Annotated in this window: 44 protein-coding genes (1 of these 44 cut by a window edge); 21 read left to right on the top strand and 23 right to left on the bottom strand. The window is 70.5% G+C overall.

Going from position 1 to position 57,427, the window contains the following annotated elements; genetic code table 11:
- From TX83_RS13825 to TX83_RS13800, 6 genes are all read right to left on the bottom strand, one after another.
- Window positions 1-547 carry the 5' portion of a 5'-nucleotidase, lipoprotein e(P4) family gene (locus TX83_RS13825; protein WP_064748551.1) on the bottom strand. Its footprint begins 359 nt before the window's first position, so the window shows 547 of its 906 coding nt (coding positions 1-547); the start codon lies at window positions 545-547; its stop codon lies off the left edge, out of view.
- Window positions 548-620: 73 nt separating this feature from the next.
- Window positions 621-1,181, bottom strand: a complete 561-nt coding sequence (locus TX83_RS13820) for a hypothetical protein (RefSeq protein WP_186442598.1) — start codon at window positions 1,179-1,181, stop codon at window positions 621-623.
- 64 nt (window positions 1,182-1,245) lie between these two features.
- The gene (locus tag TX83_RS13815; protein ID WP_261370133.1) at window positions 1,246-1,755 is read right to left on the bottom strand and encodes a GNAT family N-acetyltransferase; all 510 of its coding nucleotides are present in this window, start codon (window positions 1,753-1,755) and stop codon (window positions 1,246-1,248) included.
- A 104-nt stretch (window positions 1,756-1,859) separates the two neighbouring features.
- Entirely contained in the window at window positions 1,860-2,885 is a 1,026-nt protein-coding gene (locus tag TX83_RS13810; RefSeq protein WP_064748549.1) for a DUF4272 domain-containing protein, read from the bottom strand.
- Between the two features lie 97 nt (window positions 2,886-2,982).
- A complete protein-coding gene (locus TX83_RS13805; protein ID WP_222423766.1) occupies window positions 2,983-3,570 on the bottom strand; it encodes an HNH endonuclease in 588 nt (195 codons plus the stop codon).
- A 39-nt stretch (window positions 3,571-3,609) separates the two neighbouring features.
- Window positions 3,610-5,592 carry a UvrD-helicase domain-containing protein gene (locus tag TX83_RS13800; RefSeq protein WP_064748548.1) on the bottom strand — a complete coding sequence of 661 codons (1,983 nt, stop codon included), beginning with the start codon at window positions 5,590-5,592 and terminating at the stop codon, window positions 3,610-3,612.
- Window positions 5,593-5,827: 235 nt separating this feature from the next.
- Here TX83_RS13800 and TX83_RS13795 point away from each other — a divergent pair, with 235 nt between their 5' ends.
- On the top strand, window positions 5,828-6,565 hold the full coding sequence (locus TX83_RS13795) for a sel1 repeat family protein (protein ID WP_064748547.1): 738 nt from the start codon (window positions 5,828-5,830) through the stop codon (window positions 6,563-6,565).
- Between the two features lie 110 nt (window positions 6,566-6,675).
- Entirely contained in the window at window positions 6,676-7,302 is a 627-nt protein-coding gene (locus TX83_RS13790) for a thymidine kinase (protein ID WP_064748546.1), read from the top strand.
- Between the two features lie 233 nt (window positions 7,303-7,535).
- On the opposite strand, the gene TX83_RS13785 is transcribed toward TX83_RS13790, so the two are convergent.
- On the bottom strand, window positions 7,536-8,363 hold the full coding sequence (locus TX83_RS13785) for a nucleotidyltransferase domain-containing protein (RefSeq protein ID WP_064748545.1): 828 nt from the start codon (window positions 8,361-8,363) through the stop codon (window positions 7,536-7,538).
- 126 nt (window positions 8,364-8,489) lie between these two features.
- On the opposite strand from TX83_RS13785, the gene TX83_RS13780 reads away from it, so the two are divergent.
- Both TX83_RS13780 and TX83_RS13775 read left to right on the top strand, forming a co-directional pair.
- Window positions 8,490-9,017 (top strand): GNAT family N-acetyltransferase, encoded by a 528-nt coding sequence (locus TX83_RS13780; protein ID WP_064748544.1) that lies wholly within the window; start codon window positions 8,490-8,492, stop codon window positions 9,015-9,017.
- Between the two features lie 4 nt (window positions 9,018-9,021).
- A complete protein-coding gene (locus TX83_RS13775; RefSeq protein ID WP_064748543.1) occupies window positions 9,022-9,639 on the top strand; it encodes a YiiX family permuted papain-like enzyme in 618 nt (205 codons plus the stop codon).
- On the opposite strand, the gene TX83_RS13770 is transcribed toward TX83_RS13775, so the two are convergent.
- A complete protein-coding gene (locus tag TX83_RS13770) occupies window positions 9,549-10,922 on the bottom strand; it encodes a hypothetical protein (protein ID WP_141233506.1) in 1,374 nt (457 codons plus the stop codon). The genes TX83_RS13775 and TX83_RS13770 overlap by 91 nt on opposite strands.
- A gap of 88 nt (window positions 10,923-11,010) precedes the next feature.
- On the bottom strand, window positions 11,011-11,655 hold the full coding sequence (locus TX83_RS13765; protein WP_064748539.1) for a DUF938 domain-containing protein: 645 nt from the start codon (window positions 11,653-11,655) through the stop codon (window positions 11,011-11,013).
- 178 nt (window positions 11,656-11,833) lie between these two features.
- On the opposite strand from TX83_RS13765, the gene TX83_RS13760 reads away from it, so the two are divergent.
- Window positions 11,834-12,697: a helix-turn-helix transcriptional regulator gene (locus TX83_RS13760; protein WP_075575163.1), complete on the top strand. Its 864-nt coding sequence runs from the start codon at window positions 11,834-11,836 to the stop codon at window positions 12,695-12,697.
- Window positions 12,697-14,013 carry a type II toxin-antitoxin system HipA family toxin gene (locus TX83_RS13755; RefSeq protein ID WP_064748537.1) on the top strand — a complete coding sequence of 439 codons (1,317 nt, stop codon included), beginning with the start codon at window positions 12,697-12,699 and terminating at the stop codon, window positions 14,011-14,013. Before TX83_RS13760 ends, TX83_RS13755 begins: the two co-directional genes overlap by 1 nt.
- A gap of 26 nt (window positions 14,014-14,039) precedes the next feature.
- Here the strand turns inward: TX83_RS13755 and TX83_RS13750 are convergent, their stop codons facing one another.
- A complete protein-coding gene (locus TX83_RS13750) occupies window positions 14,040-15,488 on the bottom strand; it encodes an Hsp70 family protein (protein ID WP_064748536.1) in 1,449 nt (482 codons plus the stop codon).
- 164 nt (window positions 15,489-15,652) lie between these two features.
- Here TX83_RS13750 and TX83_RS13745 point away from each other — a divergent pair, with 164 nt between their 5' ends.
- The 6 genes from TX83_RS13745 to TX83_RS13720 all read left to right on the top strand — a co-directional run bounded on the left by TX83_RS13745 (window position 15,653) and on the right by TX83_RS13720 (window position 21,923).
- Window positions 15,653-18,247 (top strand): DEAD/DEAH box helicase, encoded by a 2,595-nt coding sequence (locus TX83_RS13745; RefSeq protein WP_079248225.1) that lies wholly within the window; start codon window positions 15,653-15,655, stop codon window positions 18,245-18,247.
- Window positions 18,248-18,339: 92 nt separating this feature from the next.
- A complete protein-coding gene (locus TX83_RS13740) occupies window positions 18,340-19,611 on the top strand; it encodes a ribonuclease H-like domain-containing protein (protein ID WP_428992569.1) in 1,272 nt (423 codons plus the stop codon).
- A gap of 318 nt (window positions 19,612-19,929) precedes the next feature.
- A complete protein-coding gene (locus tag TX83_RS13735) occupies window positions 19,930-20,241 on the top strand; it encodes an I78 family peptidase inhibitor (protein WP_064748534.1) in 312 nt (103 codons plus the stop codon).
- Between the two features lie 121 nt (window positions 20,242-20,362).
- Entirely contained in the window at window positions 20,363-20,782 is a 420-nt protein-coding gene (locus TX83_RS13730; RefSeq protein ID WP_064748533.1) for an I78 family peptidase inhibitor, read from the top strand.
- A 242-nt stretch (window positions 20,783-21,024) separates the two neighbouring features.
- Entirely contained in the window at window positions 21,025-21,489 is a 465-nt protein-coding gene (locus tag TX83_RS13725; RefSeq protein ID WP_064748553.1) for a ribonuclease domain-containing protein, read from the top strand.
- The gene (locus TX83_RS13720) at window positions 21,486-21,923 is read left to right on the top strand and encodes a barstar family protein (protein ID WP_064748532.1); all 438 of its coding nucleotides are present in this window, start codon (window positions 21,486-21,488) and stop codon (window positions 21,921-21,923) included. The genes TX83_RS13725 and TX83_RS13720 overlap by 4 nt, the downstream gene beginning before the upstream one ends.
- 9 nt (window positions 21,924-21,932) lie before the next feature.
- Here the strand turns inward: TX83_RS13720 and TX83_RS13715 are convergent, their stop codons facing one another.
- The gene (locus TX83_RS13715; protein WP_064748531.1) at window positions 21,933-22,166 is read right to left on the bottom strand and encodes a hypothetical protein; all 234 of its coding nucleotides are present in this window, start codon (window positions 22,164-22,166) and stop codon (window positions 21,933-21,935) included.
- Window positions 22,167-22,232: 66 nt separating this feature from the next.
- Window positions 22,233-23,498 (bottom strand): TCR/Tet family MFS transporter, encoded by a 1,266-nt coding sequence (locus TX83_RS13710; RefSeq protein ID WP_064748530.1) that lies wholly within the window; start codon window positions 23,496-23,498, stop codon window positions 22,233-22,235.
- Between the two features lie 483 nt (window positions 23,499-23,981).
- On the opposite strand from TX83_RS13710, the gene gltB reads away from it, so the two are divergent.
- Window positions 23,982-28,451, top strand: coding sequence for a glutamate synthase large subunit (gltB, locus tag TX83_RS13705; protein ID WP_064748529.1), 4,470 nt, complete (start codon window positions 23,982-23,984; stop codon window positions 28,449-28,451).
- Window positions 28,452-28,752: 301 nt separating this feature from the next.
- A complete protein-coding gene (locus TX83_RS13700; RefSeq protein WP_064748528.1) occupies window positions 28,753-30,285 on the top strand; it encodes an FAD-dependent oxidoreductase in 1,533 nt (510 codons plus the stop codon).
- A gap of 271 nt (window positions 30,286-30,556) precedes the next feature.
- Here the strand turns inward: TX83_RS13700 and folE are convergent, their stop codons facing one another.
- The 8 genes from folE to TX83_RS23365 form a co-directional block, all read right to left on the bottom strand.
- Window positions 30,557-31,150: a GTP cyclohydrolase I FolE gene (folE, locus tag TX83_RS13695; protein WP_064748527.1), complete on the bottom strand. Its 594-nt coding sequence runs from the start codon at window positions 31,148-31,150 to the stop codon at window positions 30,557-30,559.
- A gap of 208 nt (window positions 31,151-31,358) precedes the next feature.
- Window positions 31,359-31,721: a hypothetical protein gene (locus TX83_RS13690; protein WP_064748526.1), complete on the bottom strand. Its 363-nt coding sequence runs from the start codon at window positions 31,719-31,721 to the stop codon at window positions 31,359-31,361.
- A gap of 132 nt (window positions 31,722-31,853) precedes the next feature.
- Complete coding sequence (locus tag TX83_RS13685; RefSeq protein WP_064748525.1) at window positions 31,854-33,542, bottom strand: sensor domain-containing diguanylate cyclase; 1,689 nt, start codon at window positions 33,540-33,542, stop codon at window positions 31,854-31,856.
- Between the two features lie 444 nt (window positions 33,543-33,986).
- Entirely contained in the window at window positions 33,987-35,438 is a 1,452-nt protein-coding gene (locus TX83_RS13680) for an efflux transporter outer membrane subunit (protein WP_064748524.1), read from the bottom strand.
- A complete protein-coding gene (locus tag TX83_RS13675; protein WP_064748523.1) occupies window positions 35,431-38,601 on the bottom strand; it encodes an efflux RND transporter permease subunit in 3,171 nt (1,056 codons plus the stop codon). The genes TX83_RS13680 and TX83_RS13675 overlap by 8 nt, the downstream gene beginning before the upstream one ends.
- 137 nt (window positions 38,602-38,738) lie before the next feature.
- Window positions 38,739-39,953, bottom strand: coding sequence for an efflux RND transporter periplasmic adaptor subunit (locus TX83_RS13670; RefSeq protein ID WP_064748522.1), 1,215 nt, complete (start codon window positions 39,951-39,953; stop codon window positions 38,739-38,741).
- On the bottom strand, window positions 39,950-40,897 hold the full coding sequence (locus tag TX83_RS13665) for an SDR family NAD(P)-dependent oxidoreductase (protein WP_064748521.1): 948 nt from the start codon (window positions 40,895-40,897) through the stop codon (window positions 39,950-39,952). Before TX83_RS13665 ends, TX83_RS13670 begins: the two co-directional genes overlap by 4 nt.
- Entirely contained in the window at window positions 40,894-41,145 is a 252-nt protein-coding gene (locus tag TX83_RS23365) for a DUF2798 domain-containing protein (RefSeq protein ID WP_064748520.1), read from the bottom strand. The genes TX83_RS13665 and TX83_RS23365 overlap by 4 nt, the downstream gene beginning before the upstream one ends.
- 475 nt (window positions 41,146-41,620) lie before the next feature.
- Here TX83_RS23365 and TX83_RS13655 point away from each other — a divergent pair, with 475 nt between their 5' ends.
- On the top strand, window positions 41,621-42,778 hold the full coding sequence (locus tag TX83_RS13655) for a LysR family transcriptional regulator (protein ID WP_064748518.1): 1,158 nt from the start codon (window positions 41,621-41,623) through the stop codon (window positions 42,776-42,778).
- A gap of 331 nt (window positions 42,779-43,109) precedes the next feature.
- On the opposite strand, the gene recD is transcribed toward TX83_RS13655, so the two are convergent.
- From recD to recC, 3 genes are read right to left on the bottom strand one after another with little or no spacing between them, the layout of a single operon-like run.
- Window positions 43,110-44,942 (bottom strand): exodeoxyribonuclease V subunit alpha, encoded by a 1,833-nt coding sequence (recD, locus tag TX83_RS13650; protein ID WP_064748516.1) that lies wholly within the window; start codon window positions 44,940-44,942, stop codon window positions 43,110-43,112.
- Window positions 44,939-48,511, bottom strand: coding sequence for an exodeoxyribonuclease V subunit beta (recB, locus tag TX83_RS13645; RefSeq protein ID WP_064748514.1), 3,573 nt, complete (start codon window positions 48,509-48,511; stop codon window positions 44,939-44,941). Before recB ends, recD begins: the two co-directional genes overlap by 4 nt.
- Window positions 48,508-51,891 (bottom strand): exodeoxyribonuclease V subunit gamma, encoded by a 3,384-nt coding sequence (recC, locus tag TX83_RS13640; RefSeq protein WP_064748512.1) that lies wholly within the window; start codon window positions 51,889-51,891, stop codon window positions 48,508-48,510. The genes recB and recC overlap by 4 nt, the downstream gene beginning before the upstream one ends.
- A 576-nt stretch (window positions 51,892-52,467) precedes the next feature.
- Between recC and TX83_RS13635 the strand changes: the two genes are divergently transcribed.
- The 6 genes from TX83_RS13635 (at window position 52,468) to TX83_RS13610 (ending at window position 57,142) form a co-directional block, all read left to right on the top strand.
- Window positions 52,468-53,256, top strand: coding sequence for an ABC transporter ATP-binding protein (locus TX83_RS13635; protein WP_064748510.1), 789 nt, complete (start codon window positions 52,468-52,470; stop codon window positions 53,254-53,256).
- Window positions 53,256-54,005 (top strand): MlaE family lipid ABC transporter permease subunit, encoded by a 750-nt coding sequence (locus tag TX83_RS13630; protein ID WP_064748508.1) that lies wholly within the window; start codon window positions 53,256-53,258, stop codon window positions 54,003-54,005. The genes TX83_RS13635 and TX83_RS13630 overlap by 1 nt, the downstream gene beginning before the upstream one ends.
- A gap of 334 nt (window positions 54,006-54,339) precedes the next feature.
- Window positions 54,340-54,906: an outer membrane lipid asymmetry maintenance protein MlaD gene (mlaD, locus tag TX83_RS13625; protein WP_064748552.1), complete on the top strand. Its 567-nt coding sequence runs from the start codon at window positions 54,340-54,342 to the stop codon at window positions 54,904-54,906.
- Window positions 54,903-55,565 carry an MlaC/ttg2D family ABC transporter substrate-binding protein gene (locus TX83_RS13620; RefSeq protein ID WP_064748506.1) on the top strand — a complete coding sequence of 221 codons (663 nt, stop codon included), beginning with the start codon at window positions 54,903-54,905 and terminating at the stop codon, window positions 55,563-55,565. The genes mlaD and TX83_RS13620 overlap by 4 nt, the downstream gene beginning before the upstream one ends.
- A gap of 2 nt (window positions 55,566-55,567) precedes the next feature.
- Window positions 55,568-55,855, top strand: coding sequence for an STAS domain-containing protein (locus TX83_RS13615; protein ID WP_064748504.1), 288 nt, complete (start codon window positions 55,568-55,570; stop codon window positions 55,853-55,855).
- 309 nt (window positions 55,856-56,164) lie between these two features.
- On the top strand, window positions 56,165-57,142 hold the full coding sequence (locus TX83_RS13610) for an MlaA family lipoprotein (RefSeq protein WP_075575164.1): 978 nt from the start codon (window positions 56,165-56,167) through the stop codon (window positions 57,140-57,142).
- The last annotated feature ends 285 nt before the right edge of the window (window positions 57,143-57,427 follow it).

The following is a 57,427-nucleotide window of genomic DNA, read 5'->3' as shown; positions in this document are numbered from 1 at the left end:
GCAGGTTGGCCAGGGTTGCGTCCTTCAGGTGCACGGCACGGTTGGACAGGTACAGAATCGTCACGCCCTTGGCCTGCGCGGCCTTGGCGAAATCGACCACGCCCGGCAACGGCTTGGCCTTCTTTTCCGCGACCCAGGCGTCCCAGCTCGCTTCATCGTATTCCTTGCCGTCGCGCACCAGGCGCGCCTGGTACGGCGAGTTGTCGAGCACGGTCTCGTCGACGTCCATGATCACCGCCGGCTTCAGGCCCTTGGCCGGATTGCCGCGCTCGTCGGGCACCAGCGCGTCCCAGTTCGGCTGCTTCAGCGCGAGGTCGAGCTTGTCGGCGGCGGCGCGGTAGATCGTCTCGGTGCTGGCGCGGTACTCGACCGCGCGCTGCATCCACAGCACCGCATTGAGGTTGTCGTCGGCCTGCCCGGCGGCGGGCTTGGCGGCCGGCGCGGCGACGGATGCGGCCGGCGCCGCGGTCTGGCCCGGCTGGGGCTTGCAGGCGGCCAGCGCCACGGTGGCAGCGAGGACGGCGATAGGCAGGGCGCGGATGTGCATGCGCGAGAGGTCCCGGGAAACGGCCGAGTTTAGGCCGTGGCGCAAAACCGTGTCGAGCGCGGCCGACCCCGCGTCAGGGCGATTGCGCGGCGGCGGCGCGGCGCGCGCGCCAGGACGCGCGGCGCAAGGTCAGCGCGACGCCGCGCTCGCGCGCATCGCGGACCACCTCGTCGACCCAAGGCCGCGACACCAGGTAACTGCTGCCCCGCATCGCCGCTTCGTCGGCGACCACATCGCGGCGCAGGTCGATCCGCGCCTTGCCGCGATACCAATCCAAGGCGAGGTCGTCGTGACGCTGGCGCGGATCGGCGCAGCCTGCGCGGCCGAGCTGGACCAGCAAGATCGCCTGCGAGCGCGGCCAGTACACCCGCACGGTGTCGTGGTCCTGATCGGGATGTTCGATCACCCGCCCGATGTGGAACGTGTTGGTGCCGCCCGGGCCGTCAGCGTCGAGCAATTGCTGCAACAGGGCGACCAGGCAGGGATAGTCCGGGTGGCGGTCGGCAGGCGAACTGCCGAGCTCGGCTTCGGCGGCGGCCGGCAGCGCCCTCGCCAGGCCCAGGGCCAGGACCCAGGCGCGCAGCGGCGGAGAGAGCCGGCATTGAACGAAGCGATGCGCGCGGCGGCGGCTCATCTTCGGCATGTCCCTATCCCGTCCTTGCGCTTCGTGCAGCGGCCCGATGCCGCGGCGGTGATGTCTAGCCGTTCGCGGCCGCCACCGGCGCGATCTGCAGCGATACCTGCCTGCGCCCCTGCGCGACCCATTGCGTGCCGACCTCGGCGAAACCGTAGCGGGCGTGGAAGCGGCTGGACGCCTGGTTGAACGGCACGATGTAGAACTCGCAGGCGACGCGCTCGAAGCCGCCCTCGCGGGCGAAACCGAACAGATCGTCGTAGAGCAATCCGCCGAGTCCGCGCCCGCGATGACTGCCCGCGACCGCGATCCGGTCGACGTAGAGGAACGCCGGATAACGTTCGCCGAACCACAAGTAGTTGGGGCTGTCGTAGGCGGCGCCCTCGCGCATCGCCAGCAGGAACGCGACCACCTCGTCGCCGTCGCAGACCACCCGGTGATAGGCCGACGCGCGTTCCAGCTCGAGCAGCCGCGCGGCGTCCATCGGACTCATCAAGTCCTCCGACTCCAGATTGAGGGCGAGGATGGCCGGATGGTCGGCGGAGGCGGCGTCGCGGACGATGAAGGAAGACATGGCGGCACGGTGCATGAAAGCTGGAAGATAACGGATCGGCGGCAAAAATCAGCAGCCACCGGGCGAGTGGCCGGCTTCTGGCGCCGATCCCTGGTCTGCTGTCCCTAGGTGGGCGTACCGACCTCGTCCCAATCCTGCTCGTCGAAGCGCAGCAACCAGTTGAGGGCGTAGTGGCGCTCGTACACGACGCTGGGGTGCAAGCCGATCGGCGGCTCGCGTTCGTCCAGACGGGCCTGGCGCACCAGCCAGTGGCGACGGTAGATCGCGTCCAGGGCGTCGAGCAGTTCGGCGGTGGGACGCAACCGGGCCTGGGCGATGCGCGCCTCGTCGGCCTCGGCGATCGCGATCCGGGCGACATCGGCGGCGTCGCAGGTCGCGGTCGGCTCGGGCAAGGCCTCGCGCAAGCCCAGCGCCCATTGCAGCAGCGCCGCGCTTTCGTAGCGCCAGCCCTGGTCGGCCCAGGCTTCCTCATCCGGCGCTTGGGCGTCGATGAAGTCGCGCTCGGCCGGGCTCAGCGCGGCGACGCCGGGGCCGAGCTTGGCCGCGATTTCCTGGGTCGACAGCGGCTGCGAATGCAACGACTCGGCGCGCACCGCGACCGCGCACAGGGCCAGCATCCGCCGCATGCTTTCTTCGCTTCCGCGCAGCCGCACCTCGCCTTCGCCGAGCACCGGCGGCAGGTGCGCCGGCGGCTGCGCGCCGAGCGCGCGCAAGGCCCGCTCGTTGCGCGCCTTGCGCTCGCGCGCGTCGGCCGGGTACGGCAGCGCCGCATCGGCCTCCACCGGCGGTTCGCCGCGGCTGACCAGGACGTTGCCGGCGGCATCGCGCACGCTGCCGTCGGGCAGGAAGCAGATCGCGTTGGCGGCCTGGCCCCAGGCGGTCAGGGCGTCGAAGGCGTCGTCCTCGACCTCGAAGCTGTAGTGGGTCTGGACCCGTTGCAGGTGCCGGATCACCGCGAAGGTGCGCGCGTCCATGCCCTGTTCGACCGTGCCCAGCACATAGCCGACGAACCCCTGCAGATGCGGCACCAGTTCCGGATCGCTGCGGTCGCGGCGGTTGGCCGGCGCGCGCGCGAACTCCGGCGGCGGCGGCGCGGCGAGGGTGGAATAGGCGTTGATCAGCAGGGTCATGGCGATCCGCTCGGTGGGTTCGGCAGCGGCCAGCCTAGCCAATTCAGACGTCAAATGCCTACGAAGACATGTCCGTCCTACCCAGTCGATCCCCTGCTCACACCACCTCCCCCGCACTGTCCTCTGCTCGCCGCAAAACCCAAGCAACCGTTGCAGGATTAATCTTCCCTTGCCCCCAATGAACACTGGTTTTCTGCAAGAGTTCTTTCATTGCCTTGCACACCCGGAGCAGCGTCGTTTCCGGATCGGAAAATCTGGAGAAAGGTTTCTCCCCAAAAATTACTTCGTACTCCTGAAATCCGCGCTGCTGCCAGTAGCCCCCATAGAAAACGGCAGCATGCGCACGCAACCAAGTCCACATAAATTCTGGATCAGCCACATTCGGCGCTTCCGAATGACACTGCGCACATAGCAGCACCAGATTACTCGGCTGCTCCCCACCCCCCAAAGCACGCGGAACAATATGGCATCGTTGAAGTTTTCGCTTTCCTGTACAGCGCCAACAGCGATTCTTCGCCTCATCCCAATCAACGGACAAGCCACATTCACTTTGACGGGATGCCCAATAGTCGACAATTTCACAATGAGTAACAGGGGATATTTTCATTTCGTCGGAATCACCCCGTAAGAACAACGCCAATCCAAGCGACAAAAAATCCCGCTTCGTCGACAAAGACACAGTCATCCGGCACAGATGAGTTTAACGTTCAATCTCGATCTGGCCTCAGCCCTCTTCCAACAGGGCCTTGATCGCCGCGAATCCGGCCATCGAGCGCTCGCGCTTGCGCGCCGCGTCGGCGACCGGGTCGGCGCCGTCGCGCTGCAGCTCTTCGGCCGGCAACTCGTCGATGAAGCGGCTGGGCTTGAGCCGGATCCGCTCGCCCCAGCGCTGGGTCTCGCGCGAATGCGACAGGTACAGCACTTCCTTGGCGCGGGTGATCCCCACGTACATCAGCCGGCGCTCCTCGTCGAGGCGGCCTTCGTCGAGGCTGGCGTCGTGCGGCAGGTTGCCGTCCTCGACGCCGACGATGAACACGAAGCGGAACTCCAGGCCCTTGGCCGCGTGCAGGCTCATCAGCCGCACCTGGTTGCCGGGCTCGCCCTTGTCGGCGTGCGACAGCAGCGCCAACTGCGCCGCCAGTTCGCCGGGGCCGGAGCCGCGGCCGCCGTCGAACCAGCCCGACAGTTCCTCCAGGTTTTCCTTGCGCCGCTGGAAGCTGGCCTCGTCCTTGCACTGCGCGCGCATCGCCGACAGCAGGCCGCTGCGCTCGGCGAGCACGCCGACCAGTTCGGCCGGGCTGATCTTCTGCGCCTGGTCGCGCAAATAGCGCACGATCTGGACGAAGCCGTCCAGGGCGGTGCCGGCGCGCGGGGTCAGCTGCTTGATCGCGTGGATCGACTCGGCCATGCGCGACATCGGCAACTGCGCGTTCTGGGCCATTTCGGCCAGCTTGGCCAGGGTGGTGGCGCCGATCTCGCGCTTGGGCGAGGTCACCGCGCGCAGGAAGGCGGTGTCGTCGTCGGGATTGGCGATCAGGCGCAGCCAAGACAGCGCGTCCTTGACCTCGCCGCGCTCCAGGAACGCGGTGCCGCCGCTGAGGTGGTAGGGCACGCGCAGCAGCTGCAGCGCTTTTTCCAGCGCGCGGCTCTGGTGGTTGCCGCGGAACAGGATGCAGAAATCGCTCCACGGCGCCTGGTGCTTCTGTGCCAGGAAGTGGATCTCGGCGGCGACCTTCTCCGCTTCGTGGGCGCTGTCGCGGCATTCCCAGACCTTGATCCGCTCGCCGTCGGCCTGGTCGCTCCACAGAGTCTTGGGGTGTTCGTGCGGGTTGTTGGCGATCAGCGCGTTGGCCGCGCGCAGCACCCGGTTGCTGCAGCGGTAGTTCTGCTCCAGCTTGATGATCTGCAGGCTGGGATAGTCCTTGCCCAGTTCGAGCAGGTTGTCGGGATTGGCGCCGCGCCAGGCGTAGATGGACTGGTCGTCGTCGCCCACGCAGGTGAACAGGCCCTTCGGTCCGGCCAGGGCCTTGAGCAGGCGGTACTGAGCGTCGTTGGTGTCCTGGCATTCGTCGACCAACAGGTAGCCGATGCGCTCGCGCCAAGCCAGCTGCAGGTCGGTGTGCCTTTCCAGCAGCTCCACCGGCAGCCGGATCAGGTCGTCGAAGTCGACCGCGTTGAAGGTGGTCAGGCGCGACTGGTAGCGCTCGTACAGCACCGCGGCCTCGATCTCGCGCGGGGTGCGCGAGGCCGCCATCGCCTCGCCCGGCGACAGGCCGGCGTTCTTGGCCCGCGAGATCAGGTTGCGCATGTCCTCGAGCACGTCGGGCTTGGTCCCGGCCGGCATCAGGTCCTTGACCTGGGCCGCGCTGTCGTCGCTGTCGAACACGCTGAAGCCGCGCCGCAGGCCGGCCTTGGCGTGCTCGATCTGCAGGAACTTCAGGCCCAGGGCGTGGAAGGTGCAGATGGTCAGGCCGTCGGCGCCGTCGCCGCGGATCCGCTTGGCCACGCGCTCGCGCATTTCCTTGGCCGACTTGTTGGTGAACGTGATCGCGGCGATGCGCTTGGCCGGCATGCGGCCGCTGGCGATCAGGTGGGCGATCTTCTCGACGATCACGCGGGTCTTGCCGCTGCCCGCGCCGGCGAGCACGAGCAGGGGGCCGTCGGTGTGCAGGACGGCGGCGCGCTGGGGGGGATTGAGGCCTTGCATGCGATCTTCGTCGCCGGCGGGGAGCCGGCCCGGGCGCGGCAGTTTAGCCGACCGGCCGCGACCGGGCCGAGCGCGCCGGCGGGTACCGGCGAGTAAATGGGCGGCACCCCGTCCGTGCGGGACGAATCCGGCCGAAATCGCGATCGATGCGATTCCCGTCCGCCCCGGCGCGGCGTATGGTTCGCTGCATGGGGCCCGGCCGCGAAGCCGCCGCCCCCACCGAGGAGGACCCGGCATGAAACGGCTGCTCACACTCGCAATCGCCCTCGGCGGCGCGTTCGCCGCCCCCGTCCTGGCCGCACCGGACGACGCCTCGGCAGCCGCCGACGCGGTCGGCGCCGACAGCGACCGCATGCAGCGCGAGCAGTTCGACCTGCGCAGCCGCATGGCCAAGACCCATCCCAACGAGTTGTGGCGCCTGTACGGCAGTCAGGCCGCCGCGCGCGGCGCCTGGGACGACGCCTTCCGCCATTTCCGCCGAGCGGCGCGCTACGCCGACAAGTATTCGCAGCACCGGCTGAGCCTGATGTACTGGTACGGCCTGGGGGCGCCGCAGGACCGCTCGCTGGCCTACGCCTGGGCCGACCTGGCCGCCGAACGCCAGTACCCGCAGTTCGCGATCCTGCGCGAGAAGATGTGGCAGGCACTGGGAGAGGCCGAGCGCGAACGCGCCCTGCGCGAAGGCGGCGCGCTGTACGACGAATACGGCGACCGCGCCGCCAAGCCGCGCTTCGAACGCGCGCTGGCGCGGTCCAAGCGCGAGATCACCGGCAGCCGTACCGGCGACGTCGGCCAGCTGCAGGTCATGACCCCCGGCCCGGCCCGCCTGTTCGAGCCCGGCGCCATCGACCTGACCGCGATGTACCACGACTGGCGCTTCGACAGCGCGCGCTACTGGGCGGCCGAGGACGTGGTCTGGCGCGACGGCAACGTCGAGGTCGGCCCGGCGCAGACCGCGCCGCGCACGAACTGAACCCGCCGGGGGCGGCCCCTACACCGCCCCCGGCGGACCGGCCGCTGCGGCGCCCGTCGCGGGCGCCGTCAAGTCTGTGGCGCGGACCGGGCGCGGCCTACACTGCACGCATGGCCAAGCTCTATTTCTATTATTCGGCGATGAACGCCGGCAAGACCACGACGTTGCTGCAGTCGGCGCACAACTACCGCGAACGCGGCATGCGCGTGGCGATCCTCACCCCGCGCCTGGACGACCGCGCCGGGCGCGGCACGGTGGCCTCGCGCATCGGCCTGCGCGCCGACGGCGTGGCCTTCGATCGCGACCAGGACCTGGAAGCGCTGATCCGTGCCGACATCGCCGCGCGCAGCGCGCTGCATTGCGTACTGGTCGACGAGGCCCAGTTCCTGACCAAGGCCCAGGTCTGGCAGCTCAGCGAGGTGGTCGACGCGCTGCGCATTCCGGTGCTGTGCTACGGCCTGCGCACGGATTTCCGCGGCGAGCTGTTCGAGGGCAGCCAATACCTGCTGGCCTGGGCCGACGAACTCAGCGAGATCAAGACCATCTGCCACTCGGGCAAGAAGGCGACCATGAACGTGCGCGTCGACGGCAGCGGGCGCGCGGTGCAGGACGGGCCGCAGGTCGAGATCGGCGGCAACGACCGCTACATCTCGGTCTCGCGCGCCGAGTACAAGAAGGTGATGCGCGGCGAGGGCACGATCGAGCCGCTGCAGCCGCCGCTGCCGTTGTCGAACTGAGGCGCGCGCCGGGCCCCCGGACGGGCGGAGGAGGCAAGGCAGAAGCCAATCCGCCCTTCCCCCGTTTTCAAGCGGGGACGACTTGCGGCGGCGGCGGCCTGGCGCGCGTTCGCGAGAATTCGCTTCCGCTTTCAAGTGGCCCCTAGGAAAATTGGGGGCTGACGCGGGCATCGTCCGGATGCCCGCGTCGCGGCGGCGCCGGGGGATTCGCTCTTGCTCGGCGCTCTACCCGCTCACCCCAGCGCCGAGCGGAAGTACGCGTCCAGCGCCTGCTGCCGCCCGCCGCCGGCGGGCAACGACGGCGGCGGCGCCTGCATCCGCGCCAACTCGGCTTCGAGGAAATCGCTGATCGCGGCGATCCGCGGCCCGGCCTCGGTTTCGGCGCTGCGCCGCTTGCGCTCCAGCAGGGCGTCGATGGCCGCACGCACCGGCCCGTCCGGCAGCAGGGGTTCCAGCAGGTGTTCGAACGCCATCGGCGGCGGCGTGCGCTCACGTTCGATCCATTGACAGGCCAGCACCGGGCGCAGCGCGTACAGGTACTTCTTGGTGCGGATCGCCTCGCCGCCGAGGTGACCGCGGAAGGTGCCGCTGGCCAGGCTCAAATAGTGGTGCCAGGCCGCGATCGGCGAGTAGCACTGCTCGGCCAGCCGGCGCAGGCCGGGGCCCAGCACGGGGTCCTCGCGGTACACCACCGGCGAGCGCACCCATTCCAGCAGGGTCGGGTTGGACTTGGACAACAGGCGCAAGGCCTTGCGCAGGTCCCAGCCGCTGACGTCCAGGTCGTGCTCGATCGGCAGCTCGATCACGTCGCGCTGCGGCTGGTTCGGACCGGTCAGCTCGTTGACGGTCAGGTACCAGTCGCGCTCGTGCACGTAGACGAAGCGCGCGTCGTAGTCGCTGTCGGGCGAGGAGAAGCCCCAGCCGCGGCTGCCCGACTCGCAGGCATAGACGATCCGCACCGCGTGCTCGCGCTCGATCGCCGCCAGGGCGTCTAGCACCGCGCGGCGCTTGTCGTCGGCGATGGGATGCAATAGTTCGGGCGGAGCGGACAGGACGGTCATGCGCGGACGACGACAGCGGACGGCCGTCCAGTCTAGCCGCGTCGCCGCGCCGACTTCATCGTCGCCACACCGGCGCCCGCCACTGTCGTATCGTTGCCCGCGTCCTCACTCCCGCCCGCTCGCCCGATGCCGCCGACCCTGCCGATCCAGACCGAACGCCTGCTGCTGCGCGAACTCACCCCCGCCGACGCGCCTTTCATCCTCGAACTGGTCACCGACCCGGCCTTCCTGCAGAACATCGGCGACCGCGGGGTGCGCGATCTGGACACCGCCGCGCGCTACATCGCCGACGGCCCGGCGGCCAGCTACGCCCGCAACGGCTTCGGCCTGTGGCGGGTCGAACTGCGCGACGGCGGCGAACCGATCGGCATGTGCGGCCTGCTGCGCCGCGATGCCCTGCCCGACCCGGACATCGGCTACGCCTACCTGCCGCGCCATCGCGCGCGCGGCTACGCGCAGGAGGCCGGCGCGGCGGTGCTGCGCTACGCGCGCGATGTGCTGGCGCTGCCGCGGGTGCTGGCGATCGTCCATCCGGCCAACGCCGCCTCGATCCGGGTGCTGGAGCGCCTGGGCCTGCGCGACGAAGGCACGATGCGCATGAACGGCGAAAGCCACGACGTGCGCCTGTTCGCCACCGCGCCGGTCGCGGACTGAACCCATGCGCCGCGCGCCGACCTCGCTGTTCGCCCCGCTGTTCGCCTTGCTGCTGGCGGCCAGCGCGGCGGCGCAGGCGCGGCTGCCGGCCGTGCGCGACGGCGACCTGATCTTCCAGGTCTCGCGCTCCTCGCAAAGCCAGGCGATCCAGCGCGCGACCGGCTCGCGCTACAGCCATATGGGCGTGATCCTGCACCGCGACGGCCGGCCTTACGTGTTCGAAGCGATCGACCCGGTCTCCTACACCCCGCTGGCGACCTGGATCGCGCGCGGCGAACGCGGCCATTACGTGCTCAAGCGCCTGCGCACGCCACCGGACGCGGCCCAGCAGGCGCGGCTGCGTGCGCAGGCGGCGCCGTTCCTCGGCCGGCGCTACGACCTGGCGTTCGAATGGTCGGACCGGCGCATCTACTGCAGCGAGCTGGCCTGGAAGCTCTACCAGCGCGGACTCGGCCTGCGCATCGGCCAGACCCGGCCGCTGCGCAGCTTCCGCCTCGACGATCCGGCGGTGAAGGCCAAGCTGCGCGAGCGTTACGGCGAACGCGTGCCGCTGGACGAACCGGTGATCGCGCCGGCGGCGATGTTCGATTCGCCTTTGCTGCGTACCGTCGCTTCGGGCTGAACCCAGGCCCCGCGCAGCCGCGCCCGGCCATCGACCAGATCGGTCCAGACCGCATAGGCCCGGCCGCCGGCCAGGGCCAGTTGCGGGAAGCCAGTGCCGCGGCCGCGGCCGCGCACCTGGGCCAGATTCAATCGCTGCCGTTCCTGCGCCAGATCCGGCGCCAACCGCGCCAACTGCAGGCGCTGTCCATCGCGATCCTCGCGCAGCCACAGCACCCAGGCCTGCTCCGCATCCAATGCAAGATCGACCCGGCCCTGGACGGCTTCGCCGCGGTCCAGGATCAAGGGCGCGCCGAAGCGCTCGCCGCCGTCGGCGCTGGCGGCGACCCGCACCGACGGCGCCTCGCCGGCGCCGGTGTACCAGGCCACCAGGGCGCGGTCGCCTTGGGCCGCGACCGCCGGCCCGTTGACCGGACACCCCGGCATCACCCAGCCGTCGCCGTGCACCGGTTGCGGCGGCGTCCAGGCGCCGTCGACCAGACGGGTCGCGGCGATGTCGCGCACCTCCTGCTCGCCGCGGTCGCGGTAGACCAGCAAGGCGCCGCGCGCGGTCGCGACGGCGTCGGTCTGGCAGCAGTCGCAGGTGCGGGTATCGAGTACCGCTTCGCCGGAACGTTTGAGGTCGGCGCCGAAACGCACGCTGCGCAAGGTCATGGCGCCGCCGTGGCCGGCGTGTTCGCCATGGCCCTCGCCTTTGCCGCTGGCGCGGCCGTCGAGCCACGCCACCCGCATCGCGTCGGCGCCCTCGGCCCACAGCGAAACGAAGCCGTGTTCGGTCGCGGTGCCGTCGTCGTTGACCGCCAACGGCGCCGACCAATGCGCGCCGCCGTCGGCCGAGCGCACCAGCACCACGTCGTAGGCGTAGGGTGCGGCGCCCGACTTGCGCAGCCAATGGGCCCACAGCGCGCCGTCGGCCGCCATCGCCAAGTGCGGCGTGTCGGCCCAGTTCACGAACCAGTCGCGGCCGTGCGCGACGGTCCGCGGCGCGCCGCGCCAGCGCCCGTTCGCATCGGCCTGGGCGAACTTCAGCGCGTGCAGGCCCTCGCGCGATTCGATCCACGACAGCAGCAGGCCGCCGTCGGGGGTGGCGATCAGATCCGGCTGGGCGCCGCCGTCGACCGGCAGCGGCCAGTCGTCGACCTGCCAAGGCGGCGAGGCGGCTGCGGCCGGCGTCGGGTTCGCCGCCGAAACCGCGGCGCGTTGCGGCGCCTGGGACGTATCGCAGGCGACGACGGCCAACGCGGCCAGGGCCGGCAACCAACGACGGATCGAAGAAGGAAGCATCGGCGCAGACCCACAGCGAGGACGGCGCCATTGTGCGGGGCGGCGGCCCGTCGCCGTCAACGCCGATACGCGGCATTTCGCCGCGCACTCAAGCGCCGCGCCGCCAGACCCGGCAGTGGTTGTTGGCCGGCATGGCCAGGTCGGCGGCCAGGGCCAGGCCGTGGCCGGCGGCCAAGGCGTCGACCGCCTCGGCATCGCGCAGGCCCGACGCCGGATCGCGCGCCTTCAGCCAGGCATCGAATTCGCGGTTGCTGTCGCTGGTGTAACGCCCTTGGTAATTGAACGGCCCATAGACCGCGACCGTGGCCTGCGCGGCCAGCACCGCCGCCAAGCCGGCGAAGAGCGCCTCGACCTGCGGCCAACTCATGATGTGCAGGGTGTTGGCGCTGAACGCCGCATCAAAACCCGGCCCGCGTCTGTCCGCTGCGGGCGGCGGCGCCGGCAACGGCACCAGCCCGGTCGCCGACCCGGCCACCGCCTCCAGCGCGATCGGTGCCGGCGTGTTCGCCAGCCCCGCCTCGTCCAGCCACAGCCGGATGCCGGACAGGTGCTCGGCGCGATCCGAACACTGCCAGCGCAGCCACGGCATCGCCGCGGCGAAGTGCACCGCGTGCTGGCCGGTGCCGCTGCCGATCTCCAGCGCCTCGCGGCGGTCGGCGAAGCATTCGCGCAGCACGGCCAGGATGGGCTCGCGGTTGCGCTCGCAGGCGGGGGAATGGGGTCGTCCTGGCATCGGTATTTCCTAAGGATCAGCGCGCCGGCCTATCGGCGGATGGCATGCCTTTGCCAGCGCAGCCCGACTATGTAACCGATCGCCGACATTAGCCAAATGTAATCGATCGTCGACATTCACCTAATGTACACGAACGGCGACATAATAAGTAAGTCAACGATCGCTGACTTCCGCCGCCATGCCCATCATCAAGACCCCGCAAGATCTGGCCGCCGTTATCCGCAGCCGCCGCAAACAACTCGGCTGGGATCAGGCGACGCTCGCGCGCCAGGTAGGAGTCAGTCGTCAATGGGTGATTGATGTGGAAAAGGGCAAACCTCGCGCCGAACTGGAACTGATACTGCGCAGTTTGAACGCATTGGGCTTGTCTTTGACGAGCGCAGTCCTCGAAGGGCCAGCTACGCAGAATGCGGTCGATGCGTCCCGCGCACGACCCGATCGAACCCGGCGAAGCAAGTCTCGCTCGGATATCGCCTCTGCTCCAAGATCCGCCACGACGGAAGAATCCAGCACCAGCGCTGCCGCGCGGCTGGCCGAACTGAGTCGTTCGCAGCCGAACTCCGCGGCAGCGGCCATTCTGCGTAGTTCCAGTGTTTTGCGACAAGCGGCCCAACTCGCTCCGCCGAGACAATCCAAATCCGCCGCGGAAATTCTGAGAAGCTCCACCACGTTGCGGGCCGCCGCCCAACTCGCCCAGCCACCGCTACCCAAGTCCGCCGCCGAAATCCTGAGAAGCTCCACCACGTTGCGGGCCGTCGCCCAACTCGCCCGGCCACCGCTACCCAAGTCCGCCGCAGAGATCCTGCGCGGCTCCAGCACGCTGCGAGCGGCCACTCAATTCGTCGAACGCCCGCAGCCGCAATCGGCCGCACAATTGTTGGCCGCAACCGGTACGCGCAAAGGCAAGGCCGACGCTGCGACCTCCCCCCGCGCGCCCCAGCCGCGGAAGCCGAAGGACGCCAAAACCAAGGCGAAGAAGAAACCGGCCTCGGAAAAATCCGCCGCCTCCGATAGCAGCGTGAAAAAAGGAAAGAAGCGCTGATGGAGCTTTGGACACTGCTCAACGGGCAACATATCGGAACCGTATGGACCGATCGGGCCGGCGGCCTCCATTTCCGCTATGAAAGCGCTTGGCGCGACTCGCCCGAAGCGATCCCTCTTTCTCTTTGCTTGCCGTTCTCCTTCGAAAGCTTCGACCAAGAAAGGATTTCGGCGGTGCTTTGGGGCTTGCTCCCGGACAACGCACACACCTTGCAACGCTGGGCGCAGACCTACCAAGTGTCGGCCAGCAACCCCGTAGCCCTGCTTGCGCACGTGGGCGAAGACTGTGCCGGCGCTTTGCAGTTCATCAAGCCCGAGCGTCTGCAGGACTTGCTCGAAGGAAAAATGGACGGCCAAGAGCCGCTGGACGAGGCGGACATCGCCGATCGGTTGCGCCGCCTTCGCCAGGACAGCGGCGCGTCACGCCGACCCGACGATGTCGGCCAGTTCAGCCTGGCCGGCGCGCAGCCGAAGATCGCCCTGCTCGAAGAAGATGCTCGGTGGTATGTTCCGAGCGGCCGGATTCCCACTACCCATATCCTCAAGCCACCCAGCGGGGATTTCGACGGATTCGCCGAAAACGAGCATTTCTGCCTGCGTCTTGCGGCCGAACTGGGAATGAACTCCGCGCGAACGCAGGTCGTTCGATTCGGGAACGAGAAAGCGATATGCGTGGAGCGCTACGACCGTGATCGGCGCGAAGACGGCGCTTGGCAGCGAATCCATCAGGAAGATTTCTGCCAAGCGCTGGCAACGCCTCCTCAACGCAAGTACCAGAACCAAGGCGGCCCTTCGCCAAAGAGCATGGCCGCCTTGCTCAGATTGCATTCGAGCGATGCCAGAGAAGACGTCGAACAGCTGTTCCTCGCATTGGGCTTCAATTGGATGATCGCCGGAACCGACGCGCATGCGAAGAACTACTCGCTGCTCCTCGGAGAACGCGGCGCCATTCGTCTGGCGCCGCTATACGACATCTCCAGCGTGCTTCCGTACAAGAAACGCCTGCAGAGAAAGATCAACTTGGCGATGAAGATCGGAAATCACTATCGCTGGTGGGACGTCAACATCAACGATTGGATTTCGCTGAGTTCGGAGCTGTCCCTCGAACCGGGTTTCGTCGTCGATGTCCTCAAGGGGATGGCATCCCAGCTGCCGGACCTGGCGCTGACGGAGGCCAGGCGAATGCGGGAAGACGGCCTGGATCACCCGATCCTCCCCCGGCTCACCGACGAGATCCAGAAGTCTTGCCTGCGGGCATCGCGATTGCTGTCGCTGCCGTCGCGCGTGCGCGCCAAGGGAGAAGCGCCTGTCGCGTAATCGGCTGGCTCCGCGACGACCTTGGCTCACCCCTTGCGCAACGCCGCGAACGCCAGCCCCGACACCACGCCCAGCGAAGGATCGCCGGCGACCTGCTTGGCGTCCGGGAAGCAGCGGCGCACGGCTTCGCGCACGTAGGGCGCGCGCGACATGCCGCCGGTCAGGAACACGGTCGTGGGCGGCTCGCCGATGTCCGCCGCGACTTCGGCCAGCAGTTCGCCGACGAAGCCGAGGAAGGGCTCGGCGGCCTGGCCCAGGTCGGCCGCGCTCGATGCCAGGCCGAGGCCGGTTTCGATGTAGTCGAGTTCGACGCGGCTGTCGGCCTGGCTGCTGAGCCGGATCTTGGTCGCTTCGACCGCGCGGCTGAGGCGGGTGGTGTTGCCGGTCTGCTGCAAGGCGATCAGGCGCGGACCGAACGGGGCCTCGACCTCGCGATAGCTGTCGCGGCGCTGGAATTCGCGCTGGCGCACCACGTCGTGCACGGTCGCGGCCTCGACGAAGTGGTGCGCCGGCACCCGGGTGGCGCCCTTGCCGAACAGCGGCATGAAGCGCGACAGGCTCAGCGACAGGTCGACATCGACGCCGCCGCGGGCGATGCCCCAGGAACCGAGCACGACCGGGGCCTGGTCGCCGCCGACTTCGGCCAGGGTCACGTCGGTGGTGCCGCCGCCGATGTCGACCACCAGGGTGCGGTGGCGGCGCGCGCTCTGGGCGTGGTAGCCCAGCGCCGCCGCCACCGGCTCTTCGAGGAACTCGACCTCGTCGAAGCCGGCGCCCTGCGCGGCCTCGGTCAGGATCGCCAGGGCCTGGTCGCCGCCGGCCGCGCCCATCGAGCTGCGGAACTGCACCGGCCGCCCCAGCACCGCCGCGCGCACGTTGGCGCCGAGCTGCTGGCTGGCGCTGAGGCGGATGTGTTCGAGGATGTAGCCGGCGATGCCGACGATGGTCTGGCGCACGTTCGGCGCCAACTGGTAGCCGAGCATGGACTTGGGCGACTGCACCAGGTTGCCGAAGCCTTCGCTCAGGTAGGCCTCGACCGCGTCCTCGCCGTAGACCGCGTTCTGCAGGGTCGCGGCCGAAGCGCGCGCCTCGCGCACCTGTTGTTCCAGCCATTGCCGGCGCACGGCGCGGATCGCGTCGCGGCGCAGGTCGGCCTCATTGCGCTGCGCCGGCGCCGGGATCAGCGCCAACGCGGCCTCGCGCTGTTCGGCGGGCAGGCGCGCGGCCTGCTCGCGCCGGGCCTGGGCCTCGTTGAGCGCGCGGGTCTGCTGGGCGCGGGCGCTGCGCACCAGGGCATCGACCTCGGCCTCCAGCGCATCGGTCAGCTCGAACCGGCTCGGGTCGGGCACCGCCTCGGGAAAGTACACGGTGGTGCGGAACTGGCGTTCCTCGCCGAACTGGACCGTGCGCACCGCGCCGTCGATCACCGCCGCGGCGGCGGAGTAGCTGGTGCCGAAATCGATGCCGATCTTCATGGGACTGGAGCGTTTTGCGGCGCGCAAGGATACCCGCTGCGCGGCGCCGCGGCCTGAATCGCATGTGGCCGGAGGCGGGAACGCCCCGCATGCGGCCGTCTCATACGCTGAGACCCGCGTCGCGTACAACGAGACTCCCGTTCGTCGCCGGTAGCCCGCCGCCCATGTCCGCCCTGATCGATCCGACCCCGCGCGACCTCGTCCCCGCCGCGCAACGCTCGCAGGCCCTGGCGCGCAGCGAGGAGGCGATCGACGCCGGCCACGGCGGCGCCCTGGCCGAGCGGCTGCAGCGCCGCTACCGCGACCGCATCACCGGCGCCTTCACCCTGCCCGGCCGCGAGGGCCGCTACGCGCCGCTGCCGGAGGATCTGCCCGAACCGCTGCGGCGGGCGTTGCGCGCACGCGGGATCGAGCGGCTCTACAGCCATCAGGCCGAGGCCTGGGCCGCGACCCAGGCCGGCGAGGACGTGGCGGTGGTGACCCCGACCGCCTCGGGCAAGTCGCTGTGCTACACCCTGCCGGTGGTGGCCGCGGCCATGGCCGGCGCCCGCGGCGCGCCGGCGTCGAAAGCGCTGTACCTGTTTCCGACCAAGGCCCTGGCCCAGGACCAGGTCGCCGAGCTGCTGGAGCTCAACCGCGCCGGCGACCTCGGGGTGAAAGCCTTCACCTTCGACGGCGACACCCCCGGCGACGCGCGCCAGGCGATCCGCCTGCACGGCGACATCGTGGTCTCCAACCCCGACATGCTGCACCAGGCGATCCTGCCGCATCACACCAAATGGGCGCAGTTCTTCGAGAACCTGCGTTACGTGGTGATCGACGAGATCCACACCTACCGCGGCGTGTTCGGCAGCCACGTCGCCAACGTGCTGCGCCGGCTGCAGCGGATCTGCGCCTTCTACGGCGCGCGGCCGCAGTTCATCCTGTGCTCGGCGACGATCGGCAATCCCCAGGCCCACGCCGAGGCGCTGATCGAGCGTCCGGTGCGGGCGATCCTGGAATCCGGCGCCCCGACCGGCGACAAGCACGTGCTGCTGTGGAACCCGCCGGTGATCAATCCCGACCTGGGCCTGCGCGCCTCGGCGCGCTCGCAGAGCAACCGCATCGCCCGCATCGCGATCAAGGCCGGGCTGAAGACCCTGGTGTTCGCCCAGACCCGGCTGATGGTCGAGGTGCTGACCAAATACCTCAAGGACGTGTTCGACCACGATCCGCGCAAGCCGGCGCGGATCCGCGCCTATCGCGGCGGCTACCTGCCGAGCGAGCGGCGCGAGGCCGAGCGGGCGATGCGCGATGGCCGCATCGACGGCATCGTCTCGACCTCGGCGCTGGAACTGGGCGTGGACATCGGCAGCCTCGACGTGGTCGTGCTCAACGGCTACCCGGGCTCGGTCGCCGCGACCTGGCAGCGCTTCGGCCGCGCCGGGCGCCGCCGGCAGCCGGCGCTGGGCGTGCTGGTGGCCAATTCGCAGCCGCTCGACCAGTACATGGTGCGGCATCCGGACTTCTTCGCCGACGCGCCGCCCGAACACGCGCGCATCGCCCCCGACCAGCCGCTGGTGCTGTTCGACCACATCCGCTGCGCCGCGTTCGAGCTGCCGTTCCAGCACGGCGAAGGCTTCGGTCCGATCGATCCGGCGGTGTTCCTGGAAGCGCTGGCCGAAACCGGCGTGGTCCACCGCGAGGGCGAGCGCTGGGAATGGATCGCCGACAGCTACCCGGCCAACGCGGTCAGCCTGCGCTCGGTCGCCGACGGCAACTTCGTCGTGGTCGACCGCAGCGACGGCCGTCAGGCGATCATCGCCGAGGTCGACTACTCGGCCGCGGCGCTGACCCTGTACGAAGGCGCGATCCACATGGTGCAGTCGGTGCCCTACCAGGTCGAGCGGCTGGACTGGGACGGGCGCAAGGCCTATGTCGCCCGCACCCATGTCGACTACTACACCGACTCGATCGACTACACCAAGCTCAAGGTGCTGGACCGCTTCGACGGCGGCGCCGCCGGACGCGGCGACAGCCACCACGGCGAAGTGCACGTGGTCCGGCGCGTGGCCGGTTACAAGAAGATCCGCTACTACACGCACGAGAACATCGGCTACGGCCCGGTCAACCTGCCCGACCAGGAGCTGCACACCACCGCGGTGTGGTGGCAACTGCCGCAGGGCGTGCTGCTGTCGCGCTTCGATTCGCGCCAGGACGCGCTGGACGGTTTCCTCGGCGCCGCGCACGCGCTGCACGTGGTCGCCACCGTGGCGGTGATGGCCGACGCGCGCGACCTGCAGAAATCGGTCGGCAACGGCGACGGCGCCTGGTTCGCGACCCAGGACGCGAGCGGCCGCGGCCAGTTGCGCGGGGTCGAGTCCGAGGTCGCGGCCGGGTCGCTGGCGACCCTGGAGGTGCAGCAGTTCGTGCCCACCGTATATCTGTACGACAACTTCCCCGGCGGGGTCGGCCTCAGCGAACCGCTGTGGCGGCGCCAGGCCGAGCTGGTCCAGCGCGCGCGCGAACTGGTCGGCCGCTGCGACTGCCGTGCCGGCTGCCCGGCCTGCGTCGGCCCGGTGCTGGCCGCCGACGAGGACCGCAGCGGTGCGGCGACGCCGAAGGCGTTGGCCTTGAAGGTGTTGGCGCTGCTTGGCGAAGACTCGGGCGACGGTGCATCGCTCGACGCGGACGAGTTCGACGAGGCCTCGCACGAGCCAGACCGGCTCGTCTCAAGCTCGCGCGAGCAGATCCTGCTCGGCGAGGACGGCGCGGCGTGAGCTTGGACCTGGCCAAACTGCGCCTGTTGCAACGGCAGGCGGGGCAGACCGAGGGGAGTTCAGCGCCGGCGGCCGCCTCGCCGCCCGCACCGATGGCGCAGGCCGCGACGCCGGCATCATCCGCGTCCGCAAGCGCAGGCCGTCGCCATGCCGCGGACGCACAGCGCATTCCCCGCGCCGACGCCGGCGCTCCCGCCGTCGAAGAACGGGGGCTGGAGGGGCTTCGCTCTGCGCTCGGAACATCCACGCCCAGGCCGCATCCATCGCCACAGCGAACGTCCGTCTCTGTCGCCGCCACCGACATTCCTTTTCTGGACGATGCGCAAAGGCGCTCTCCCGCCACCGACAGCGAGCAACTGCGTCGCCTGATCGCCTTGCGCGAGCGCAAGCCCGGCACGGATACGGCCGTCGCGGTGGTCGCCGCACCATCGGCGTTCGCGGTCGGCAACGCACCCGGACAAACCGCGGCCGGACCGGCCGCCGTGGGTGACCAAGCGCCGGCTCCCGCCCGCGCCGCCCGCACCGACATCGATGCCCTGCGCCGGCTGATCGCCTTGCGCGAACGCAAACCGCTGCCGGCCGTGGCGGACGCTGGACCGCCCGCGTTCGACGTCGCGCCCTCCGCCGCCGGCGCCCCGCCCGGCCTCGTCCCGCGGCGTTCGCTCGACCGTTCCTTGCCGGGCGAGGAAATCGCCCCCGGCCTGTACTTCCAACAAGCGCACTTGCCGCTGCCGCTGCCGGCCTCGGCGCTGTCGCTGGGCTTCGCCAAGCGCGCCGACGAAACCGTCGAACCGCAACGCCTGCTATTCTTCGACACCGAAACCACCGGCCTGGCCGGCGGCACCGGCACCCGTGCCTTCATGATCGGGGCCGCCGACTGGCATCGCGATCCGCTGCATGGCGACGGCCTGCGCATTCGCCAACTGACCATCGCCAGCCTCGCCGCCGAGCCGGCGATGCTGCGCGAGTTCGCCCGCTGGCTGTCGCCGGACACGATGCTGTCGAGCTACAACGGCCGCTGCTACGACGCACCGCTGCTCAACACCCGCTATCGGCTTGCGCGCCTGCCCAATCCGCTGAGCGGGCTCGACCATGTCGACCTGCTGTTTCCGACCCGGCGGCTGTACCGCGGGGTGTGGGAGAACTGCAAGCTGGCGACGATCGAGCGCGAACTGCTGCGCATCCTGCGCGAAGACGACCTGCCGGGCGCGCAAGCGCCCGCGGCGTGGCTGCAATACCTGCGCGGCGGCAGCGCCGCGCTGCTGCGCCGGGTGATCGCGCACAACCATCAGGACGTGGCGACCCTGGCCCAGTTGCTGCCGCGCCTGGTCCAGGCCCACGCCGAGCTGGCCGCCGCGGAGTAGGAACGACGCAAGTCGCGACCGCGACACCGCAACGGCGACGCAAGCGGCCACAACGCATGGCGGCTGATGACGCGCCTACCAAAAGACAGGCGGAGGCTTGCCGCCCGGTTCGCTGCAGCGGGCAAGGGCGCGGTCGCGACTTGCGTCGCTCCTACCCCGATGCCGGCCCTGCGGCCTGTCGCCTGCAAGGGCCGCAAACCGCACAGTCCGGCGCGTTCCCGCGCCATCGGCGCCGGCTACACTGCGCGACCCGCGGCCTTCATGCGCCGCACACGTCGCCGGCCGCAGGCTCGCGACACCCGATCAGGAGCCTCCGCCATGTCCTCCTTCGCCCGTTTGCGCGTCCTGCTGCCGGCCGCCGCGATGTCCCTGTTGCTCGCCGCCTGCGCCACGCCGATTCCGCCCACCGACGTCGGCGGCGGCCCCGGCATCTGCAAGCCCGAAGCCGCACGCTGGGCGATCGGCCGCTCGCCCTCGGCCGACGTGGTCGAACGCGCCCGGGTCGAGAGCGGCAGCCGGTCGGTGCGGGTGCTCGAACCCGGCACCGCGGCCACCATGGACTATCGCGAAGACCGTTTGAACATCGACGTCAACGAACGCGGCGCCATCACCGGGTTGCGCTGCGGCTGATCGCGGACGCGACCCCGGTCGCGGATCGCACGATCCGCGATCGGCGTTAACCCTGGGCACAGCCGCCACGAGGCAGGCTCGGCCGGACCGCGCCGCGCGCGCTTTCGCCCAGGACCCCGTCATGCCGAGCCGGACCCCGCGCCGTTTTGCCGATCGCCCCACGCTGCAACGCCTGCTCGCCGCAGCCGCCCTCGCCGGTTCGCTGTCGTTGGCGCTGAGCGCCTGCGCCGGTACGCCCCGCGCCGACGAGATGCCCAGCTCCACCGAACCGGCGCCCTCGCCGGCCGACAGCGCCGCGATCGCCGCAGGCGAACCCGCGCCGCCGCCGCCGCGCCCGCGCTGCAACGCCGAACTCGCCCAGGCCCATGCGGCCGGCAAGACCGCCGACACCGCCACGGTCGAACGCGCCCGGGTCGATGCCGGCGGCGATGTGGTGCGGGTGCTCAAGCCGGGCCAATTCGTGACCAAGGAGTACCGCGAAGGCCGGGTCAACGTGTACGTCGACGAGAACAACGTGGTGATCAGCGTCAGCTGCGGCTGAACCCGCGCCGCCAACGCGACGATGCGATGGCGTCCGCGGCGATGGATCGGCCGGCCCGGTCCGTCGCAACGCGACGCGGCGGCCTGCCCCATCGCCGGCGTCGGCCGCGTTGCGAACGCTGCAATCCCGTCGCCGTGCCCACAACGCGGATGCGGCGATAGCCGACGCCCCCGATCGGGCGCGCCGCCGCGCCCGTGCCGCGCCGTTTGGCCTACACTGCCGCGGTTCGCCAGGAGTCCGTCATGCGCCGCCATTTGTGGCTGATCGCCGCCGTGTTGTTGATCGGCCTGTGGGCTTGGAGCCAGCGCGGGGAACGCGCGCCCACCTCGCCCGCCCCAACCACGCCCGCGTCGGCGCCGGGTGCGCGGCCGTCGCCGATCGTCGCCTCCGAACGCAACGTCCACGACGAAACGCCGCCGATCGCTTCGATCGCGCTGCCGCCGGAAGCGGCCGACACCCTGCGCCGCATCGCCGCCGGCGGCCCGTTCGAGCATCGCCAGGACGGCAGCGTGTTCCAGAACCGCGAACGGCGCCTGCCGCGCCAGCCGCGCGGCTACTACCGCGAATACACCGTGGACACGCCGGGCGAGAACGACCGCGGGGCGCGCCGCATCGTCACCGGCGGCGATCCGCCGGTCGAGTACTACTACACCGACGATCACTACCGCAGCTTCACCCGCTTCGAACCGAGCGGAGGTGGACGATGAGCCCGGTCGATCCGCGCGAGCTGCTCGCCGACCCGGCCCAGGCCGGGGCGTATTTCATCGACGCGCGCGATGCGCGCGCGCTGGCCGACGCCGCGACCGAACTGGAGTTCGCGCTGGCGCGAGTGGACTTCGCCGGCTGTCAGGACAAGCGCGACGCCCTCGACCGCATCGGCCGCGGCCTGCGCTTCCCCGACTGGTTCGGCCACAACTGGGACGCGCTCAACGACTGCGTCAACGACCTGTCCTGGTGGCCGGCGCCCGGCTATCTGCTGCTGATCGAGAACGCCGGCCCGTGGCAGGCGCAGTTCGGCGACGATGCGGCGACGCTGATCGAGATCCTCAACGACGCCGCGCAGGACTGGGCCAAGCAGCGCACCGCATTCTGGACGTTGCTGCCGCTGCCGGAAGCCGAGCTGGCGCAGATGGCGCCTTGAGCCGCCGGCTCAAGGCCGCTCGTCGCGCTTCTTGAAGTCGACCGGTTCGCTCTTGCGGTCCGAGCCCCACTGGGCCTCGAGCTTGCGCTCGCACCACGAGGGCGGCGTTTCGCCCGGGCGCAGCGGTCCGCTGGCGCACTCCGGGCGGGCATCGACGGCGGCGTTGGTATCGCGGTATTCGACGCTGCCGCAGCCGCTCGAGGCGGCGGCGAGCACGAAGGCGGTAAGCGCGGGCAGACGCATGGACGGACTCCGATGGACGAGCGGGCAGTGTCGCTGTCCGCGCTCGCCCGCCGCCTGTGCCATCGGTTAGACGGTCGCGTCGGCGGCCGGTGCGGCCGGCGCCGGTGCGCGGGCGAAACGCCAGGCGATCGCCACGCCGACCGCGAGCAGCGCGGCGGCGATGAACCACGGCGCGCCGGGCAGGTGCAGCGGCGTGTGCTTGCCGATGAAGTAACCGAAGCTGCCGGCGAACAAGGCCGGGCCGAGCACGCCGGCCAGCGACACCAGGCTCATCAGCGCGCCCTGGATGCGGCCCTGCGCATCGGCGCCGACCTGGCGCGTGATCAGGGCCTGGGTCGCCGGCGCCGCCATCGCCCACAGCGCGCTGATCGGCAGGCCGAGCAGGAACAGCCAGCCGGTGCCGGCCAGGCCGTAGATGACGAAGCCGGTCACCCCACAGCTCAGGCCCAGCAGCAGGGCGCGGCGCTCGCCCAGGCGCGCCACCACCCGGCCGACCAGGCCGACGTTGACGATGATGTTGAACACGCCGACCACCAGCAGCACCCAGCCGACTTCGCGCAGGCCCCAGTGGTACTGGTAGTCGGCGAACAGCACGAAGATGCTCGGGTAGACGTAGTGCGCCATGTTGGCGATGAACACCACCGCGGCCAGGCCGAACACCTGCGGGTAGCGCCTGAGCAGCACCAGCGCGCCGAACGGATTGGCATGGCTCCAGTCGAAGCGCGGCGTGCGCTTCTCCGGCGGCAGCGACTCGGGCAGCACGAACAGGCCGTAGAGGAAGTTCAGCAGGGCCAGCCCGGCCGAGAACCAGAACGGCAGGCGCAGGTCGATCTCGCCCAGGTAGGCGCCGATCACCGGCCCGATCACGAAGCCGACCCCGAACGCCGCGCCGATCATGCCGAAGCTCTTGGCGCGCTGTTCCGGCGGTGTGATATCGGCGATGTAGGCATTGGCGGTGGTGAAGCTGGCCGCGGTGATGCCGGCGATGATCCGCCCGACCAGCAGCAGCGGCAGGGTGTTGACCACCGCCATCAGGATGAAGTCCAGGCCCAGGCCCAGGCACGACAGCAGGATCACCGGCCGGCGGCCGTAGCGGTCGGACAAGGCGCCCTGGATCGGCGAGAACACGAACTGGATCGCCGCGAACACGGTGCCGAACACGCCGACCCAGTACGCCGCCTTGGCGGTGTCGCCGCCGACGAAGTTCTCGATCAGATGCGGCAGCACCGGAATGATCAGGCCGAACGACAGCACGTCGATCAGCACGGTGATGAAGATGAAGAGCAGCGCAGCGCGCCGCGCGCCCGGGACGGGAGCGGAAGCAATGGTCATTGGGAGACGAAAGAGGCGGCGGGGACGTCCTTGCGGCGCAGTCTAGCGCGCAGCGGCGCCGGCGCCGCTGACTATGGTCATTTCATGATGGTTTCTTACGTTACCAATTGTCTCCGGAATCTGGAATTTTTCCCGATACTTCATAGCCTTACGAACGCGCTTGTGAGCGCACGCGCTAACAGACGTCCCCCCTCGCGCTTACACGCCGCGCAGTCGCCGCAAGCGAATTGCCGCATCGCACAAATTGTGGTTTAGTCGAAACACGCTCGGTTCGGACGCCGCGGTGCGGGAGGCATTCCCGCGCCATTGGCCGATGCGCCCTGCGTGACGGCAACACCTACGGCGAAAACAGCGACGACATCGCGCGAGCGCGCTCGCGTTGGGGACAGCACTTAGGGATGCACCACTAAGGGACACGGCAACACCACAACGCGCAGCGGTAGCGAGCTAGCGATCACGGAGCACCCACGGTCCGGAGATGCGATGCAAGCCAAGCAACAACGTCTGTACGACCCCCGCGACGAGCGGGACAGCTGTGGATTCGGGCTGATCGCGCAACTCGACGATCGTCCCAGCCGCGCTTTGGTCGATCGCGCTCTGGAAGCGCTGTCGCGCATGACCCATCGCGGCGCGGTCGCCGCCGACGGGCTCAGCGGCGACGGTTGCGGTTTGTTGATCCGTCACCCCGACGCCTTCCTGCGCCTGATCGCGCGCGAGGCCAACATCCGCCCGGGCGCGCATTTCGCCGCCGGCCTGGTGTTCCTGCCGCACGACCCGGCGCTCGCCGCGCAGGCCCGCGACACCCTCAACGAGACCGTGCGCGCCGAAGGCATGCGGGTGACCGGCTGGCGCATCGTGCCGGTCGACCTGGCGGCCTGCGGCACCCTGGCGCGCAGCACCGTGCCGCGGATCGAGCAGATCTTCGTCGACGCCGCCTCGCCGTTCGACCCGGCCGCATTCCAGCGCTCGCTGTTCCTGGCCCGGCGCCGCGCCGAACAACGCCTGCGCCGCGCCGACGCCGACGGCTTCCGCGATTTCTACGTGGTCAGCCTGTCCGCGGCCAGCATCGGCTACAAGGGCATGGTCCTGCCGGACCGGCTGATGCAGCTGTACCCCGATCTGCAGCGGCCGGAGCTGGCCGCCAGCGCGGTGGTGTTCCACCAGCGCTTCTCCACCAACACCACCCCGCGCTGGCCGCTGGCGCAGCCGTTCCGCCTGTTGGCCCACAACGGCGAGATCAACACCGTCGCCGGCAACCGCGCCTGGGCGCAGGCGCGCGCCCACGCCTGGCGCACGCCGACCCTGGACCTGCGCGAGTTCGATCCGATCGTCAGCCTCGACGGCTCCGATTCGCAGAGCCTGGACAACATGCTCGAGGTGCTGCAGGCCGGCGGCATGGACCTGCTCAAGGCGATGCGCATCCTGATTCCGCCGGCGACCCAGTCGCTGGAGTACAAGGACGCCGACCTGGCCGCGTTCTACGAGTACTACGCGCTCAACTCCGAACCCTGGGACGGCCCGGCCGGCATCGTCACCTGCGACGGCCGCTACGCCGCCTGCACTTTGGACCGCAACGGCCTGCGCCCGGCGCGCTGGCTGCGCTCGCGCGACCGCCACTTCCTGATCGCCTCCGAAGCCGGGGTGTGGGAACTGCCGGCCGAGGAGATCGAGGCCAAGGGCAAGCTCGGCCCGGGCGAGATGATCGCCGCCGACCTGTACCAGGGCGAGCTGCTCGACTCCGAGGCGATCGACCGCATCAACCGCGCCCGCGCGCCCTACAAGCGCTGGCTCAAGCAGGGCGTGACCTACCTGCACAGCGAACTGATCGACCCCAACCTGGCCGCCGAGCCCTTCGACCACGAGACCCTGTCGGGCTTCCAGAAGCTGTTCCAGCTGACCCGCGAAGAGCGCGAGCAAGTGCTGCGGCCGTTGGCCGAGATCGAGCAGGAAGCCACCGGCTCGATGGGCGACGACGTGCCGATGGCGGTGCTGTCGCAACAGGTGCGGCCGCTGTACGACTACTTCCGCCAGGCCTTCGCCCAGGTCACCAACCCGCCGATGGACCCGCTGCGCGAGGATTGCGTGATGTCGCTGGCGACCCAGATCGGGCGCGAGGGCAACATCTTCGTCGACGTGCCGGGCAATGTCGGCCACATCCACCTGAACTCGCCGGTGCTGGCCCAGCGCAAGCTGCGCCAGCTGCTGTCGATGGCGCCGTACGACCAGTCGCACCGCTACATCGACCTCAACTACACCGCCGAGGAAGGCCTCAAGGCGGCGATCGAGCGCATCTGCGCCGAAGCCGAGCAAGCCACCCGCGACGGCAACGTGCTGCTGATCGTCACCGACCGGCGTCCGCGCCGCGACGCGCTGATGATGCACGCCCTGCTCGCCACCGGCGCGATCCACCAGCACCTGGTCCGGGTCGGCCTGCGCTGCGACGCCAACCTCATCATCGAGACCGGCACCGCGCGCGACCCGCACCATTTCGCCTGCCTGATCGGCTTCGGCGCGACTGCGGTGTATCCGTACCTGGCCTACCAGACCCTGCACGACCTGGGCGCGCGCGGCATCCTGCGCACCAAGCACGGCGAGGTCGCGCAGATCGGCCGCAGCTATCGGCGCGCGATCAAGAAGGGGCTGCTCAAGATCATCTCCAAGATGGGCATCGCCACCATCGGCAGCTACCGCGGCGCGCAGCTGTTCGAGATCATCGGCCTGGACCCGGAAGTGGTCGAGCTGTGCTTCGCCGGCACGCCTTCGCGCATCCGCGGCGCCGGCTTCGAGCAGTTGCAGCAGGACAACGAGCTGCTGGCGCAGATCGCCTGGGACGCCAACCGCCTGCCGGAGATCGGCGGCCTGCTCAAGTACACCCCGGGCGGCGAGTACCACCTGTTCAATCCCGACGTGGTCACCCGCCTGCAGCGCGCGGTCGGCAGCGGCGAATGGAGCGACTGGCAGCGTTACGCCGAAGCGGTGAACGAGCGCCCGACCGCGGCCCTGCGCGATCTGCTCGAGCTCGACGCCGATCCGGCGCGCGCGATCTCGCTGGACGAAGTCGAACCGGTCGAAGCCATCGTGCGCCGCTTCGACTCGGCGGCGATGAGCCTGGGCGCGCTGTCGCCGGAAGCGCACGAGGCGCTGGCGATCGCGATGAACCGCCTGGGCGGCCGTTCCAATTCCGGCGAAGGCGGCGAAGACCCGGTCCGCTACGGCACCGACAAGGTGTCGAAGATCAAGCAGATCGCCTCCGGCCGCTTCGGCGTGACCCCGGAGTACCTGGTCAACGCCGAAGTGCTGCAGATCAAGGTCGCCCAGGGCGCCAAGCCCGGCGAAGGCGGTCAGTTGCCCGGGCACAAGGTCAACGAGCTGATCGCGCGGCTGCGCTACGCCATGCCCGGGATCGGCCTGATCTCGCCGCCGCCGCACCACGACATCTATTCGATCGAGGACCTCGCCCAGCTGATCCACGACCTGCGCCAGGTCAATCCGCAGGCGCTGATCTCGGTCAAGCTGGTCTCGCACGCCGGCGTCGGCACCATCGCCACCGGCGTGGCCAAGGCCGGCGCCGACCTGATCACCGTGTCCGGCCACGACGGCGGCACCGGCGCCAGCCCGCTGTCGTCGATCCGCTACGCCGGCACGCCGTGGGAACTGGGCCTGGCCGAAGCGCGCCAGGCGCTGGTCGCCAACGACCTGCGCGAGCGGGTGATCCTGCAGACCGACGGCGGCCTCAAGAGCGGTCTGGACGTGGTCAAGGCGGCCCTGCTCGGCGCCGAGAGCTTCGGCTTCGGCACCGCGCCGATGATCGCGCTGGGCTGCAAGTACCTGCGCATCTGCCACCTCAACAACTGCGCCACCGGCGTGGCGACCCAGGACGCCGGCCTGCGCCGCGACCACTTCACCGGCCTGCCGGAACGGGTCGAGAACTTCTTCCGCCTGCTCGCCGAAGAAGTGCGCCATTGGCTGGCCGCGCTGGGCGTGCGCAGCCTGGGCGAGATCGTCGGCCGCACCGATCTGCTGCGCCAGCGCGACGGCGACAGCCGCCGCCAGCAACGCCTGGATCTGGCCCCGCTGTTGGCCGGCGACGGCCTCGCCCACGGCGGCCATTGCGGCATGCCGGCGCCGCCGCAGGCGCCCGACGGCCTGTCGGCGCAACTGGAAAGCGAGCTGGCCGACGCCATCGCGGCCAAGGCCGGCGGCGAATACAGCTACAAGATCCGCAACACCGACCGCAGCATCGGCGCGCGCCTGTCCGGCCGCATCGCCCGCCTGCACGGCGACCGCGGCATGAACGACGCGCCGCTGACCCTGCGCTTCCACGGCACCGCCGGGCAGAGCTTCGGCGCGTTCCAGGCCGGCGGCCTGCACTTCGAGCTGTCCGGCGAAGCCAACGACTACGTCGGCAAGGGCATGGCCGGCGGCCGCATCGTGTTGCGCCCGCCGACCGGCGCGCGCTACGCCGCGCACGAGACGCCGATCCTCGGCAACACCTGCCTGTACGGCGCCACCGGCGGCGAACTCTACGCCGCCGGCCGCGCCGGCGAGCGCTTCGCGGTGCGCAATTCCGGCGCCACCGCGGTGGTCGAGGGCGCCGGCGATCACTGCTGCGAGTACATGACCGGCGGCGTGGTCGCGGTGCTCGGCCGCACCGGCCTGAACTTCGGCGCCGGCTTCACCGGCGGCATGGCCTACGTGCTCGACGTCGAACGCGATTTCGTCGATCGCTACAACCACGAGCTGATCGACATCCTGCGCATTTCCGCCGACGGCTTCGAGCATCATCGCTCGCATCTGCACGACCTGCTCGAAACCCACGCGGCCCTGACCGGCAGCGTGTGGGCGCGCAAGATCCTCGACGAGATGCGCGACTTCCTCGGCAAGTTCTGGCTGGTCAAGCCGAAGGCGGCGAGCCTGGAGTCGCTGGCGGAAGCCTTGAAGAGCGCGGCGTGACGGCGATGGAGCGTGCGCAGGCGAAGGCGGAAGCAACGGCGCGAGCAATCCCCCCCTGCCCCCCTTGTTCTAAGGGGGGAACGGCAAAAGCGAAGGCCGGAATGTTGGCCGAGGCAAAAACGGAAGCGACGACGATGATTGGAATTTCGCGTTTTCAGCGCCCGAGCGCAGACCTTCGGATCCGGTCGGTAAAACCGATCGGTTTCTCCCCGCTGAAAAAGGGGGGGGCGCGGGGATTCGCTTCGGCGTCCAACGCGAACCCCAACGTCTCCTATCGACAACGCCAGCCGGTCCCGCAAGCATGAGCAAGAAGCCCGTCTTCCAATTCCGCGATGCGCCGCGCGAGATGCCGGCGCGGATTCCGCTGCAGCTGCGCCTGGACGGCGACTGGGGCGAACTGTACGGGCGCTTCGCCGAAGCCGAAGCCAAGAAGCAGGCCGGCCGCTGCCTGGACTGCGGCAACCCTTACTGCAGCTGGGCCTGCCCGCTGCACAACTACATCCCGAACTGGCTGGAACTGGCGCGCGAAGGCCGCCTGCACGAAGCCGCTTCGCTGTGCCATGAAACCAATCCCCTGCCCGAGATCTGCGGCCGCGTCTGCCCGCAGGACCGCCTGTGCGAAGGCAGTTGCACGCTCAACGACGGCTTCGGCGCGGTTACCATCGGCGCGGTCGAGAAGTACATCGTCGACAACGCGCTGGCCAGCGGCTGGCGCCCGGATCTGTCGACGGTGCAGGCCAGCGGCCACCGCGTCGCCGTGGTCGGCGCCGGCCCGGCCGGTCTGTCCTGCGCCGATCGCCTGGCCCGCGCCGGCATCCAGGCGGTGGTGTTCGACCGTTACGAGGATATCGGCGGCCTGCTCCACTTCGGCATTCCCAGCTTCAAGCTGGAGAAGTTGGTGATGCGCCAGCGCCGCGAGGTGCTGGAAGGCATGGGCGTGGAGTTCCGGCTCGGCATCGAGATCGGCCGCGACCTGAGCTTCGACGCGCTGCTGGCCGAGTACGACGCGGTGTTCCTCGGCCTGGGCGCTTACCGCTACACCGACGGCGGCCTGCCCGGGCAGGACCTGCGCAACGTGCTGCCGGCCCTGCCCTTCCTGGTCCAGAACGGGCGCGTGGTGCATTCCGACGGCGATGCGCTGCGTTCGCAGCCGATCGCCGGCTGGGAAGACCAGATCGAGCTGCCCGACCTGCGCGGCAAGCGGGTGGTCGTGCTCGGCGGCGGCGACACCGGCATGGACTGCGTGCGCAGCGCGGTGCGCCTGGGCGCGGCGCAGGTGCGCTGCGTCTACCGACGCGACGAAGCCAACATGCCGGGCTCGGCGCGCGAAGTCGCCAACGCGCGCGAGGAAGGCGTCGAGTTCCTGTTCAACCGCCAGCCGCTGGCGCTGCTCGGCGACGAAACGGTGCGCGGCGTGCGTGTGGCCGAAACCCGCCTCGGCGAGCCCGATGCGCGTGGCCGCCGCAACGCCGAGGTGGTCGCCGGCAGCGAATCCGAACTCGACGCCGACGTGGTCATCATCGCTTTCGGCTTCCAGCCCGATGCGCCGCAGTGGCTGGCCGAACAAGGCATCGAGCTGGCGTCCAACGGCCGGATCAAGGTACTGGCCAACAGCGAGGGCTGCGCGTCGCGGCGCAGCGCAGCCGGCGCCGGCTTGCCCTACCAGACCACCCATCCGCGCGTGTTCGCCGGCGGCGACGCGGTGCGCGGCGCCGACCTGGTGGTGACGGCCGCATTCGAAGGCCGCGAAGCGGCCGCGGGAATCGTGCGCCTGCTCAGCGAGCGTACGCCGCTGGCGGCGGCGGGCGATGCGCGCTTGGCGCGAACGGGCTGAGGCGGCCCTCACCCCAACCCCTCTCCCGCAAGCGGGAGAGGGTTCGCAGCGGTTTCGCTTGTCTCCCCTCTTTGCCTTGTAGGAAACGGGCTCGAAGCAGGGTCGCTTGTTCCTGTTCTTCCCCTTGGCGAAAGGGGCTCGAGGCGATGTCGCGCGCTCCCCTCCCCCTGCCTGCGGCAGAGGAGCTCAGCGCGATATCGCTTGTTCCCTTCTCCCGCTTGCGGGAGAAGGCGCCCGCAGGGGCGGATGAGGGGCGCTCGGACAGGCGCCGTCAGCGCCCCGGGCCGACGTCGATGAAGCGCAGGAATTCCGCGCGGGTGCGTGCGTCGTCGCGGAACATGCCGAGCATCTTCGAGGTGATCATGCTGACCCCGCGCTTGTGCACGCCGCGGGTGGTCATGCACTCGTGCGCTGCCTCGATCACCACGCCGACGCCGAGCGGCTGCAGCACGTCCTGGATCGACTGGGCGATCTGCGCGGTCATCTTCTCCTGCACCTGGAAGCGGCGCGCATAGGTCTCGACCACGCGCGCCAGCTTGCTGATGCCGACGACCTTGCCGTTGGGCAGATAGCCGACATGCGCCTTGCCGATGATCGGCGCCATGTGGTGCTCGCAATGGCTTTCGAACTCGATGTCGCGCAGCACGATCATCTCGTCGTAACCGGCGACTTCCTCGAAGGTGCGCGCCAGGTACTCGCGCGGGTCGTCGGTGTAACCGCTGAACCAGTCGCCGTAGGCTTCGACCACGCGCTTGGGCGTGTCGATCAGGCCCTCGCGGCGGGGGTCTTCGCCGGCCCAGGCGAGCAGGGTGCGGACCGCTGCCTCGGCCTGCTCGCGGGACGGCTTGTCGGGGGTATCGGCCATGGTGCGGCCTCTGGCAAGGGGGACCGAAATGCTACCGCAGGCGGGGCTTCACCGGCGTGCCGGTTGAGCCGGGATTCGGGATTGGGGATTCGGGATTGGTTAAGAGCACAAACCCGCACCGCGCCCACCAATCCCGCATCCCCAATCCCGGCCAAAAACAAAAGAGGCCGCCCGGAAGCGACCTCAAGACTCCCTGGGGGAGAGAGACCTAGGGAGCGGACCGCGGCGCACGGCGCGGCGGTCGGTCGAGCGCATGCGGAAGGCTGCGCTCGATGTGGTGCCAGCCGTCGCGCACCGCTTCGCGCGCTTCGGACCAGTGCAGGCGCGAACTGGCGCGATGGCCGCTCCAGTCGCGGGCCAACTCGGCCTCGACGTCCTCGAAGCGGCGCCCGCCGCAGTCCTGGAAACGTTCGTAGCCGTAGCGGTAAGCCGGTTCGTAATCGAGCCATTCGCGCCCAGCGCTGTAGTAAGGGGCGAAACGGAACTCGCGATGGAAATGCTCGCGATACTCGCTCGGGGCGATGACCTCGGCCACCGCGGCGCCGACCTCCTTTCCCTCGTGCTGTCTCATGGCCCCTGAACCGAGCGCGGCAGATCCGCGCTTGCCTGGGGCCTAAGCTAGGCCCAGGCCGATGCAATGCAGGTGAAGACCGGCGCCGTCTCGTTCAGCGCGCTCAGCCTCGTCAGGACTGCGTGAGGACGCTCAGTCCGGGAGCAGGGCGGTGGCCACGTCGCGGCCGCTGTTCTGGGCCACGCTGACCGCGTTGCGGCCGGCCGAAATGGCGTTGCGCAGGGCCTGGCCGACCCGGTCGAACAGTTGCGGCACCGACTCGCCGCGCTGCGACATGGCCAGGCCGATGCTGACGCTGATCGTGATCTCGTGGCTGTCGATGCGGAACGGGCGGCGGGCGAAGGTGTCGGCGATGCGCCGCGCGAGCAGTTCGCACTCCACCCGTTCGCATTCGCTGACGATGCCGAAGCAGTCGCCCTCCATGCGCGCGATGGTGTCGTCCGGACGCAGCACGCCGCGCATGCGCGACAGCGCCTGCTGCAGCAGCGCGTCGCCGACCGCGCGGCCGTAGCGGGCGTTGATCTCGCCGAAGCCGTCCAGGTCGACCAGCAGCAGGCCGTAGTTGTTGACGTTGAGGCTGCCCGGCGACGACCAGGCCTCCAGCATCTGCTCCAGCACCTGGGCGTTGAGCGCGCCGGTCAGCGGGTCGCGTTCGACCGACTGCCGCGCCAGCAGCAGGATGCGGTGGCGGTTGGCGGCGTGCTGGCTCAACGCCAGCGCCAGCACCGCCGATTCCAGCACCGCGGTCAGGGCCAGGCCGCGCTCGGCCCACTCGGCGTCCTGCAAACCCAGGGTGTTCGCGGCCAGGGCGGCGGCGAACACCAGCATCGGCGTCCAGCCCAGCAGGTAGTAGCCGGCGTAGGGCGCGCCGCGACGCCAGGCGATCACCGCGATCACCAGCATCAGCGGCACGCCGAGCAGCAATAGCGCGTTGCCGCCGATGTACCACCAGCCGTAGGACTGCTCGCGCAACACCACCAGCACCAGCAGCCAGAACATATTGGCCCACTGGATCAGGCGCAGCACCCAGGTCACCCGCGGCATCAACCGCGGCAGATCGAGGAAGCGCAGGCTGAAACCGAGCTGAAAGATGGTGGCCAGGGTCGCCAGCGCCCAGCCGATCGCCGGCTCGCTGGCCAGCCCGGCCAGCCCCCACATTTCCGAGGCGTCGCCGGACAAGAACAGCAGATAGGTGGCGATGCAGGCCAGGTAGGCGCCGTAACCGAGGTAGACGAAGTCGCGGAACGCGACCCAGACGCCGACCATCGCCACCGCCATCAGCATCATCGCGGTGAAGGCGGCGGCCATGAAGCGGGCGTCGCCGCGCTCCTGCCGGGCCAGGTCGGGAATGCTGGCGAAGGACAGGCGGATCTCGCTCATCGCCGCGCGCCCCTTGATCCGCAGGTACGCCACCGAGGACGGCGGCCAGCCGTTGGGCAGGGCCAGCACCCAGCCGCGCCGCATCAGCGGCACGCCGCCGTGCTCGGCGTCCTCGACTTCGCGCGCGCCGGCGCCGGGCGAGTAGTACAGCAGCGGGCCCATCGCCCGCGGCCCGCGCAGCACCAGCAACTGGCCCTCGTGCGGGGCGATCGCGCGCTGGCTGGTCAGGCGCAGCCAATAGCCGGCGTCGCGGCGCGGCAGGCTGAAACGGATCACCTCGTCGGGACGCTCGGCGACCAGGCGCTTGATCACCGGCGCGCCGACCGGCGGGGCCTGCAGGTCGGTATCGGTCAGCAGGACCTCGACCTTCAGCGATTGCGCGTTGGCCGGCAGGCAGGCGCAGGCCAACGCGATCAACAGCGCCCACAGGCCGATGCGCATACGTTCAGTCCGCTCCCACGTCCGAAGCGCAGCAGTCTAGCCCGAGACGATGCGAGCCGTGCGGCAGCGAAGCCGGATGCGCCGGCGGGGGACAAAAAACCGACGATCCGGCCGCTGCGCCGAAGCACGGCGGACGCGCTACCAGGTCGCGTCCGCCGTTCCGCCGGCGGCGGGCGGGCCGCGCCGCGGGACGTCGCGGCCGGACCGTCGGGTCGAGGAAAACGGCCGCCGTGCGGCGGCAGGGCCTCGGACGGGGACCGGTCGCACCGGTCCGCCGCGGGACTGCAAAAAGACCGGCGCCGGTGCGCGGCGATCGAGAGGGGAAGGGCCGCGCCGCGCCCCGGGAATCGCGCCGGTCAAGAAACCTCAGGAGCTTTCGCCGCGGCTCAGCCGACGGCCGGGGACGCTCGCCGGGCATGGCCGACGAGCGCCCCGTCGCTGGGCTCAGCGCCCGGCCACGCCCTCGCGCACCGGTTCGCGGGCCGGCCAGCCGCCGGCCATCGCCTTGTACAGGGCGATCGCGCCGGTAACGCTGCGGGTGCGGCCGTCGGCGAACGCGTCCTGGGCCTGCAACTGGGTGCGCTCGGCGTCGAGCACCTCGAACAGGTCGGCGGCGCCGGCCTCGTAACGCACCCGCGCCAGCTGCGCGGCCTTGGCGCTGTCCTGCGCGGCGCGTTCCAGGTGCTGGTCCTCGACCCGCGCCCGGGCGTAGCGCACCAGGGCGTTCTCGGTGTCTTCCAGCGCCAGCAGCACGCTCTGCTGATAGCGCGCCAGCTCGCCTTCGGCCTGGGCGTCGGCGGCCTTGATCCGGGCGCGGACGCGGCCGATGTCGAGGAACGACCAATCGATGCCGAGCGCGACCAGGCGGGTTTCGCTGGCGCGTTCGAACAGCGCGCTGGTGTCGATCGCCTGCGAACCGATCAGGCCGCTGAGGGTGAAGCGCGGGAACAGGTCGGCGGTGGCCACGCCGATCCGCGCGGTCGATGCGTGCAGGCGGTGCTCGGCCGCGGCCACGTCGGGCCGGCGGCGCAGCAGTTCGCCCGGGGTGCCGGCGTCGAGCCGCGCCGGCAGCGCCGGCAACGGCGCCGCCGCGTCCAGGGTGGCGATCAGCGCGTCCGGGGTCTGCCCGGTCAGCACGGCGAGGCGGTGCTGGGTGACCGCGACCTGGGCTTCCAGGTTCGGCACCCGGGCCAGGGTCGCTTCGAGCTGGGCGCGGGCGCGCGAGGTATCGAACTCGGTGCCGCGGCCGGCGTCGAAGCGCGCCTGCACCAGGCGCAGGGTTTCCTTCTGGTTGTCGGCGTTGACCCGCGCGACCCGCAGGCGTTCCTGCAGGCCGCGCAGTTCGACGTAGCTGCGCGCCACTTCGCCGACGATCGACACCTGCATCGCCTGCAGGTCGGCCGCGCTGGCCCAGGTTTCGGCGCGCGCCGATTCGACGCTGCGCCGGACCCGGCCGAACAGGTCGAGTTCCCAGCTGGCGTTGGCCTGGACGCTGTAGCTCTCGTTGTCGCGGCCGTCGTTGGACACGTTCGGCATCTGGTCGGAGCTGGAGCGGCTTTCGCTGCCGCTGGCGCTGCCGGTGATGGTCGGGAAGCGGTCGAACTTGGCGCCGCGCAGCAGGGCGTTGGCGCGGTCGTAGTTGGACAGGGCGATGCGCAGGTCGTGGTTGGCCGACAGCGACTCCTCGATCAGCCGGGTCAGCAGCGGATCGTTGAAGTTCTGCCAGAACTCGTTGTCGGGCTGCGGCGCGACGCTGCCGTCGGTGGCCGCGGCGGCGTCGCCGCGGGCGAACGAATCCGGCGTGGCCAGGGTCGGCCGGACATAGTCCGGACCGACCGCGCAGGCCGCCAGGGCCAGGCTCAAGGCCGCCACGGCGGGGAGTTTCAGATTACGCATGGACTTTCTCCAGAGCGCTATGGTGGTCGCCGTGCGAGACCAGCTTGGTCCCGACCAGCTTGCGCAACGCGACATAGAACACCGGAGTCAGGAACAGACCGAACAGGGTCACGCCCAACATGCCGGCGAACACGGTGATGCCGGTGACCGAGCGGACTTCCGCGCCGGCGCCGTGCGAGAGCACCAGCGGCACGGTGCCGGCGATGAACGCGATCGAGGTCATCACGATCGGACGCAGGCGCAGGCGGCAGGATTCCAGAGCGGCTTCCACAATGCCCTTGCCCTGCAGTTCCAGCTCGCGGGCGAACTCGACGATCAGGATCGCGTTCTTGCACGCCAGGCCCATCAGCACCACCAGGCCGACCTGCACGAACACGTTGTTGTCGCCGCCGGTCAGCCACACGCCGAGCAGGGCCGAGAGCATGCACATCGGCACGATCAGGATCACCGCCAGCGGCAGGGTCCAGCTTTCGTACAGCGCCGCCAGCACCAGGAAGGCGAGCAGGATGGCCAGCGGGAACACGATCAGCGCGGCATTGCCCTGACTGGCCTGCTGATAGCTCAGGTCGGTCCATTCGATGTCCATGCCCTTGGGCAGGACCTTGTCGGCCACGCCCTTGACCACGTCCATCGCCTGCGCCGAGGACATCACCCGCGGGTCGACGTCGCCGGCGATGTCGGCCGCCGGATAGCCGTTGTAGCGCAGCACCGGGTCGGGGCCGAAGGTCTGCTTGACCGTGACCATCGAACCGATCGGCACCATTTCGCCGCGGTCGTTGCGGGTGCGCAGGTTGGCGATGTCCTCGACGCTGTCGCGGTAAGCGCCGTCGGCCTGGGCGATGACCTGCCAGGTGCGGCCGAACTGGTTGAAGTCGTTGACGTAGGCCGAACCCAGGTAGGTCTGCAGGGTGTCGAACAACTCGGTCAGCGGCACGCCCTGCGCCTTGGCCTTGACCCGGTCGACTTCGGCGTCGAGCTGGGGCACGTTGGCCTGGTAGGTGCTGTTGGCGTAGCCCATGCCCGGGGTCTGCATGACCGTGCCCTGGAACGCGCTGACCGCGTTCTGCAGCGCGCCGTAGCCGAGGTTGTTGCGGTCCTGGATGAACATCTGATAGCCCGCGCCGTTGCCCAGGCCGAGGATCGGCGGCGGCATCAGGGCGAAGCTGAAGCCCTCCTGGAAGCCGGCGATCTTCTGGTTCAACTCCGCGGTGATCTCCACCGCGGTGCGGCTGCGTTCGTTGAACGGCTTCAGCGGCAGGAACGCCACGCCGGTGTTGGGCGTGTTGGTGAACTGCACCGCGTTCAGGCCGGGGAAGGCCATGGTGTTCTGCACGCCGTCGATCTTGCCGGCGACGTCGGTGACCTTCTTCAACAGCGCGTCGGTGCGCGCGATCGAGGCGCCTTCCGGCAGCTTGACCGCGGCGATCAGGTACAGCTTGTCCTGCAGCGGGATGAAGCCGGCGGGCACGATCTTGAACATGAAGCCGGTGCCGATCAGCAGCGCCGCATAGACCGCGAACACCGCGCCGCGCTTGCCCAGGGTGCGCGAAACCGCGCTCTGGTACTTCTCCGAGCTGCTGTTGAAGAAGCGGTTGAACGGACGGAACAGCCAGCCGAACAGGCGGTCGATCAGGCGCGTCGGCGCATCCTTGGCCGCGCCGTGCGGCTTGAGCAGGCGCGCGGCCAGGGCCGGCGACAGGGTCAGCGAGTTGATCGCCGAGATCACCGTGGAGATGGCGATGGTGACCGCGAACTGCTTGTAGAACTGACCGGTGACGCCGGACAGAAAGGCCATCGGCACGAACACCGCGCACAGCACCAGGGCGATGGCGACGATCGGTCCGGACACTTCCTTCATCGCCTGGTGCGCCGCTTCCAGCGGGCTCAGGCCTTCTTCGATGTTGCGCTCGACGTTTTCCACCACCACGATCGCGTCGTCGACCACGATGCCGATCGCCAGCACCAGGCCGAACAGGCTCAGGGTGTTGATCGAGAAGCCGAGCAGGTACAACGCGGCGAAAGTGCCGACCACCGACACCGGCACGGCCAGCAGCGGGATGATCGAAGCGCGCCAGGTCTGCAGGAACAGGATCACCACCAGCACCACCAGCAGGATCGCTTCCAGCAGGGTGGTGACCACCGCCTTGATCGAGTCGCGCACGAAGATGGTGGTGTCGTACACCGCTTCGTACTTGATGCCCTCGGGGAAGCTCTTGGACAGGCGATCCATGTTGGCGATCACCTGTTCCTGGATCTCCAGCGCGTTCGCGCCCGGCGACTGGAAGATGCCGATGCCGACCGCGTTCTTGCCGTCGAGCTGCGAGCGCAGGCTGTAGTCGCCGGCGCCCAGCTCCAGGCGGGCGATGTCGCCCAGGCGGACGATTTCGCCGTCGCTACCGCTCTTGACCACGATGTTGCGGAACTCTTCCTCGGTCTGCAGGCGGCCCTTGGCGTTGATCAGGGTCAGGAACTCGCTGTTCGGCATCGGCTCGGCGCCGAGCTGGCCGGCCGAGACCTGCACGTTCTGCTCGCGCATGGCGCGCAGCACGTCGCTGGCGGTCAGGCCGCGCGAGGCGACCTTGTCCGGGTCCAGCCACACGCGCATGGCGTAGTCGCCGCCGCCGAAGATCTGCGCGTCGCCGACGCCCTGCAGCCGGGCCAGTTGGTCCTTGACGTGCAGTCGGGCGTAATTGCGCAGGTACAGGGTGTCGTACTTGCCGTTGGGCGAGGTCAGGTGCACCACCATCAGGAACACCGGCGCCTGCTTCTGGGTCGTCACGCCTTGCCGGCGTACGTCCTCGGGCAGTCGCGCCAGCGCTTGGCTGACCCGGTTCTGCACGCGCACCGCGGCATCGTCGGGGTTGGTGCCGGGGCGGAAGGTGACGGTGATCGCCAGTACGCCGTCGGAACCGGCGACCGACTTGATGTACATCATGTCTTCGACGCCGTTGATCGCTTCTTCCAACGGCGTGGCGACGGTTTCGGCGATGACCTTGGGGTTGGCGCCCGGATACACCGTGCGCACCATCACCGAGGGCGGTACCACTTCGGGATATTCGCTGATCGGCAGGATCGGTATCGCGATCAGGCCGGCGGCGAAGATCACGATCGACAGCACCGCGGCGAAGATCGGCCGGTCGATGAAGAATTTGGAAAAGTCCATGAAGGAGTCCTTGGTGCGGTTTGCAGCCGCATGAGTCCCCGGCCGCCCCCGCGACGGGAGCGGCCTTCGATTGCTTTTGAACCGGCCCGGGCGGAGCGCCCGGGGCCGCCGGTTCGGACGGTCGCGCTAGCCCGGGATCACTTCGACCCGGCCGCCTGCGCCACCTGCGGACCCGGAGCCGGCGCGCCCATCGCGATGGTCTTGGGCGACACCGGCATGCCCGGCATGAACACCTTCTGCACGCCGTGGACGATGACCTTGTCCTGCGGCGACAAGCCGGAGGTGACCACGCGCAAGCCGTCGATCATCCGCCCCGGCACGATGTCCTTGCGCAGGGCCTCGTTCTTCGGCCCGAGCACGTAGACGTACTTGCGGTCCTGGTCGGTCAGCACCGCCTTGTCGTCGACCAGCAGGGCCTGGAAGTCGCCGCTGCCTTCGAGCTGGACGCGCGCGAACAGGCCCGGGGTGAACAAACGGTCCGGGTTCGGCAGCACCGCGCGGGCGCGGATGGTGCCGGTGCTCGGGTCGACCTGGTTGTCGGTGAAATCGACCGTGCCCTCGTGCGGGTAGCCGGTTTCGCTGGCCAGACCGACGCGCACCGGGTTCTTGCTGTCGGCGCGTTCGCCCTTGCGGGCCAGTTCCTTGTAGCGCAGGTAGGTCTGCTCGTCGCTTTCGAAGTAGACGTACATCGGGTCCTGCGAGACCAGGGTGGTCAGCAGGGTCTGGTCGGCCGAGGCCAGGTTGCCGACAGTGACCAGGGCGCGGCCGGCGCGGCCGCTGATCGGCGAACGCACTTCGGTGAAGGTCAGGTCGAGCTGGGCCGAGGCGACCGCGGCTTCGGCTGCGCGCACCGCGGCGTCGCCCTGGGTGCTGGCGGCGCGGCGGGTCTCGAACTCTTCGCGCGAGATCGCCTTGGCCTCGACCAGGGTCTGGGCGCGCTTGTCCTGGGTCTGGGCCAGGCGCGCTTCGGCGCGCGCGCGCTCGAGTTCGGCCTGGGCGCGCGCGAGCTCGGCGCGGTAGCGGCGCTGGTCGATCACGAACAGCAGATCGCCCTTCTTGACCTCCTGGCCTTCCTGGTAGGCGACGCGCTCGACATAGCCGCTCACGCGCGGACGCAGCTCGACCGTTTCGATCGCGCTGACCCGGCCGGTGAACTCGTCCCACTGCCGGACCTGCTTGTTCAGCACCTGGGCGACGCTGACTTCCGGCGGCGGCGGCATGCCTTCCGGCGTGGCGGCCTGGCTGCCGCAACCCACGGCGACCAGGGCGATGACGATGCTCGCGGCCAGCGCGAGCACGGAGGGTCCGACGCCGGTACGGGCGGAGCGGACGAGAGATTTGCGAGTGCTCATCGGGGGGTGGGTTCCTGTTTGGGATTCTTGGAGGTCAACGACTTCAACAGCGCACGCGCGTCCTGCAGACAGCGTTGCGCCTTTTCGTCCGATGCGCAGTCCGGATCTTGCGCACCCGAAGGCGTCGACTCGGGGAGGATGGAACGGGCGGCGGGATCGGAATCGCTGGCGGGCTGCGAGCGCGCGGGCTCGTCGCGGGCGGGCGGAGGCGGAACGCGCGCGGCGCCGCGCGGCGGCAGTTCCGGCGGCGGCAAGCGCAGCGCGTAGGGCACGATCGGGCGCGGCAGCTCGCCGCTGACGTCGTGATCGACCAGGGCCAGGGCACGCTGCCCGACCGACAGCGCGCTCGGCCATTCGGGGCAGGAATGGCGTTGGTTGAACTCGGTGCACACCGGCGTGTCGACGGCGAGCAACTGCACCCGCACCGACAACTGGCGCGCTTCGTCGTGCAGCACGCGCGCGAGCATGCGCAGCGCGGCGGCGCCGATCGAACGGTGCCCGTAGCCGGCCCAGGGATGCTCGCTGCCGGGACCGCCGATCAGCACATACGTGCCGCCGCGATCGTATTCGGCCAGCAGAGGCAGCAAGTGACGCGCCGCGGCGAGGTGGGGGAGGAGGTCCTCGTCGAGCTTGCGGCGCAGAAACTCGGCCGGGTTATCGAGCAGGCGGCCGCGTTCGGCGTTGCCGCAGACCGCGGCGACCACGCCGGCGAGCGGGCGCCCGAGCTTGCGCAGCGCGCGCGCGAGCTTGGCGCCGGCGGCGTCGTTGGCGACCGAACCGGCGATCGTGGTCAGGTCGGCATGGGGGTAGCCGGCCTTGAGCGCCTTGAGTTCGGAGGCCTGGCGCGCGACCGCGACGACCGGCCGGCCGCTATCGATCGCGGCGCGGACGACCCCGCGGCCGATGCCGCCGGTGGCACCGAGTACAACCAAAGGGGCTTTCATTGTCCCGCCCCTGGGACTTTTGATCCCACGACCGGGATGATCCCATGACGCGTGTCACCCTCGGAATGACCTCGGGTGTAATGCGCCAGCAGCGCGCTCACCGCCGGCATCAGCAGCATGGCCGCCGGCAGGGCGATGGTGAACGCGAGCACCCAGGCCAGCATCCAGGCCTCTTCCGGGCCTTGGGCCAGGCCCTGGCGAAACACGACCACGGCCAGCCCGATCAGGGCGGACATGGCCACCAACATCAAAGGTAGAAAAGCGAATCGGGCTTGACGGGGGGTCAACATGGCGGGGGCCTCGTGTCGATCTGCGGCACAGAGTAGAGAGGCCAACGGCACTTGATTAGCCACTGATTCAGGGAATAATTGTCCCGACATCGGGCCAATACCCTCTGTACCCTCTTGATCGCACCGCGTCCGGCCCCCACGCCTGGAACGGAAGCAAGGGGGAAACGACCGCCGGCGCAGGAAGCGCCGCACGGCCGGGACGACGACGTGCGCCACTGTCGCCGCCGCGCGCCATCCACGGCAGTGGACGGGATCAGTCGACCGCGGTGACAGACGTCATTGCCGCCCGCCCGTTCATGCACCGACGCTCTTGCGTGGTTATCCGCTCATCCGCTTCGCGTTTTCGTTCCAGCACCGACGGGCCACGGCCGGGCCGCATCGCGCGGCGACGCCGGTTCGGCATCGCCCACATTCGCAAAGGAGGCCATCCCCCATGGCTCACGATCTCAACGACACCCTGATCTTCGTCAAAGTGGTCGAAAGCGGCAGCTTCATCGCCGCCGCGCGCGCGCTGCGCCTGCCCAAGACCACGGTCAGCCGCAAGGTGCAGGAACTGGAAACCCGGCTCGGCGCGCAACTGCTGCATCGCACGACGCGCAAGCTCGGCCTGACCGAGGCCGGCAATCTGTACTTCGAGCATTGCCAGCGCATCGCCCGCGAGCTGGCCGAGGCCGAAAGCGCGGTCGGCCAGCTGCAGGGCGGCCCGCGCGGCTGGTTGCGCATCACCGCGCCGTACTCGGTCGGCATCACCTGGATCGCGCCGCTGCTGGGCGAGTTCCACGCGCGCCACCCGGAAGTGCGGGTGGAGATGAACCTCAGCAACGACAACGTCGACCTGATCGACAAGGGCATCGACGTCGCGCTGCGGGTCGGCGACCTGCCCGATTCGAACCTGATCAAGCGCCGGCTGGCGATCTTCCGCACCCAGATCTACGCCAGCCCCAATTACCTGGCGCGCCACGGCGAACCGCTGCACCCGGACGATCTGCGCCATCACCGCACCCTGGCGATGCCGAAATCGCGCCGCAACAACGAATACGTCTGGCCGCTCAGCGACGGCGAACGCAGCGTCGACTACGTGATCGACCCGGTGATGGTCGCCAACGACCCGGGCCCGCTGCGCGGCGCGCTGCTGTGCGGCGAGGCGCTGATGCTGGCCGCCGACGTCACCGTCAAGGCCTTCGCCGAACAGGGCTACGTGCAGCGCGTGCTGGCCGGCTGGACTGGGCCGGAATACGAGTTCAACGCGGTGTTCCCGCGCGGCCAGGTGCAATCGCCCAAGGTCCGCGCCTTCATCGACTTCCTGGTCGAGCGGCTCAACTTCGACGCCGACTACATGCAGGTGCTGTGCCCGGACGCCAAGCGTTTCCGCAAGGCGTCGGAGGAAGCCGAAGCGGCGTTGGCGCACGGGCTGGCCAAGGAGGCCGGCGAATCGCGCACGATCGCGGTGCCGGTGGTGGAGGCGATCGAAGCGATCGCCGAAGCGGTGGACGGTCGCGGCGGCAAGGCCCCGGCGCGCGCCGGCAAGGCGGCCCCGGCCGATGCGCGTCGCGACGATACGCCCAGCGACGAGGACGCGGCGCTGGTTTGAGGACCGCAGCGTCGGATCGAAGACGCTGAGAGCGAATCCATCCCCCCTTTTCCAAGGGGAGGATGCTTCGGGTACGTACGCGTTCCGAAAAGGGGCGAAGGCTCCGGGTGCGTACGCGCACCCCAAGCGGGCACGCGCCGGGCGAGTATGGGAACGGGCAGGTGACCGGCGCCGTGTTGCGACACGCCCTGGCTGCACGCGCCGATCGATCCCCCTCCAACCAGCCGCTCCCACTAACCCTTTTGAAGCTCCTGCCGTTCCCCCTTTCAAAAAGCGGGGCAGGGGGATTTGCTGTTGCTGTTGCTGTCGCCGCTCCAGCCCAACGCCGACCTCACCCGCCCAATCGCCACGCCAACCCCGAGACCCGCGCCGCATGCCGCGACAGCGCCTGGCGCAGCACCGCCTCGCTCGCGGCCAGATGCAGCTCGCGCCGGGCCCGGGTCAGTCCGGTGTAGACCAGCTCGCGCGACAGGTGGCGCGCGTCCTGGCGCGGCAGCTGCAGCCACACCGAATCGAACTCCGAGCCCTGCGATTTATGCACGGTCATCGCGAACGCGCCGCCGTGGGCGGGCAGGGCGGAGGGATGGAACGGCCGCGCGCCGCCGGCGCCGCCGGCGAACCAGGCCAGCACCGGCGCGCCAGGCACGTCGCGGCCCTGCTCGTCGCGCGCGCGCAGGCACACGCCGATGTCGCCGTTGAACAGGCCGTGGCGATAACTGTTCTCGGTGATCAGCAGCAGCCGGCCGTGGAAATAGGTCGGCCGGTGCGAACCGGCCAGGGCCTCTTCGATCCGCGCATTGAGCGGCGCCGCGCCCTGGCCGCCGTCGCGCAGCGCGGTCAGCAGGCGCAGGCGCGTGGCCAGGGCCAGGGCCTGCAACGGATCGCGCGCCTCGCTCAAGGCGCGCCAGGCCGGCAACAAGGCTTCGCGGCCGACGCCGGTCAACGGGTCGTGCAGGTCCTCGTGGAAATGCACCCCGGCCAACTCGCCGCTGCGCAGCAAGGCCAACGCGGCATCGGCATCGCCGGCGCGTACCGCCGCCGCCAGCGGCGCCAGGTCCAGGCTTTCGGCCTGGCGATAGCCGCGGCGCAGATGCACCCGGCAGGCGCCGAACGGACCCGGGTCGGCGCGCACAGGCAATTCGCCGAGCAGGGGCCGCAGGCGTTCGGCGACCGGCGCCGGCAGTCCTTCGTCCTCGCCGGCGGCGTCGACGATCGCCGCCAGCACGTCGCCGGCTTCGACCGAGGGCAGCTGATCGCGATCGCCGAGCAGGATCAGCCGCGCGCCGTCGGGCACCGCCTCGACCAGCTTGCACATCAGCGGCAGGTCGACCATTGAGGCCTCGTCGACCACGATCGCGTCGTAGGCCAGCGGATGGCCCGCATCGTGCTTGAAGCGTGCGCTGTCGGGCACGCTGCCGAGCAAGCGATGCAGGGTGCTGGCCGATGCCGGCAGGGCCGCGGCCAAGCCGGGTTCCAGCGTCTGCAGCGCGCCCGCCGCCATGCGCAGGCTTTCGGCCATGCGTTCGGCGGCGCGTCCGGTCGGTGCGGCCAGGGCGATGCGCGGCGGCGTCGCTCCGTCCAGGCGCGCCTGCGCGATCAGCAGCGCGAGCAAGCGGGCGATGGTGGTGGTCTTGCCGGTACCGGGGCCGCCGGTCGCCAGCAGCAGCGATTGCAGCAGCGCCAGCGCCGCCGCGCGCGCCTGGCGGTCGCCGTCGCGCGCCTGCGGGAACAAGGCCGCGAACAACGGCGCCAGCGCCTGCAGATCGGGCGGCGGCGGCGCCTGCGCGGCGATCCGGCGCAACCCCTGGGCCAGGCGGCGTTCGTACTCGCGATAGCGGCGCAGGTAGAGCAGGCCGCGCTCCAGCACCAGCGGCGTCTCGGCGTCGGCCGGCTGCTGCGGGTCGGGCGTGGCGACCCAGCGCGACTGCGCCAGCGCTTCGCGCCAGGCCCGCGGCTCGGGCCAGTCGATCGCGGCCTCGCTGTAGGCCTGCGGTTGGGCCGGATCGAACGCGGCGTGGCCGCGCGCGATCGCCTGCGACGCCAGTGCCGCCGCGGCCAGCACCGGGTCGGGCGTGTCGCGGTCGAGCCGTCGCAGCGCCTGGGCCAGGGCGTGATCGACGGTGCGCAGGCTGCCGTCGCGGAACAGCGCGTCGAGCAGGCTCATGCGCTGACTCCGTGGCCGGCGAACAAGCCGTCGACCGCATCGACCAGGGCCGCCGGCGGCGTGAACGCGCACACCCCCGCGGCCGGATCGGCCGGGTCCAGGCCGCGGCAGAATAGATAGCGCACGCCGCCGAAATCGCGTGCGTAGTCGTAGTCCGGGCCGAGGCGGAAGCGCAGCCAGCGGTGCAGGGCGACGGTATAGATCAGCGACTGCAGGGTGTATTCGCTGTCGGCCATCGCCCGCTCGAGTTGCGCCGGGTCGTAGGCCGGCAAGCGGTTGGTCTTGTAGTCGAGCACGTAATAGCGGCCGTCGTGGGCGTAGACCAGGTCGATCTTGCCGGTCATCAGCCCGTCCAGGCGCCGACGCAGGCCGAAGCCGCGACGCTCGCGCAGCCAGCCGTGCGCGTGCAGCGTCGCCAGCAAAGCGTCGACCGGCGCCGCTTCCAAAGCGAAGTGGAACTCCATCTCGGCGCGCCGCGCCGCATCCGGCAGCGCGCACAGGCGCGCGCCTTCGGGCAAGACCGCGGTCAAGGTGCGGCCGACCAGCGAGGCCAGCAAGGCCGTACCGTCGTCGATGTCCTGCTCGGCGTAGCCTTCCTTGCGCAACGCCTGCACCAGCAGCGCGGCCTGGTCCGGCGCCGGTGCGCCGTCATCGCGCCAATCGCTCCAGCGCTGGAAATCCACCCGTTCCAGCGCCTCGTGCAACACGTTGCCGAAACGGCTGCCGGAGAAACGCGCATCGCCCGGCGCCAGCAGCACCGGTGCGGTCTCCGGCTCGTCTTCGGCGCCGCGCTCCTCGGCCGCGGCAGCGCGATCGTCTTCCTGGGTCAGCTGGGTGAAGCTGTACACCCACCAGTCGCGCGCCGGACCGGCGCGGCGCGCGATGCGTGCCGCCGGTACCTGTCCGCTCGCCGCCGGCGGCAGCGGCCGCGGCGGTGCGCCGAGCGCCACCGTGTCGAGTTCGATCGCCTGCGGCCACGCCGCGGCCAGGCCGTCGAGGTCGCCCAGCATCGGCTGCAGCGGCGATTCGGCGCTGCGGTACAGCGGGCCGCAGGCGATCCACAGTGCGTGGCGGGCGCGGGTCAGGCCGACGTAGAGCAGGCGCGCGTCCTCGGCGCGCTGCTCTTCGGCGGCGCGCGCGAAGGCCGTCTTCCAGTCGGGCGCGCCGACGCTCAGCTCGGTCTTCAGCTGCAGCACCTTGCCGTGCTCGGGGTCCGGGTACTCGCACCAGCGGCCTTCCTTGGGCTCCTTGTTCATCGCCGCGAACGGCAGGAACACCAGGCCGAACTCCAGGCCCTTGCTCTTGTGCAGGGTCAGGATCTGCACCCGGCGCGCGTCCGATTCCAGGCGCAGTTGCTGCTTCTCGTCGCTGTCGTCGGCCTCGGCGATGCGCAGGCGCAACCAGTCGCGCAGACCGTGTAAGCCCAGCGCGCGGGTGTCGGCTTCCTGCAGCACTTCGCCGAGTTGGAGCAGATTGGTCAGGCGCCGCTCGCCGTCGTCGAGCGCGAGCAGGCGCGGCGCCTGCGCCGCGCACAGGTCGGCGATCAGCGCCAGCGGCCCGTGGCGCTGCCAGCGCTCGCGCCACAACAGCGCCTGCGCCTGCCATTGCGCCTGCTCGGCCTCGTCCTGCGCCAGGCGCGCGATCGCCGCGCCGTCCAGGCCGATCAGCACGCTGGCCAGGGCGGTACGCAGGCGGCCGCTGTCGCCGGGGTGGAGCAGGGCGTCGAACAAATTCAACACGTCCTGCGCCTGCTCGGTCGCGAACAGGCTGCGGCGGCCGGCGGCGACCGCGGGAATGCCGGCGGCGGTCAGCGCCTGCTGGATCCGCGCGGCCTCGTCGTGGCTGCGCACCAGCACGGCGATATCGGCCGGCTGCAGCGGCCGGCCTTCGATCGTCGCCCGGCCCTCGCGCGCCTGCGCCAGCCAGGCGTGGATCGCGGCGACGCAGGCGCGCGCGGCCTGTTCGCGCGACTCGCCGGCGTTCCATTCGGCCTTCTTGCGGCCGTCGTCGGGCGCGGGCAGGCGGCGCAGGGTCAAGGCCGGCGCGACCGCGCCGTCGCGCAGCAGATCGGTATCGGCGACCGCGCCGCCGGGCGCGACTTCGCGGAAGCGGATGCGCGGATCGACGAAGGCGGCGTCGCCGGCTTGCGCGTACAACGCCGAGATCGCCGCCAGCAGCGACGGGCGCGAGCGGAAATTGTGCTCCAGCGGCGGCGCCGGCTCGGCCTGGGCGGCCGCGCCGAGGTAGGTGTGCACGTCGCCGCCGCGGAAGCCGTAGATCGCCTGCTTGGGGTCGCCGATCAGGAACAGCCCGGCCGGCGCCGCGCTGCGCGGCCCGAACACGCGCTCGAAGATCGCCCATTGGCGCGGGTCGGTGTCCTGGAATTCGTCGACCAGGGCGACCGCGTACTGCTGGCGCAGGCGTGCGGCCAAGGCCTCGCCATGCGGCCCCTGCAAGGCCTGGTACACGTCGTCGATCAGGTCGTCGAAGCTCTGCACCCGACGCACGCGCTTGAGTTCGGCCAGGCGGCCCGCGGCCGCTGCGCGCAAGCGATGCACCAGCGCGATCGCCTGCGCGTCCAGCCATTGCGCGCGCGACCGGGCCGCATCGAGATACGCCGCGACCGCATCGAACAACGGCGAGGCCGGTGTCGACGCGTCCTTGCCCTTGTTGGTCTTGGCCGCCAGCGCGGCCGGGGTCAGCTTGTCCAGGCGCGGGTCCGGCGCCTGCGCGGCATCGCCGTCGGCGCACCAGCGCTCGAGCAAAGCCCAGGCCTCGCGCGGGAAACCGGCGCGGTAACTGTTGCCGTTCAACGCCTTGGCCGCGATCGCGTTCTCCAGCGCGATGCAGGCCTCTTCGCCGTGGGCGCGGAACGATTCGCGCAAGGCCTGCGCCGCCGCTTCCAGCGCCGGCAGCGGGTCGGCCGCCTCGGCCGGCAGCGGCGGCCGCAGCAGCGGCGCGCGCAGCAGCGCGCCGAGGTCGGCGGCCAGAGATTCCGGTCCGCCCGGCCACTGCCGCGACAGCAGCTCGGCCGCGCCGGGGTCGTCGCCGAACGCGCGCCACAGGTCGACCGCGATCTCGTCGAGCAGCTCGCGTTCGCTGCCGATCATTTCCGGCGCCGCGAACGGCTGCCCGGTTTCCAGCGCATGCTCGGCCAGCACGCGCGCGCAGAAACCGTGGATGGTGACCACCGCGGCCAAATCTATTTCGCGCGCGGCGCGTTGCAGGCGCGCGCGCAACGGCGCGACGCCTTCGACTTCGGCTTGCGCATCGACCAACTGCCGGGTCAGGGCGCGCTCGGCATCGTCGCCGGCGCGCGGCAGGGTCGGGTCGGCGGCGGCGATGCGCGCGGCCAGCAGCAGACGGCGGCGCAGGCGATCGCGCAGTTCCTGAGTGGCGGCGTCGGTGAAGGTCACCGCCAGGATCTGGCCGATGCGCAGGCCGCGCTCGATCACCAGACGGGTGACCAGGGTGGCCAGGGTGTAGGTCTTGCCGGTGCCGGCGCTGGCCTCGATCAGGCGCAGCCCGTCCAGCGGCAGGTCGAGGAAGGGGTCGCGTGCCGCGCTCATGCCGCGTCCTCGTCGCGGCCCAGCAGCACCGCGCCGAACACGCGCCGGGCGATGGCGCGGAACTGCTCGCCGAGTTCGGGGTCGGCGAACGGGTCGCGTCCGCGCAGCGCCAACTGCGCGCCCGGCGTGCTCGCCTCGCCCCAGCTGCGCGGGGTGCCGCGCCACTGGCCTTCGGCCTTGTTCCAGCCGGCCTCGCTCCAGCCCTGCGGGTCCTGCATCGCCGCCTCGTACCACAGCCAACCGGCGCGCGGCAGGAACGGCAGCGGTTCGCGCAGGCCGTAGTCGCGCAAGCGCAGCAGGGCGGCGAGCGCGGCACGCGCCTGCGCCGGCGGCGCCGGCGCGCGCAAGTGCGGACCGGGGCCGGCATCGGTCTCGGCGAACTGGGCCAGCGGCCGCGCATCGCCGAGCGCCGACAGCACCAGCCAATCCAGGCCGTGGGCGATCTGCGCCGGCCCGTGCACGCGGTCGAAGCGCAACCGCGCCAGACCGCCGCGGTACAGCGCGTCGAGCCGGCCGGACAGGCGCCGGCCGTCCAGGTCGACGGCGAAATCCAGCGTCTGCGGCTCGCCCTCGCGCCAGCGCGCGAACGCGTCCGCGTACGGCCGGACCTGGCCGAGCAGGGCATCGAGCTGGCGCCGGCCCAGCGGCCCGGACGGCAGCAACGCACGCGCGCGCAGCTGTGCCTGCAGCCGTTCGCGGTCGACCGCGCCGGCGCCGCTCAGCAGTTCGTCGAACACCGCCTGTTGCAGCTGCTGGCGGAACAGGCCGGGGCCGGGCAGCACCAACGGTTCGACGTCGTCCTCGGCTTCGATCCGGTCGGGCAGGCGCAGGCCCAGGCGCTGGCGCAGGAACGCGGTCGGCGGATCGCGCAGGAACGCGCGCAGCTCGGCGTAGGCGACTTCGTCCTCGCTTGCGGCCGGCGCCAGCGGTCGTTCCAGCCAAGGCCCGATCGGCGCGCGTTCGCCGCGCGCGCCGGCATCGACCGCGGCGCGCCATTCTTCGCGATAGCTGAAGCGGCGCGGCTCGCATTCCCCCTCGCGTTCGCCGGCGCCGAACGCGGCCGCGGCGAAGGGCTGCAGCGGCTGCCGCACCACCAGGGCCTTGCGCGCCTGCGCCGGATCGGCGTGGTAGCGCGCGGCGACGTCGAGCAGCTCGGCGACCAGGGCCGAGGGCTCGCGCTGGCTGCCGTCGCGCGGGTCGGCGCCGAGGTAGCTCAGATAAAAACTGTCCGAAGCCGCCGCGAACAACTGCAGGAACAAGAAGCGGTCGTCGTCGCGCAGCGAACGGTCGCCGTGGCGGCGCGCGGCGGTGCCCAGTTCGGCGGCGAGCCGGTTGAGGCCGCCGGCCGGATCGCGGCGCGGGTAGTCGCCGTCGTTCATGCCGAGCAGGCAGATCGCCCGGAACGGAATCAGGCGCATCGGCACCATGCGACCGAAACTGATGCCGCCGGTCAGCAGCGGCGCGCGGGTGTCGGCCTCGGCCAGCGCGGCGCGGAAATGCGCGCGCACCACCTCCGCCGGCACCGTGGTTTCGACACCGGCCAAGGCGGCGTCGCGGGCGAAGCTTTCGATCAGGCTGCGCAGGCGCTCCAGGGTGCGCTGGTCGCCGCCGCCGCGCGGACGCTCGGGCAGCAGGGCGCGCAGCAGACCGAGCAGGCGCTCGGCCCATTGCGCCGGGCTCAGCTCGGCGTCGAGCGCGCGCTCGTGGCGGGCCAGCACGCGCAGCAGGCGGATCAACGCATCCAGCGCGTCGAGCGAGGCGCCTTCGAGTTCGGCATAGGGCGCGATGCCGGCGACCAGTTCGCCGCGGCCGTCGTGGTCGTGGCCGACCGCATGACCGAGCAGCAGCCGATCGAGGGCAAAGGCCCAGGTGTAGGCGTCGTCGCCGGGCGCGTCGTGGCGGCGGCGATGGGCGGCGTCGATGCCCCAGCGCGCGCCGGCCTGCAGCAGCCAGGTGCGCAGGCGGTCCAGGCCGGCGCCGTCGAGCCCGGCCTGTTCGGCGATCGCCGGCGTCGCCAGCAGATCCAGGATTTCGCTCAGGCCGAAGCGCGACACCGGCAGCGCGAGCAAACGCAGGAAGACCTCGGCCAGCGGCTCGGCGGCGAGCGGGCTGACGTCGGCGAGCGCGTAGGGGATATAGCCGGCACGCCCGGCCAGGCCGCCGAACACCGCGGCGATGTGCGGCGCGTAGGGGTCGATGTCCGGGGCCAGCACCGCGATCTCGCGCGGCTGCAGCGGCGGATCGAAGCGCCGGCCCTGCGGCGAATCCGGATCGAGCAGGGCCTGCAACTGGTCGTGCAGCACCTGCACTTCGCGCAGCCGGGTGTGGCAGGCGTGGACCTGCAGGCTGGCGTCGTCGCGCTCGACCTCGGCCCGCCACGGCTGCAGCGGCGGCGCGCGCCGGTGCAGCAGGTCGCGCTGCAGCCGTTGCAGCAGGCTGTCGCGCGCCGGGTCGTCGTGGCGGCTGTCCTCGGGGTCGGCGTAGGCGGCGATTTCGCCGGAGGGATGCACGACTTCGTAGCCGCCCAGCACCGCCATGAAATCGCGGCCGGCCGCGCCCCAGGCCTGCAGCAGGGGGTTTTCTTCTTCGTCCGCGGCTTCGACCCCGCCGGCGGCGTCTAGCTGGCGCAGGCGCTCGCCGTAGCTGCTCAGATCGCCCCAGTACTTGCGCGTCGGGGTCGGCAGATAGAAGTGCAGGGTGCCGGCATGGGCCTGGGTCGCGATCACCCGCAGCACGTCGGGCGAGACGTTGAGGGTGGCGAAGGCGAACAGCCGCGGCGGCAGGCCGCGCGGCGCCGGCGCCTGGTCGCCGCCGAAGCGGCTCAGGTAGTCGTCGATGCGGCGTGCGCGGTAGCGGCGGCCGGCGGCGACCTTGCGCCACAGCGCCGCCTGCGGGTCGTGGCGCTCGCCGCCGGCGTCCCAGGCCAGCAGCCAGTCGCGGCGCCAGGCCTGGTACTTCTCGAACAGCGAAGCCAGTTCGCCGGCCAACGACCAGGCCTTGAGCGGGTCGTCGCCGTCCAGGTAAGCGCGCAGCGGCGCCAGCGCGGGCTCGCGCCAGTGCGCCGGCTGGGCCAGAGTCGCATACAGCCGCCAGCGCATCGCGGCGGCGTCGAGGTCGTCTTCCTCGCCCGGCACGTTGGCCTCCAGCGCGCGCCGGACGAATTCGCCCGGGGTCAGGAATTCGAGATTGGCGGCGATGCCGTACGCCTGGGCCAGCGTCGCCTGCAACCAGCGTCGCATCGCCACCTGCGGGATCAGGATCGTGTCCGGCTCGAGCAGGCCCCGCCCCGGCGCGGGCGTGCGCAGTTCCTGCGCCAGCAGCCCGGCGAGCACGTCCAGCGCATTGGAATGGTAGAGACGGAAATCGGCGCGCGCGGGCATCGCGACATCTTGCCGCAAGGGCGCGCAATGCGCTGCGGCAGGGTGTGGCGTTTGCGGGGCGGGACCGAAGCGGGGACTCCAGGGCACCGCTCCCCGCCGCCCTTTTCGAAGGGGAACGGTAAGAGTGGGCAACGGCAGGAGCGATTCTTGTCTTGGGGATGCAGCGATGCCGCACACGGCCTTGCCCTCGCCTTAGCCCCGGCCCTCGCCGGAGGCTCGCCCTTCGACCTCGCTACAAGCGCTCCCCATCGAAACCGCCCGGGCATCCTCCCATCCAACTCACCAGCCCCCTGACGTCGCCCGAGCCTTGCTCCTTTGAACAGCAGGGATTCGCTGTTGCTGCTGTCGCCCCCCAACCGCCCGCCGGCACGCTTAAAGCCGCCTTAATCGCCCCCGGCCACGCTGGCGCGACGGCGGCCGAACGCTCCGTCCCTGCCGCCGCCGCGAGACCGGCCGCCTAACCTGCGACAATGGCGCGCTCCACCCCGGTTCAGCCTGGTTCGGCCAAGCTGCGCCGTTTTGCAGCCGACCCGCCCCGCCGTCCACTCACCGCCAGCCCAGTCCAGCCACGAGCGCATGACGACCGAATCGCCCATCGTCCGCCTGACCGACCTCCGCCTCGACCGCGGCGGCCGCAGCGTGCTGAGCGGGATCAACCTGTCGGTGCCGCGCGGCGCCATCGTCGCCGTGCTCGGCCCCTCCGGCAGCGGCAAGTCGACCTTGCTGTCGGCGCTGACCGGCGAACTGGTCCCGGCCGCCGGCCGGGTCGAGGTGTTCGGTCGCGAAGTGCCGCGCCGCTCGCGCGAGCTGCTGGAGCTGCGCAAGGGCATCGGCGTGCTGCTGCAGGGCAACGGCCTGCTGACCGACCTGACCGCGGCCGAGAACGTGGCCTTGCCGCTGCGCGCCCACACCCGCCTGCCGAACCCGCTGATCCGCCGGCTGGTGCTGATGAAGCTGCACGCGGTCGGCCTCGGCGCCGCCGCCGACGTGTACCCGCGCGAGCTGTCCGGCGGCATGGCGCGCCGGGTCGCGCTGGCGCGCGCGCTGGCGCTGGACCCGCCGCTGATGATCTACGACGAGCCGCTGACCGGCCTGGACCCGATCGCCTCCGGCGTGGTCATGAGCCTGGTGCGCCGGCTCAACGACACCCTGGGCCTGACCAGCATCGTGGTCACCCACCACGTCCACGAAACCCTGCCGGTCGCCGACCATGCGATCGTCATCGCCAACGGCGGCATCGTGTTCTCCGGCACCCCGGCCGAACTGGAGCGCAGCGACGACCCGCTGGTGCGCCAGTTCCTGCGCGGCGAGCCGGACGGCCCGATCGGCTTCGATGCCGCGCCGCGCCAATCGGAGGCCGCCTGATGCCCTTCATCGCCGCGACCCGTTCGCTGGGCCGTGCCGGCCTGTTCTCGCTGTCGGTGCTGCGCGCCTCCAGGCCGACGCTCGACTTTTTCCGCGAGCTGGTCCGCGAAATCTATAAGATAGGCGCACGTTCGCTGCCGATCATCGCCGTTGGCGGTGCATTCGTCGGACTTTCGGTGACCCTGCTGGGCTACCGGGCGCTCGACACCTACGGCGCCGCCAACCAGGTCAGCGCCATGCTCGGCCTGGGCCTGTACCGCGAACTGGGGCCGGTGCTGACCGCGCTGCTGTTCATCGGCCGCGCCGGCAGCTCGATCGCGGCCGAACTCGGGCTGATGCGCGCCACCGACCAGATCACCGCGCTCGGCCTGATGGCGATCGACCCGGTCGGCAAGGCGGTGGCGCCGCGCTTCTGGGCGGCGGTGCTGTGCGTGCCGCTGCTGACCGGCTTCTTCTGCAGCCTGGCGATCTGCGCCAGCTACTTCGAGTCGGTGCACGTGATCGGCCTGGAGTCGGGCACGTTCTGGCAGGTGCTCAAGGACAGCGTCGACTTCGTCGACGATTTCCTGATGGCGTTCGTGAAGTCGGCGGTGTTCGGCGCCACCGCGGCGCTGGTCGCGGCCTACGTCGGCTACCACGCCGAGCCGACCATCGAGGGCACCTCGGTGGCGACCACCCGGGCGGTGGTCAACGCCTCGCTGCTGGTGCTGATGTTCAACTTCGTGATGTCGGCGTTCTTGTTCAAGTAAGTGCGGTTTGTTTTCCTTCCGCCGCGTTGCGGGAGGGTGGGCTGTTTTTCCCTTCTCCCGCATTGCAGGAGAAGGGGCTCGCAGGGCGGACGAGGGTGTGAATGAGGTGACCGGAGCCGCGCCGCGCGCGCCCTCACCCCAACCCCTCTTCCGCACGCGGATGAGGGGTGCGCTCCGCAGGCGCGGGCGAGGGCACCGCGGCTCCGACAGACCGCTGCCTCGATGGACCGACCGCTCCGATAGTTCCGCTGCCTCGATCCGATCCACCAACGTCAACGAATCGTTATTCCCAGGCGCATTGAACCGCGCCGGCTTTATCCCCAAGGTGACCTCCATGTCCGTCCGCAGTCCCCGCATCGAATTCGCCGTCGGCGCCTTCCTGCTGCTCGCCCTGGGCTCGCTGCTGGTGCTGGCCATCGCCTCCACCAACGGCAAGTTCGGCTTCGGCGGCGACACCTACGAGATCAAGGCCCGCTTCACCGCGATCGGCGCGCTGCGCCCGAACGCGCCGGTCAAGATCGGCGGCGTCACCGTCGGCCAGGTCGCCGATATCTCGCTGGACCCGGTCAAGTACAACTCGATCGTGACCCTGGCGATCAACAAGCGCTACGACAAGCTGTCGGCCGACACCGCCGCCGGCATCTTCACCAGCGGCCTGCTCGGCGAGAGCTACATCGGCCTGACCCCCGGCGGCGACCCGGACAACCTCAAGCCCGGCGACGAGATCTACCTGACCCAGCCGGCGATCGACCTCATTCAGCTGGTCGGCAAGTACATGTTCAGCGGCGGTGGCGCACAAGGCGGCAATGCGGGCGGCGGCGACGCCAAGCCCGCCGACGCCGGCGTCCCCGACTACCTCCAGGGCGAAGCCGCCCCCACCACGGACGAGACCCAGAAATGAAGCGTTCCCTGATCTCCATCGTCGTCGCCTCGGCCCTGCTGGCCGGCACGCCCGCTCTCGCCTTCGCCCAGGCCACCGCGGCCGCGGGCCAGGCCGCCCCGGCCGCCGGCACGCCGAGCGCGATGGTGCTCACCAACAGCACCCGCATCCTCTCGACCCTGGAAGCGCGTCGCGCCGAGTTCACCAAGAACCGCAGCGCGCTCAGCCAGTTCATCGCGACCGAGTTCAACCAGGTGTTCGACCGCAACTACGCGGCGCGCCTGGTGCTGGGCACGCACGGCCGCGGCGCTTCCGACGGCGACGTCAACGCGTTCGCCGATGCCCTCACCGGCAGCCTGATGCAGCGCTACGGCTCGGCCCTGCTCGACTTCAACACCAAGCTCAAGGTGCGGATCAAGTCCGAGACCCCGCTGCGCGGCGGCGCCATCGTCAAGGTGTCGAGCGAGTTCCTGCGCCAGGGCGGCGAGCCGGTGCCGGTCGACTACCTGCTGCGCAAGAACGGCACGCAGTGGAAGGTGTTCGACGTGATGGTCGAAGGCGTCAGCTTCGTGCAGACCTTCCGCAATCAGTTCGACGCGCCGCTGAGCCAGAAGTCGATCGCCCAGGTCGCCGCCGAACTCAAGGCCGGCAAGCTGCAGGCCCAGGCCGGCAGCAACTGAGCATGGCCGGCGCCCCCGCCAGCGTGCGCAAGGACGGCGATGCCCTGAGCTTCGCCGGCGCGCTCGACCGCACCGCGGCGGCGACGCTGTGGCCGCAGGCGCGCGCGCTGGCGCCCGGCGCGCGCCGCTTCGATCTGTCGGCGGTGAGTTCGGTCGACAGCGCCGGCCTGGCGCTGCTGGCCGAGCTGGCGTCGCTGGCGCCGGGCGTCGAGGTGATCGGCACGCCGCCCGGCCTGACCGAGTTGCGCGCCGCCTATCGCCTCGACGACGCGCTAGGCTTCGGTCGCTGATTCCGTTCTCGCGTCGCATATTCCGCTGTTGCGGTCGTCTTCGCCCGAAGTCCGGGCCAGGCCGCCCCCACCCGTTCGTCCTGGAAGACTAGACTGCAACCCATGCGCCCCCACGCACTCACTCTCGCACTCGGCCTGACCCTCGCCGCGCTGCCTGCCGTTCCCGCCTTCGCCCAGTCGGGCGCCGATCCGGCGCCGGCGGCCGAAGTTCAGACCGTAGAACTCGCCGATCCGGGCAGCGGCCACGATGCGCCGATCGCAGCGGTCGCCGCCGCGCCGGTGCAGACCGATTCGGCGCGCGCGCTGGCGATGGCCGGCAGCGCCGCGGTCGCCGCCGGCGAAAGCGCCGCCGCGGCTGAGCAAACCGAGCCGGCCGCGCCGACGCCGGCCGACGCCAGCGCGACCGTCGACCCGGCGGCCTCCGCCGCCGGCATCGATTCCAACGCTCCGCCGCCCGCCACGACCGGTGCGGACGACCCGCGCACCGACGCCGAGCGCGATTTCGACGAGATCTACGGCGTGCAGCCGCAGGAATACGACCCGGTCGCCGACCCGACCCTGCCGGCCCCGGCCAACGTGCCGGGCGCTTACGATCCGTGGGAGCGCTACAACCGCAAGATGCACCGCTTCAACATGGCGGTGGACCGCGGCATCGCCCGCCCGCTGGCGCGCGCCTACAGCAAGGTCGTGCCGCGGCCGATCCGGCTGGGCGTGAGCAACTTCTTCAACAATCTCGGCCAGCCGGTGTCGGCGCTCAACGCGCTGCTGCAGGGCAAGCCGAAGCAGGCTGCGCAGTCGCTGGGCCGCTTCGCCCTCAACACCACCCTGGGCATCGGCGGCATCTTCGATCCGGCCAGCGACGCCAAGCTGCCCAATCGCAGCGAAGACTTCGGCCAGACCCTGGGCGTGTGGGGCTGGAAGCGTTCGCGCTACGTCGAGCTGCCGTTCTTCGGCCCGCGCACCGTGCGCGATTCGTTCGGCGCCCTCGCCGATGCGCCGTTGAGCCCGCTGCGCCAGGTCGAGCGCGACCGCATCCGCATCCCGCTGCAGGGCCTGCAGTTGGTCGACGTGCGCGCCCAGCTGCTGCCGCTGGACAGCCTGCGCGACGGCGCCGAGGACGAGTACGCCCTGGTCCGCGATTCCTGGATGCAGCGCCGCGACTACCAGATCTTCGGCGACCGCATGGACAAGAACGGCGACAGCCAGTTGCCCGAGTACCTGCAGGACGACAGCAACCCCAGCGTCCCCGCCGACGCCATGCCGGTGATGCCGACCGACGGCACCTGAGCGGCGAACGCGCGACGCACAGCGAAAACGAAACGGCCCGGAGCGATCCGGGCCGTTTCGTTTTGTGCGTCTGCGTCGCCCACACCTGCAGGAACGACGTAAGCCGCGACCATCGCAGCGATGTACGAAAACGCCCTCGCCGAAGCGCAGACAATCGGGCTCGTTCGACCGCGGCGTCGTTTCGGAAGGCGGCGTGGTACTCCGCCGCGCCGGTGGTCGCGGCTTACGCCGCTCCTACAAGGGTGCGGCTTCGTCGCTCGGCGGTGGCAGGCCGGCGGCGCCTTC

The organism is Lysobacter antibioticus HS124, from assembly GCF_000336385.2.
Lineage (GTDB): Bacteria > Pseudomonadota > Gammaproteobacteria > Xanthomonadales > Xanthomonadaceae > Lysobacter > Lysobacter firmicutimachus.
This window is presented reverse-complemented; position numbering and strand designations above follow the sequence as displayed.

What these genes read in the sequence shown, in the direction of transcription:
- TX83_RS13785 (WP_064748545.1), bottom strand. Translation starts at nt 8,363, where the DNA reads ATGACCGTCCTGTCCGCTCCGCCCGAACTATTGCATCCCATCGCCGAC.
- TX83_RS13800 (WP_064748548.1), bottom strand. Translation starts at nt 5,592, where the DNA reads ATGCAAGGCCTCAATCCCCCCCAGCGCGCCGCCGTCCTGCACACCGAC.
- TX83_RS13675 (WP_064748523.1), bottom strand. Translation starts at nt 38,601, where the DNA reads ATGGACTTTTCCAAATTCTTCATCGACCGGCCGATCTTCGCCGCGGTG.
- TX83_RS13820 (WP_186442598.1), bottom strand. Translation starts at nt 1,181, where the DNA reads ATGAGCCGCCGCCGCGCGCATCGCTTCGTTCAATGCCGGCTCTCTCCG.
- recB (WP_064748514.1), bottom strand. Translation starts at nt 48,511, where the DNA reads ATGAGCGCGGCACGCGACCCCTTCCTCGACCTGCCGCTGGACGGGCTG.
- TX83_RS13765 (WP_064748539.1), bottom strand. Translation starts at nt 11,655, where the DNA reads ATGCCAGGACGACCCCATTCCCCCGCCTGCGAGCGCAACCGCGAGCCC.
- TX83_RS23365 (WP_064748520.1), bottom strand. Translation starts at nt 41,145, where the DNA reads ATGTTGGTGGCCATGTCCGCCCTGATCGGGCTGGCCGTGGTCGTGTTT.
- TX83_RS13680 (WP_064748524.1), bottom strand. Translation starts at nt 35,438, where the DNA reads ATGCGTAATCTGAAACTCCCCGCCGTGGCGGCCTTGAGCCTGGCCCTG.
- TX83_RS13730 (WP_064748533.1), top strand. Translation starts at nt 20,363, where the DNA reads ATGCCGAGCCGGACCCCGCGCCGTTTTGCCGATCGCCCCACGCTGCAA.
- TX83_RS13630 (WP_064748508.1), top strand. Translation starts at nt 53,256, where the DNA reads ATGCCCTTCATCGCCGCGACCCGTTCGCTGGGCCGTGCCGGCCTGTTC.
- TX83_RS13700 (WP_064748528.1), top strand. Translation starts at nt 28,753, where the DNA reads ATGAGCAAGAAGCCCGTCTTCCAATTCCGCGATGCGCCGCGCGAGATG.
- TX83_RS13620 (WP_064748506.1), top strand. Translation starts at nt 54,903, where the DNA reads ATGAAGCGTTCCCTGATCTCCATCGTCGTCGCCTCGGCCCTGCTGGCC.
- TX83_RS13790 (WP_064748546.1), top strand. Translation starts at nt 6,676, where the DNA reads ATGGCCAAGCTCTATTTCTATTATTCGGCGATGAACGCCGGCAAGACC.
- TX83_RS13715 (WP_064748531.1), bottom strand. Translation starts at nt 22,166, where the DNA reads ATGCGTCTGCCCGCGCTTACCGCCTTCGTGCTCGCCGCCGCCTCGAGC.
- TX83_RS13775 (WP_064748543.1), top strand. Translation starts at nt 9,022, where the DNA reads ATGCGCCGCGCGCCGACCTCGCTGTTCGCCCCGCTGTTCGCCTTGCTG.
- TX83_RS13740 (WP_428992569.1), top strand. Translation starts at nt 18,340, where the DNA reads ATGGCGCAGGCCGCGACGCCGGCATCATCCGCGTCCGCAAGCGCAGGC.
- folE (WP_064748527.1), bottom strand. Translation starts at nt 31,150, where the DNA reads ATGGCCGATACCCCCGACAAGCCGTCCCGCGAGCAGGCCGAGGCAGCG.
- recC (WP_064748512.1), bottom strand. Translation starts at nt 51,891, where the DNA reads ATGCCCGCGCGCGCCGATTTCCGTCTCTACCATTCCAATGCGCTGGAC.
- TX83_RS13780 (WP_064748544.1), top strand. Translation starts at nt 8,490, where the DNA reads ATGCCGCCGACCCTGCCGATCCAGACCGAACGCCTGCTGCTGCGCGAA.
- TX83_RS13685 (WP_064748525.1), bottom strand. Translation starts at nt 33,542, where the DNA reads ATGCGCATCGGCCTGTGGGCGCTGTTGATCGCGTTGGCCTGCGCCTGC.
- TX83_RS13720 (WP_064748532.1), top strand. Translation starts at nt 21,486, where the DNA reads ATGAGCCCGGTCGATCCGCGCGAGCTGCTCGCCGACCCGGCCCAGGCC.
- TX83_RS13750 (WP_064748536.1), bottom strand. Translation starts at nt 15,488, where the DNA reads ATGAAGATCGGCATCGATTTCGGCACCAGCTACTCCGCCGCCGCGGCG.
- TX83_RS13770 (WP_141233506.1), bottom strand. Translation starts at nt 10,922, where the DNA reads ATGCTTCCTTCTTCGATCCGTCGTTGGTTGCCGGCCCTGGCCGCGTTG.
- TX83_RS13690 (WP_064748526.1), bottom strand. Translation starts at nt 31,721, where the DNA reads ATGAGACAGCACGAGGGAAAGGAGGTCGGCGCCGCGGTGGCCGAGGTC.
- TX83_RS13745 (WP_079248225.1), top strand. Translation starts at nt 15,653, where the DNA reads ATGTCCGCCCTGATCGATCCGACCCCGCGCGACCTCGTCCCCGCCGCG.
- TX83_RS13665 (WP_064748521.1), bottom strand. Translation starts at nt 40,897, where the DNA reads ATGAAAGCCCCTTTGGTTGTACTCGGTGCCACCGGCGGCATCGGCCGC.
- TX83_RS13655 (WP_064748518.1), top strand. Translation starts at nt 41,621, where the DNA reads ATGGCTCACGATCTCAACGACACCCTGATCTTCGTCAAAGTGGTCGAA.
- TX83_RS13610 (WP_075575164.1), top strand. Translation starts at nt 56,165, where the DNA reads ATGGCCGGCAGCGCCGCGGTCGCCGCCGGCGAAAGCGCCGCCGCGGCT.
- TX83_RS13710 (WP_064748530.1), bottom strand. Translation starts at nt 23,498, where the DNA reads ATGACCATTGCTTCCGCTCCCGTCCCGGGCGCGCGGCGCGCTGCGCTG.
- TX83_RS13810 (WP_064748549.1), bottom strand. Translation starts at nt 2,885, where the DNA reads ATGACCCTGCTGATCAACGCCTATTCCACCCTCGCCGCGCCGCCGCCG.
- TX83_RS13805 (WP_222423766.1), bottom strand. Translation starts at nt 3,570, where the DNA reads ATGACTGTGTCTTTGTCGACGAAGCGGGATTTTTTGTCGCTTGGATTG.
- TX83_RS13670 (WP_064748522.1), bottom strand. Translation starts at nt 39,953, where the DNA reads ATGAGCACTCGCAAATCTCTCGTCCGCTCCGCCCGTACCGGCGTCGGA.
- mlaD (WP_064748552.1), top strand. Translation starts at nt 54,340, where the DNA reads ATGTCCGTCCGCAGTCCCCGCATCGAATTCGCCGTCGGCGCCTTCCTG.
- TX83_RS13735 (WP_064748534.1), top strand. Translation starts at nt 19,930, where the DNA reads ATGTCCTCCTTCGCCCGTTTGCGCGTCCTGCTGCCGGCCGCCGCGATG.
- gltB (WP_064748529.1), top strand. Translation starts at nt 23,982, where the DNA reads ATGCAAGCCAAGCAACAACGTCTGTACGACCCCCGCGACGAGCGGGAC.
- TX83_RS13795 (WP_064748547.1), top strand. Translation starts at nt 5,828, where the DNA reads ATGAAACGGCTGCTCACACTCGCAATCGCCCTCGGCGGCGCGTTCGCC.
- TX83_RS13815 (WP_261370133.1), bottom strand. Translation starts at nt 1,755, where the DNA reads ATGTCTTCCTTCATCGTCCGCGACGCCGCCTCCGCCGACCATCCGGCC.
- TX83_RS13760 (WP_075575163.1), top strand. Translation starts at nt 11,834, where the DNA reads ATGCCCATCATCAAGACCCCGCAAGATCTGGCCGCCGTTATCCGCAGC.
- TX83_RS13725 (WP_064748553.1), top strand. Translation starts at nt 21,025, where the DNA reads ATGCGCCGCCATTTGTGGCTGATCGCCGCCGTGTTGTTGATCGGCCTG.
- TX83_RS13635 (WP_064748510.1), top strand. Translation starts at nt 52,468, where the DNA reads ATGACGACCGAATCGCCCATCGTCCGCCTGACCGACCTCCGCCTCGAC.
- recD (WP_064748516.1), bottom strand. Translation starts at nt 44,942, where the DNA reads ATGAGCCTGCTCGACGCGCTGTTCCGCGACGGCAGCCTGCGCACCGTC.
- TX83_RS13615 (WP_064748504.1), top strand. Translation starts at nt 55,568, where the DNA reads ATGGCCGGCGCCCCCGCCAGCGTGCGCAAGGACGGCGATGCCCTGAGC.
- TX83_RS13755 (WP_064748537.1), top strand. Translation starts at nt 12,697, where the DNA reads ATGGAGCTTTGGACACTGCTCAACGGGCAACATATCGGAACCGTATGG.